Annotated in this window: 57 protein-coding genes (1 of these 57 cut by a window edge); 29 read left to right on the top strand and 28 right to left on the bottom strand. The window is 66.6% G+C overall.

What is annotated here, in order from left to right; translation table 11 throughout:
• Positions 1–83, bottom strand: the start of a protein-coding gene (locus ACW7G2_RS10170) for a universal stress protein (protein WP_456975365.1). It extends 772 nt beyond the left edge of the window; only the first 83 of its 855 coding nucleotides appear in the window; it begins with the start codon at positions 81–83; its stop codon lies off the left edge, out of view.
• Positions 80–841: a hypothetical protein gene (locus tag ACW7G2_RS10165; RefSeq protein WP_456975363.1), complete on the bottom strand. Its 762-nt coding sequence runs from the start codon at positions 839–841 to the stop codon at positions 80–82. Before ACW7G2_RS10165 ends, ACW7G2_RS10170 begins: the two co-directional genes overlap by 4 nt.
• A gap of 98 nt (positions 842–939) precedes the next feature.
• Between ACW7G2_RS10165 and ACW7G2_RS10160 the strand changes: the two genes are divergently transcribed.
• Both ACW7G2_RS10160 and ACW7G2_RS10155 read left to right on the top strand, forming a co-directional pair.
• The gene (locus ACW7G2_RS10160) at positions 940–1,545 is read left to right on the top strand and encodes a TetR/AcrR family transcriptional regulator (RefSeq protein ID WP_456975361.1); all 606 of its coding nucleotides are present in this window, start codon (positions 940–942) and stop codon (positions 1,543–1,545) included.
• A gap of 61 nt (positions 1,546–1,606) precedes the next feature.
• Positions 1,607–2,668, top strand: a complete 1,062-nt coding sequence (locus tag ACW7G2_RS10155) for a DUF5671 domain-containing protein (RefSeq protein WP_456975359.1) — start codon at positions 1,607–1,609, stop codon at positions 2,666–2,668.
• 40 nt (positions 2,669–2,708) lie between these two features.
• Here the strand turns inward: ACW7G2_RS10155 and ACW7G2_RS10150 are convergent, their stop codons facing one another.
• Positions 2,709–3,236: an adenine phosphoribosyltransferase gene (locus tag ACW7G2_RS10150; protein WP_456975357.1), complete on the bottom strand. Its 528-nt coding sequence runs from the start codon at positions 3,234–3,236 to the stop codon at positions 2,709–2,711.
• A 145-nt stretch (positions 3,237–3,381) separates the two neighbouring features.
• On the opposite strand from ACW7G2_RS10150, the gene ACW7G2_RS10145 reads away from it, so the two are divergent.
• The 4 genes from ACW7G2_RS10145 (at position 3,382) to ACW7G2_RS10130 (ending at position 7,351) form a co-directional block, all read left to right on the top strand.
• Positions 3,382–4,227, top strand: coding sequence for a DODA-type extradiol aromatic ring-opening family dioxygenase (locus ACW7G2_RS10145; RefSeq protein WP_456975355.1), 846 nt, complete (start codon positions 3,382–3,384; stop codon positions 4,225–4,227).
• Positions 4,228–4,306: 79 nt separating this feature from the next.
• Positions 4,307–5,248: an aldo/keto reductase gene (locus tag ACW7G2_RS10140; RefSeq protein WP_456975353.1), complete on the top strand. Its 942-nt coding sequence runs from the start codon at positions 4,307–4,309 to the stop codon at positions 5,246–5,248.
• Positions 5,249–5,348: 100 nt separating this feature from the next.
• The gene (locus ACW7G2_RS10135; RefSeq protein ID WP_456975351.1) at positions 5,349–5,879 is read left to right on the top strand and encodes a cytochrome b; all 531 of its coding nucleotides are present in this window, start codon (positions 5,349–5,351) and stop codon (positions 5,877–5,879) included.
• A 77-nt stretch (positions 5,880–5,956) separates the two neighbouring features.
• Positions 5,957–7,351 carry a diguanylate cyclase gene (locus ACW7G2_RS10130; RefSeq protein WP_456975349.1) on the top strand — a complete coding sequence of 465 codons (1,395 nt, stop codon included), beginning with the start codon at positions 5,957–5,959 and terminating at the stop codon, positions 7,349–7,351.
• A gap of 105 nt (positions 7,352–7,456) precedes the next feature.
• Here the strand turns inward: ACW7G2_RS10130 and ACW7G2_RS10125 are convergent, their stop codons facing one another.
• Together ACW7G2_RS10125 and ACW7G2_RS10120 are read right to left on the bottom strand one after the other, a co-directional pair.
• On the bottom strand, positions 7,457–7,840 hold the full coding sequence (locus ACW7G2_RS10125; protein ID WP_456975347.1) for a BON domain-containing protein: 384 nt from the start codon (positions 7,838–7,840) through the stop codon (positions 7,457–7,459).
• A 148-nt stretch (positions 7,841–7,988) separates the two neighbouring features.
• Positions 7,989–8,273 (bottom strand): DUF4031 domain-containing protein, encoded by a 285-nt coding sequence (locus tag ACW7G2_RS10120; RefSeq protein ID WP_456975345.1) that lies wholly within the window; start codon positions 8,271–8,273, stop codon positions 7,989–7,991.
• 50 nt (positions 8,274–8,323) lie between these two features.
• Between ACW7G2_RS10120 and ACW7G2_RS10115 the strand changes: the two genes are divergently transcribed.
• Both ACW7G2_RS10115 and ACW7G2_RS10110 read left to right on the top strand, forming a co-directional pair.
• A complete protein-coding gene (locus tag ACW7G2_RS10115; protein ID WP_456975342.1) occupies positions 8,324–9,439 on the top strand; it encodes a hypothetical protein in 1,116 nt (371 codons plus the stop codon).
• Between the two features lie 55 nt (positions 9,440–9,494).
• Entirely contained in the window at positions 9,495–11,495 is a 2,001-nt protein-coding gene (locus tag ACW7G2_RS10110; RefSeq protein WP_456975340.1) for a BCCT family transporter, read from the top strand.
• Here the strand turns inward: ACW7G2_RS10110 and ACW7G2_RS10105 are convergent.
• Both ACW7G2_RS10105 and ACW7G2_RS10100 read right to left on the bottom strand, forming a co-directional pair.
• Positions 11,492–12,046, bottom strand: a complete 555-nt coding sequence (locus ACW7G2_RS10105) for a DUF3016 domain-containing protein (protein ID WP_456975338.1) — start codon at positions 12,044–12,046, stop codon at positions 11,492–11,494. The genes ACW7G2_RS10110 and ACW7G2_RS10105 overlap by 4 nt on opposite strands.
• A 34-nt stretch (positions 12,047–12,080) precedes the next feature.
• Positions 12,081–12,758, bottom strand: coding sequence for an arylesterase (locus ACW7G2_RS10100; RefSeq protein ID WP_456975336.1), 678 nt, complete (start codon positions 12,756–12,758; stop codon positions 12,081–12,083).
• Between the two features lie 90 nt (positions 12,759–12,848).
• Between ACW7G2_RS10100 and ACW7G2_RS10095 the strand changes: the two genes are divergently transcribed.
• The 4 genes from ACW7G2_RS10095 (at position 12,849) to ACW7G2_RS10080 (ending at position 17,236) form a co-directional block, all read left to right on the top strand.
• Positions 12,849–13,553 carry an ABC transporter ATP-binding protein gene (locus ACW7G2_RS10095; protein ID WP_456975334.1) on the top strand — a complete coding sequence of 235 codons (705 nt, stop codon included), beginning with the start codon at positions 12,849–12,851 and terminating at the stop codon, positions 13,551–13,553.
• Positions 13,550–16,069: an ABC transporter permease gene (locus tag ACW7G2_RS10090; RefSeq protein WP_456975332.1), complete on the top strand. Its 2,520-nt coding sequence runs from the start codon at positions 13,550–13,552 to the stop codon at positions 16,067–16,069. Before ACW7G2_RS10095 ends, ACW7G2_RS10090 begins: the two co-directional genes overlap by 4 nt.
• Positions 16,070–16,153: 84 nt before the next feature.
• On the top strand, positions 16,154–16,876 hold the full coding sequence (locus ACW7G2_RS10085) for a DUF4329 domain-containing protein (RefSeq protein WP_456975330.1): 723 nt from the start codon (positions 16,154–16,156) through the stop codon (positions 16,874–16,876).
• A 39-nt stretch (positions 16,877–16,915) separates the two neighbouring features.
• On the top strand, positions 16,916–17,236 hold the full coding sequence (locus ACW7G2_RS10080; RefSeq protein ID WP_456975328.1) for a hypothetical protein: 321 nt from the start codon (positions 16,916–16,918) through the stop codon (positions 17,234–17,236).
• A gap of 9 nt (positions 17,237–17,245) precedes the next feature.
• Here the strand turns inward: ACW7G2_RS10080 and ACW7G2_RS10075 are convergent, their stop codons facing one another.
• Positions 17,246–17,503, bottom strand: a complete 258-nt coding sequence (locus tag ACW7G2_RS10075) for a hypothetical protein (protein WP_456975326.1) — start codon at positions 17,501–17,503, stop codon at positions 17,246–17,248.
• A 128-nt stretch (positions 17,504–17,631) separates the two neighbouring features.
• On the opposite strand from ACW7G2_RS10075, the gene ACW7G2_RS10070 reads away from it, so the two are divergent.
• Together ACW7G2_RS10070 and ACW7G2_RS10065 are read left to right on the top strand one after the other, a co-directional pair.
• Entirely contained in the window at positions 17,632–18,708 is a 1,077-nt protein-coding gene (locus ACW7G2_RS10070; protein ID WP_456975324.1) for a class I SAM-dependent methyltransferase, read from the top strand.
• On the top strand, positions 18,705–19,418 hold the full coding sequence (locus tag ACW7G2_RS10065) for a pseudouridine synthase (RefSeq protein ID WP_456975322.1): 714 nt from the start codon (positions 18,705–18,707) through the stop codon (positions 19,416–19,418). The genes ACW7G2_RS10070 and ACW7G2_RS10065 overlap by 4 nt, the downstream gene beginning before the upstream one ends.
• Positions 19,419–19,716: 298 nt before the next feature.
• On the opposite strand, the gene ACW7G2_RS10060 is transcribed toward ACW7G2_RS10065, so the two are convergent.
• The 3 genes from ACW7G2_RS10060 to ACW7G2_RS10050 form a co-directional block, all read right to left on the bottom strand.
• Positions 19,717–20,025, bottom strand: a complete 309-nt coding sequence (locus ACW7G2_RS10060; RefSeq protein WP_456975320.1) for an ArsR/SmtB family transcription factor — start codon at positions 20,023–20,025, stop codon at positions 19,717–19,719.
• Positions 20,022–20,987: a cation diffusion facilitator family transporter gene (locus ACW7G2_RS10055; RefSeq protein ID WP_456975318.1), complete on the bottom strand. Its 966-nt coding sequence runs from the start codon at positions 20,985–20,987 to the stop codon at positions 20,022–20,024. The genes ACW7G2_RS10060 and ACW7G2_RS10055 overlap by 4 nt, the downstream gene beginning before the upstream one ends.
• Positions 20,988–21,051: 64 nt before the next feature.
• The gene (locus tag ACW7G2_RS10050) at positions 21,052–21,603 is read right to left on the bottom strand and encodes a DUF1415 domain-containing protein (protein WP_456975316.1); all 552 of its coding nucleotides are present in this window, start codon (positions 21,601–21,603) and stop codon (positions 21,052–21,054) included.
• Positions 21,604–21,686: 83 nt separating this feature from the next.
• Between ACW7G2_RS10050 and ACW7G2_RS10045 the strand changes: the two genes are divergently transcribed.
• Positions 21,687–22,589 (top strand): DMT family transporter, encoded by a 903-nt coding sequence (locus tag ACW7G2_RS10045; protein WP_456975314.1) that lies wholly within the window; start codon positions 21,687–21,689, stop codon positions 22,587–22,589.
• Between the two features lie 434 nt (positions 22,590–23,023).
• On the opposite strand, the gene ACW7G2_RS10040 is transcribed toward ACW7G2_RS10045, so the two are convergent.
• A complete protein-coding gene (locus ACW7G2_RS10040; RefSeq protein WP_456975312.1) occupies positions 23,024–23,665 on the bottom strand; it encodes an OmpW/AlkL family protein in 642 nt (213 codons plus the stop codon).
• 252 nt (positions 23,666–23,917) lie between these two features.
• Between ACW7G2_RS10040 and ACW7G2_RS10035 the strand changes: the two genes are divergently transcribed.
• The 11 genes from ACW7G2_RS10035 to ACW7G2_RS09985 all read left to right on the top strand — a co-directional run bounded on the left by ACW7G2_RS10035 (position 23,918) and on the right by ACW7G2_RS09985 (position 34,740).
• Positions 23,918–25,318, top strand: a complete 1,401-nt coding sequence (locus ACW7G2_RS10035; protein WP_456975310.1) for a dihydrolipoyllysine-residue acetyltransferase — start codon at positions 23,918–23,920, stop codon at positions 25,316–25,318.
• 16 nt (positions 25,319–25,334) lie between these two features.
• Positions 25,335–27,179, top strand: a complete 1,845-nt coding sequence (lpdA, locus tag ACW7G2_RS10030) for a dihydrolipoyl dehydrogenase (RefSeq protein WP_456975308.1) — start codon at positions 25,335–25,337, stop codon at positions 27,177–27,179.
• A 318-nt stretch (positions 27,180–27,497) separates the two neighbouring features.
• Complete coding sequence (locus ACW7G2_RS10025; protein WP_456975306.1) at positions 27,498–27,875, top strand: hypothetical protein; 378 nt, start codon at positions 27,498–27,500, stop codon at positions 27,873–27,875.
• Positions 27,876–27,917: 42 nt separating this feature from the next.
• Positions 27,918–28,715 carry a F0F1 ATP synthase subunit A gene (gene atpB, locus ACW7G2_RS10020; RefSeq protein WP_456975304.1) on the top strand — a complete coding sequence of 266 codons (798 nt, stop codon included), beginning with the start codon at positions 27,918–27,920 and terminating at the stop codon, positions 28,713–28,715.
• Positions 28,716–28,794: 79 nt separating this feature from the next.
• Positions 28,795–29,076: a F0F1 ATP synthase subunit C gene (atpE, locus tag ACW7G2_RS10015; protein WP_343258632.1), complete on the top strand. Its 282-nt coding sequence runs from the start codon at positions 28,795–28,797 to the stop codon at positions 29,074–29,076.
• A 114-nt stretch (positions 29,077–29,190) separates the two neighbouring features.
• Complete coding sequence (locus ACW7G2_RS10010; protein WP_456975302.1) at positions 29,191–29,661, top strand: F0F1 ATP synthase subunit B; 471 nt, start codon at positions 29,191–29,193, stop codon at positions 29,659–29,661.
• A 3-nt stretch (positions 29,662–29,664) separates the two neighbouring features.
• Positions 29,665–30,186 carry a F0F1 ATP synthase subunit delta gene (locus ACW7G2_RS10005; RefSeq protein WP_456975300.1) on the top strand — a complete coding sequence of 174 codons (522 nt, stop codon included), beginning with the start codon at positions 29,665–29,667 and terminating at the stop codon, positions 30,184–30,186.
• A 68-nt stretch (positions 30,187–30,254) separates the two neighbouring features.
• On the top strand, positions 30,255–31,820 hold the full coding sequence (gene atpA, locus ACW7G2_RS10000) for a F0F1 ATP synthase subunit alpha (protein WP_456975298.1): 1,566 nt from the start codon (positions 30,255–30,257) through the stop codon (positions 31,818–31,820).
• A gap of 102 nt (positions 31,821–31,922) precedes the next feature.
• Positions 31,923–32,786, top strand: coding sequence for a F0F1 ATP synthase subunit gamma (gene atpG / locus ACW7G2_RS09995; protein WP_456975296.1), 864 nt, complete (start codon positions 31,923–31,925; stop codon positions 32,784–32,786).
• Positions 32,787–32,856: 70 nt separating this feature from the next.
• Positions 32,857–34,266 carry a F0F1 ATP synthase subunit beta gene (gene atpD / locus ACW7G2_RS09990; protein ID WP_456975294.1) on the top strand — a complete coding sequence of 470 codons (1,410 nt, stop codon included), beginning with the start codon at positions 32,857–32,859 and terminating at the stop codon, positions 34,264–34,266.
• Between the two features lie 48 nt (positions 34,267–34,314).
• Entirely contained in the window at positions 34,315–34,740 is a 426-nt protein-coding gene (locus ACW7G2_RS09985; RefSeq protein ID WP_456975292.1) for a F0F1 ATP synthase subunit epsilon, read from the top strand.
• 71 nt (positions 34,741–34,811) lie between these two features.
• Here the strand turns inward: ACW7G2_RS09985 and ACW7G2_RS09980 are convergent, their stop codons facing one another.
• Both ACW7G2_RS09980 and ACW7G2_RS09975 read right to left on the bottom strand, forming a co-directional pair.
• Positions 34,812–35,714 (bottom strand): hypothetical protein, encoded by a 903-nt coding sequence (locus tag ACW7G2_RS09980; protein WP_456975290.1) that lies wholly within the window; start codon positions 35,712–35,714, stop codon positions 34,812–34,814.
• Positions 35,711–37,132 (bottom strand): glycosyltransferase, encoded by a 1,422-nt coding sequence (locus tag ACW7G2_RS09975; protein ID WP_456975288.1) that lies wholly within the window; start codon positions 37,130–37,132, stop codon positions 35,711–35,713. Before ACW7G2_RS09975 ends, ACW7G2_RS09980 begins: the two co-directional genes overlap by 4 nt.
• Before the next feature lie 261 nt (positions 37,133–37,393).
• Between ACW7G2_RS09975 and ACW7G2_RS09970 the strand changes: the two genes are divergently transcribed.
• Positions 37,394–38,596, top strand: a complete 1,203-nt coding sequence (locus ACW7G2_RS09970) for a DmpA family aminopeptidase (protein ID WP_456975286.1) — start codon at positions 37,394–37,396, stop codon at positions 38,594–38,596.
• Between the two features lie 15 nt (positions 38,597–38,611).
• Here the strand turns inward: ACW7G2_RS09970 and ACW7G2_RS09965 are convergent, their stop codons facing one another.
• Positions 38,612–38,995: a GtrA family protein gene (locus tag ACW7G2_RS09965; protein WP_456975284.1), complete on the bottom strand. Its 384-nt coding sequence runs from the start codon at positions 38,993–38,995 to the stop codon at positions 38,612–38,614.
• An 84-nt stretch (positions 38,996–39,079) separates the two neighbouring features.
• Between ACW7G2_RS09965 and glmU the strand changes: the two genes are divergently transcribed.
• The gene (gene glmU / locus ACW7G2_RS09960; RefSeq protein WP_456975282.1) at positions 39,080–40,450 is read left to right on the top strand and encodes a bifunctional UDP-N-acetylglucosamine diphosphorylase/glucosamine-1-phosphate N-acetyltransferase GlmU; all 1,371 of its coding nucleotides are present in this window, start codon (positions 39,080–39,082) and stop codon (positions 40,448–40,450) included.
• A gap of 123 nt (positions 40,451–40,573) precedes the next feature.
• On the opposite strand, the gene ACW7G2_RS09955 is transcribed toward glmU, so the two are convergent.
• The 10 genes from ACW7G2_RS09955 to ACW7G2_RS09910 all read right to left on the bottom strand — a co-directional run bounded on the left by ACW7G2_RS09955 (position 40,574) and on the right by ACW7G2_RS09910 (position 50,747).
• Positions 40,574–41,890: a sensor histidine kinase gene (locus ACW7G2_RS09955; RefSeq protein WP_456975280.1), complete on the bottom strand. Its 1,317-nt coding sequence runs from the start codon at positions 41,888–41,890 to the stop codon at positions 40,574–40,576.
• A complete protein-coding gene (locus tag ACW7G2_RS09950) occupies positions 41,887–43,254 on the bottom strand; it encodes a sigma-54-dependent transcriptional regulator (RefSeq protein ID WP_456975278.1) in 1,368 nt (455 codons plus the stop codon). Before ACW7G2_RS09950 ends, ACW7G2_RS09955 begins: the two co-directional genes overlap by 4 nt.
• A 58-nt stretch (positions 43,255–43,312) precedes the next feature.
• Entirely contained in the window at positions 43,313–44,257 is a 945-nt protein-coding gene (locus ACW7G2_RS09945; protein ID WP_456975276.1) for an ABC transporter permease, read from the bottom strand.
• Positions 44,258–44,341: 84 nt separating this feature from the next.
• Positions 44,342–44,551, bottom strand: a complete 210-nt coding sequence (locus ACW7G2_RS09940) for a hypothetical protein (protein ID WP_456975274.1) — start codon at positions 44,549–44,551, stop codon at positions 44,342–44,344.
• Between the two features lie 13 nt (positions 44,552–44,564).
• Positions 44,565–45,893: an ABC transporter permease gene (locus ACW7G2_RS09935; protein WP_456975272.1), complete on the bottom strand. Its 1,329-nt coding sequence runs from the start codon at positions 45,891–45,893 to the stop codon at positions 44,565–44,567.
• An 11-nt stretch (positions 45,894–45,904) separates the two neighbouring features.
• A complete protein-coding gene (locus tag ACW7G2_RS09930; protein ID WP_456975270.1) occupies positions 45,905–47,119 on the bottom strand; it encodes an ABC transporter permease in 1,215 nt (404 codons plus the stop codon).
• 40 nt (positions 47,120–47,159) lie between these two features.
• Complete coding sequence (locus ACW7G2_RS09925; RefSeq protein WP_456975268.1) at positions 47,160–48,461, bottom strand: ABC transporter permease; 1,302 nt, start codon at positions 48,459–48,461, stop codon at positions 47,160–47,162.
• Positions 48,462–48,471: 10 nt separating this feature from the next.
• Positions 48,472–49,173, bottom strand: coding sequence for an ABC transporter ATP-binding protein (locus ACW7G2_RS09920; RefSeq protein WP_456975266.1), 702 nt, complete (start codon positions 49,171–49,173; stop codon positions 48,472–48,474).
• Positions 49,174–49,230: 57 nt separating this feature from the next.
• The gene (locus ACW7G2_RS09915; RefSeq protein WP_456975264.1) at positions 49,231–50,532 is read right to left on the bottom strand and encodes an efflux RND transporter periplasmic adaptor subunit; all 1,302 of its coding nucleotides are present in this window, start codon (positions 50,530–50,532) and stop codon (positions 49,231–49,233) included.
• Between the two features lie 8 nt (positions 50,533–50,540).
• A complete protein-coding gene (locus tag ACW7G2_RS09910; protein WP_456975262.1) occupies positions 50,541–50,747 on the bottom strand; it encodes a hypothetical protein in 207 nt (68 codons plus the stop codon).
• Positions 50,748–50,948: 201 nt separating this feature from the next.
• Here ACW7G2_RS09910 and glmS point away from each other — a divergent pair, with 201 nt between their 5' ends.
• Entirely contained in the window at positions 50,949–52,778 is a 1,830-nt protein-coding gene (glmS, locus tag ACW7G2_RS09905) for a glutamine--fructose-6-phosphate transaminase (isomerizing) (RefSeq protein WP_456975260.1), read from the top strand.
• A gap of 246 nt (positions 52,779–53,024) precedes the next feature.
• On the opposite strand, the gene ACW7G2_RS09900 is transcribed toward glmS, so the two are convergent.
• The 3 genes from ACW7G2_RS09900 to ACW7G2_RS09890 form a co-directional block, all read right to left on the bottom strand.
• On the bottom strand, positions 53,025–53,996 hold the full coding sequence (locus ACW7G2_RS09900; RefSeq protein ID WP_456975258.1) for a RelA/SpoT domain-containing protein: 972 nt from the start codon (positions 53,994–53,996) through the stop codon (positions 53,025–53,027).
• A gap of 154 nt (positions 53,997–54,150) precedes the next feature.
• Positions 54,151–54,315, bottom strand: coding sequence for a hypothetical protein (locus tag ACW7G2_RS09895; protein ID WP_456975256.1), 165 nt, complete (start codon positions 54,313–54,315; stop codon positions 54,151–54,153).
• A 9-nt stretch (positions 54,316–54,324) separates the two neighbouring features.
• Positions 54,325–54,750, bottom strand: a complete 426-nt coding sequence (locus ACW7G2_RS09890) for a DUF6338 family protein (RefSeq protein WP_456975254.1) — start codon at positions 54,748–54,750, stop codon at positions 54,325–54,327.
• Positions 54,751–54,805: the final 55 nt, after the last annotated feature.

Genomic DNA, 54,805 nt, shown 5'->3' with positions numbered 1-54,805 from the left:
GCGGCGTGATCGCCGAGGTCGGAATGGCCTTCTCCGGCCCCCTCTTCGACGACGAAAGCGATGTTCTTCATGCTGTTGATCATGTTGACTCCAGTTCGTTCCGCGCCGACAGGAGCCGGAGCCCCTGGCGCGGACGTTTGAATTTCAGGTGCCGGGCCAGATACGCGATCCCGGATGTGGAGATGAGCACGTAAGCCAGCAGCTCGGTGGTTTCTTCCACGGCGTTCTTGAATACCCGCAGATACTGCTCGTCCAGCAGTCCCTCCCAGATCAGGCTCATGCCCAGCAGGCGCGAATGGACCAGCAGGATGCCCAGCGCCAGGATCATCAGCACCCCGGACCGGGATGACACGAAGCGCGCCATGGCGCGAAGCGCAGCCCGCCAATCGGCAGCCGCATAGGCCACCGCTGCCAGGGCCACCGCGGCCACCAGGATCTGCCAGAGGCCGTCGAATACCAGATCCCAGGCGGCATCGGTTTCGCGGATGGCCATGCAGATGAAAAATCCGGCGGCCAGTACGGCGAAGCGGCGTTCGCCAGGATTGCCACGGGCCAGGGTGAGAAACGCGGCGGCGGTGACGGCCAGCAGCAGCAACTGGATGCTTTCCACCAGCGAGTGCTCTCCCACGCTGTTGCCCAGCCACTGGATATCCACCAGCAGCGCAACTGCCGGGATGGCCATCAGGCACCAGAGTGCGCCCGCCCGGACAAGTCCCTGCACCAGCAGCCGCAGGTCGGGGGAGTGCCAGGGGCCGGGCGCACCTGCGTAGGGTCTGGGCGCTGGCGCAACGGACAACGGCCCCCGGTCACCGTCATTGGTGGCCGGCAGGTCAAAGCGCATTGGCCGGTTGCCCAGTCGGGATCGGGCTTGGGCGGCGTATGTGTGTTTCAATTCGGTAATTGGTTGATCATCCTAGTTTGGTTGGTCATACTACCTAAATGCGAAAATCAGAGCAAACCACGGCCCGCCAACCGTCGCGGTCCGCAACCACCAAGGGGGAGGCGCGCAGGGCCCAGATCCTGGATGCGGCCACCGAGTGCTTCCGCCGCGAGGGCTTCCACGGCTCGAGCATGGCGCGGATCGCCGCCACTGCCGGCATGAGTACCGGTCACGTATTCCACTACTTCAAGCGCAAGGAAGACATCGTTGAAGCGATCGTCGCCCGCGAGCGCACGGTGATGGAGGGGTTCGCGGAACGGCTGCGGGCTGCCGGGACCCAGGCGGACATGCTTGATCTGATCTACGAAGGGGTGGTCGATGTACTCACCCGGGAAAGCGGCGGCGCATCGCTGACCATGGAGATCCTGGCAGAAGCCACCCGCAACCCCGAGATCCACCAGATGCTGCGCTCATATGACGACGAAGCCAGGCAAATGATCGTTTCCACTCTGGAAGACACCGGCCATGGGGCCGCGACCCGGCGGGAGATCCTGGCCGCGATGGTGGAGGGCCTGTCGATACGCAGACTGCGCAATCCGGGCCTGGCCGATACGCTGGACCGGCAGGTGCTGCGCCGGGTGCTGGGGTCCGTCATCGCCGGCTGACACCCACGGTTCGGCATCCTGCTAGATTCGCGCACTGGAAACTCACAAACGGAAGTGCGGCATGGCGGTGGCAACGCAGGAGCTGGAGCTGTTCGTGCGCGAGGCGCTCGCCAGGGGCGCCTCGAAGGAAGAAGTCGCGGCAGCGCTCGACGCGGCCGGCTGGGACCGGGTGCAGGTCGACAGCGCCTTGGGCGCCTGGGCCGACGTGCCGTTCGCGGTGCCGGTGCCGCGCCCGCGCCCCTATCTCTCCGCGCGCGAGGTGTTCCTGTATCTGTTGATGTTCGCCACGCTGTACCTGAGCGCCTGGCACGTGGGCAGCCTGCTGTTCGACCTCATCAACCTGGCGTTGCCGGATGCGGCCGACGGCGAGTCCGCCCGCGGCCGCCTGGACAGCTCCATGCGCTGGTCGATCGCCGGGGTGGTGATCGCGTTCCCGGTGTTCGTGGCCGTCGCCCGCGGCCTGGCGCGGGAGCTGGCCGACAGTCCGGTGCGGCGCCTGTCCGCGGTGCGCCGCTGGCTCACCTACCTGACGCTGTTCTTCGCCGCCTCGGTGCTGATCGGCGACATGATCGTGCTGGTCTACAACCTGCTGGGTGGCGGGCTGTCGGCGCGCTTCCTGCTCAAGGTGCTGGTGGTGGCGGTGATCGCCGGCACGGTGTTCGGCTGGTACCTGCAGGATCTGCGCCGCGAAGAGCGCCAGGCGCCGGCCGCGGGAATCTCCGGGCGGGTGGTGCTGGGCGCGACCGCCGTGGTGGTCCTGGCGACCCTGATCGCCTCGGTGGCGGTGATCCGCTCGCCGGCCTCCGAGCGCGAAGCGCGGCTGGACACGCGGCGCGAGCAGGACCTGGCGCGCGTCTCCCGTCTGGTGGAAGCCCACTATCACCGTACCGGCACGCTTCCGGCGGGGCTGGACGAACTGGCGACGCCCGGCACTGCGCTGCCCAGCGACCCGGTCGACGGCTCGGCGTACGGCTACGAGGTCACCGGCGAGCGCGACTACCGCGTTTGCGCGCGGTTCGTCACCGACACCGCGCAGGACCGGCGTCAGCCCTGGGGCGGCGATGTCTGGCGCCACGGCGTGGGCCAGCACTGCTTCGATCGCCGCGCAGCGCAGCGGCGCTGAATCTACCGTGGCGCGATCACCACGCCACGGTCAGCGGGCCTCAATAGGCGGCAGCGGCCAACAGCGGCGTGGCGTCGGTCCAGCGTGCGCGACCGCCCAGGGCCAGCATCTCGAACAGCACCGACGCCCCGGCCACCTCGGCGCCCTGGCGGCGCAGCAGGTCCAGCGCGGCCACCAGCGTGCCGCCCGTGGCCAGCACGTCGTCCACCAGCAGCACCCGGGCGCGCGGCGGCAGCGCATCAACGTGGATCTGCAACTGGTTGGTGCCGTACTCCAGCGCGTAATCCTGTGACAGGATCTGGGCCGGAAGCCGGCCGGGCTTGCGCACCGGCACGAACCCCGTGCCCAGCGCCTGGGCCATGGCCGCACCCAGGATGAAACCGCGGGATTCGATGCCCACCACCGCATCCAGCGCCCCATCGCGCCATGGTTCCGTCATCTGCCCGACCGCCGCGGCAAAGGCATCGGCATCGGCGAGCACTGGCGTGATGTCCTTGAACAGGATGCCGGGCTTCGGGAAATCGGGAACATCACGCACCAGGTGCTGCCACTGGTTCATTGGCGTCATCGCAGGGAAGGGCGCCCCATGCTAACGGAGCCATCCTCCCCGAACTGCCAGCGGCCCCGGGAATACCCCCGGCGGCACGGCGGTGGGAAGGGGCGTCCTGTTTTTACCGGTTCTTTCCGGTCGTGGGGGCAGCATAACGGGTGTCATGAACATCCAGACTCCCGCCTCCGCCGCTGCAGACGCCGCTTCCGGCGCGCGCATGCCCACGTTCTTCATCCCCCACGGCGCTGGTCCGTGCTTCTTCATGGACTGGAACCCGCCCGGCACCTGGGATGGCATGGCCGCGTTCCTCAGGGGCATTGCGGCCACCCTGCCGCAGGCTCCGCGCGCGATCGTGCTGGTGTCCGGGCACTGGCTGGAGCCGGAATTCCGGCTCACCGGCCACACCGCGCCGTCGCTGATCTATGACTACGGCGGCTTCCCGCCCCACACGTATGAACTGACCTACCCGGCGCCCGGCGATCCGGAGCTGGCCCAGCGCGTTGCCGGGCTGCTGGGGCTGGGTGGCGAGCCGGCCGGAGTGGATGCGGCCCGCGGCTTCGACCACGGCATGTTCATCCCGCTCAAACTGGTGTTCCCCGATGCCGACGTGCCGGTGGTCCAGCTGTCGCTGCGGCGCGATCTTGACCCGGCCGCGCACATCCGCGCGGGCCAGGCGCTGGCCGGCCTGCGCGACGAGGGCGTGCTGGTGATCGGCAGCGGCATGAGCTTTCACAACATGCGCGGCTACGGCGATCCGCGCTATACGCCGCTGTCGGCGACGTTCGACCAGTGGCTGACCGCCGCGGTGGAAAGCGCGCCGGACCGACGCGACGCCCTGCTGCGTGACTGGGCCAGCGCCCCGCATGCCCGCGACAGCCACCCGCCTGGCGCTGAGGAGCACCTGCTGCCGCTGATGGTGGCGGCCGGCGCCGCCGGCGACTCGGCCGGACAGCGGGTCTATTCCGAGGTGGTCCTGGAAACCACCCTTTCCGCATACCGTTTCGGCTGATCCGCGCTGAAGCACCCCGCGGGTGAAGGCGGTATCGTCGAGAACATCGCCTGACCCCTTTCAAACAGGAGAATCCCCCATGAAGAAACAACCGCTTGGCCGTTCCGGCCTCGAAGTGGCCCCGCTGGTGCTTGGCGGCAACGTGTTCGGATGGACCGCCGACGAAGCCACCTCGTTCGACCTGCTGGACCGCTTCACCGCCCGCGGTTTCAACGCCATCGACACCGCGGATTCCTACTCGGCGTGGGCACCGGGCCTGTCGGGTGGCGAGTCGGAAACGGTGATGGGCAAGTGGCTGGCCCGCCGCGGCCGCCGCGATGACGTGGTGATCATGACCAAGGTTGGCAGCCTGGAAGCGCGCAAGGGCCTGTCGGCGGCGAACATTGCCGCGGCGGTGGAGGATTCGCTGCGCCGGCTGCAGACCGACTACCTGGACGTCTACTTCGCCCATATTGACGATGCCACGGTGCCGCTGGAGGAAACGCTGGGAGCGTTTTCGCAGCTGGTGGACGCCGGCAAGGTCCGCACCATCGGCGCGTCGAACTACAACGCCGGCCGCCTGCGCGATGCGCTGGGGATTTCCGCCGAGCGCGAGCTGTCGCGCTACGAGGTCATCCAGCCGGGCTACAACCTGTATGACCGGGACGGGTACGAAAAGGAACTTGCCGGCGTGGTGCGGGAAGAGGGGCTGGGCGTGGTGGCGTATTTCGCCCTGGCCAGCGGCTTCCTTACCGGCAAGTACCGCAGCAAGGCGGATCTGGAGGGCACCGCGCGCGCCGCGTTCCTGGAAGGGTTCTTCGACGACCGCGGCATGCGGCTGCTTGAGGCCCTGCGTCATGTGGCCGGCGATGTCGGCGCCACTCCGGCCCAGGTCGCGCTGGCCTGGCTGATGAGCCGGCCCTCGGTGGTGCCGATTGCCAGCGCCACCAGCCTTGAGCAACTGGACGACATCATGGGCGCCGCTGATCTGGAGCTACCGCACGAAGCGCTGCAATCGCTCGAACAGGCGTCGGCCACGTAGCTACGGCCGGCGCCTGCGGTGTCGCACGGGTGACTCTGATTGGCGTTATTGTTCGCTGTCCGGGCCGGCCCAGCCTGACGCCCATCACGGAGGAAACGCCATGAGTCGTGACACCGGGGAACGCTACGGAACCGTTTCGCGCCTGCTCCACTGGGGCATGGGGCTGCTGGTCATCTGGCAGGCGCTCAAGCTGTTTGACCGCATCAACGACGGTGAGCACTGGGTCGGTGAAACGCTGGTGCCGTGGCACATTTCCATCGGCACCCTGATCGGGGTGTTGATCGTGGTGCGGATCATCTGGGCGCTGCGCAATCTGCACAATCGCCCACCGCCGCCTCCGCCGCTGATGCTGGGCACGCTGGCGCGGGCGGGCCATATCGCCCTGTACGTGTGCCTGGCGCTGATGCCGCTGACCGGCATGAGCATCATGATCGGCAATGGCTACGGGCTGGAGGCATTTGGCGTCCAATTGGTGGCCGCGGGCGCGGAGATCCCCTGGCTGGCCACCTTCGGCGGCGTGATCCACTCGCCCCTGGCCTGGCTGCTGGTGGCGCTGGTGCTGGGGCATATCGGCGCGGCGCTGTGGCACGGGCTGGTGCGCAAGGACGGCGTGCTGCAGCGGATGCTTTGATCGTTCCAGGTGGTGCCGCCGTTTGACCGGGCTGGTCACAGGTATCCTTGGCGGTTGATTCCTCGTGCCCTTGTTTCATGACAGATATCGACTTTCAGGACGACGCCGTCGCGCGCCTGGCGGACAGCTGGCGGGCATGCCTGCGCGCTGCGTCCCCGGATGCATCTGCCCTGGCCCGCGGCCTGATTGCCCACAGCACCAGCTTTGCGGACGCCTTCTACGCCACCCTGCTGGACGATCCGCGCGCTGCGCGTTTCCTGTCCGTGGACCAGGTGCGCGGACGGCTGCACCCGGGCCTGCAGGACTGGCTGGCCCAGCTGCTGGAAGCCCACGAGGGGAATGTGGATACGCTCATCCAGACCAACCTGAAGGTGGGACTGGTGCACGCCCGGATCGACATCCCGGTGGACCTGGTCAATCGGGGCACACGGGTCCTGCGGGAGAAGATGCTGGCGCGGCTGGCCGTTTCCGGCGCGCCGCGGGAAGTGGTGTTCGGCGCGCTGTCGGTGATCAACGCATCGCTTGACCTGGCGCTGGAGTGCATGACCCTGGCCTATGCGGACGCCCAGGACGATTCCACCCGGGCCGACGCCGCCTACCGGCTGTTCTCCCTGGCCCACAACATCGGCACCGAGCGCGAGCGACAGCGCGCATTGCTGCTGGACTGGGAGAACGATCTGCTGTTTGCATTGGCCAGCGGCAACGACGCGGCCATGCCCGGATCGCTGTCGGACTCCGAGTTCGGCCTGTGGTTCCTGCACAAGGGCCTGTCCATCGTGGGAGATACCACAGAGACCACACTGGTGCGCACGCTGATGCGTGAGGTGGACGATCTGTTGGCCAGTGGCGTGCGCCGGCCAGTTCCCGTACCGGAAGCGGTGGCCGGCATCCGCAAGCGCCTGGGGACAATCCGCAAGGTGCTGTTTTCGCTGATGTCGCGGATCGGCGAGCTGGAAGCGGGCTCCGACACCCTCACCCAGCTGCTCAACCGGCGGTTCCTGCCCACGGTGCTGCGCCGGTCGATTGATCTGGCGGACAGCCATGGCCACCAGTTCGCGCTGGTGTCGATGGACATGGACCACTTCAAGCAGGTCAACGATACCTGGGGCCACGATGTGGGTGACCGGGTGCTCAAGCACGTGGCTGCACTGTTGTCCCAGGCGGTCCGGTCCAGTGACTACGTATTCCGGCTCGGCGGCGAAGAATTCCTGGTGGTGCTGGTCGGGACGGATGTGGACCAGGCCGCGCGGATTGCCCTGGAACTGCTGCAGCGGATCAGGGGGCGGCCGTTCATCCTCAACGATGGCAGTGAGCTCGCGCTGTCGGCGAGCGTCGGGGTGGCGGGTTACGACGGGCATCCGGATTACGAGCGGCTGTTGGACCGCGCGGACAAGGCGATGTATGCAGCAAAGAACGCGGGTCGCGACCGGGTGGAAGTTGCCCTGCCAGGTCCCCTGACCGATCCGGCGTAACGGCGCTCCGCACAAAAAAAGCGGCCCCGTCATCGACAGGACCGCTTTGAGAAACCAGCAATCGACCGGATTCGTTCCGGTTCTTGGTGTTGTCGCGCGCGCCGCTTAGAAGTCGCTGGTACCCGCGGCGCTGGTCAGACCGGAAGCATCCACGTTGGTTACGCCTTCGATGTCGCGGGCGATCTCGGTGGCGCGGTCGATCTGCGTCTGGTTGTCAACGTTGCCGCGCAGGTGGACCACGCCGTTGACGGTCTCCACTTCCACGTCCAGGCCGGCCACGTCGGAATCGGCAAGCAGGCTGGACTTGACCTTGGTGGTGATCCAGGTGTCGCCCATCGGCTGGTCGGAATCCATGTTCTCAGTGGCGGTCCGGTCCTGGCGATCGTGGTCGGCGTCCTGGGCCATGACACCGCCGGCGGCGAACATCAGGGCAACCGAGAGGGCGCCGGCCAGAACGGTTCGCGGATGGTTCTTGATGGTGTTGTTCATGCGTGTAACTCCTCGTCGTGGGGTGTTGGAGTGGAGTCTGGGCATGAACCTGTCTTCGGAGCGTGAGAGAAAAAGACGGGTTTGTTAAATGAACCCGGCTGCCGGCTCACGAAGGAAAACGCCGGCTGAGCGGACCGGCGAAGCGGGCCTATTGGGCTTCACCACGGCCCTGGGCGCGCGCATTGGCAATCACCGCGCGTACCAGTTCACGATCCTTGTGGCGCGAGATCGGCATGGCCCCCAGCGCGATTGCCTGCAGCCGCATTTCCGCGGTGACGTCGTAATGGGCGCCGCTGGTCTTGTTCTGGAAGGCACGCCGCGGCATGCCCAGCTGGGCCGCGAAGGCGTGCAGTTCTTCCAGGTTGTCGGCCATCAGGTGGGCCCAGCGGCGTCCGCGCCAGAGGGTCACGGCGTCGTCTACATAGACGGTCATGGGAAAGTTTGCGGCTGGTGATGCGCAGACTGTAGCCTGAAGCCGCTTTCATGGGCAGGGAAGGGACGGTGGCCAGGCGGACGGGAAAGGCGTGGAGGAAACAGGTCGCGCTGCTGGCAGGCATGGCAGCGGCAGGCAGCGCGTGGGCAGATGGGGATGGCCTGGAGTTCGGGGGAGCGGTCCGCTTCAGCTATGGGTGGCTGGACTATGCGGACAGTCCCGGATTCGACCCGGAGCTGGTGAGGCTGGAAGCGCGCGGCAATGCCGGGCGGGCCTCGTTCTCGGTGCAGTACCGCTGGTACGACGGTTTTGATGCGGTCCATCACGCCTGGGCCGGCTGGCAGGTGGCGGAAGGATCGCAGCTGCGGGCCGGGGTTCAGCAGGTGCCGTTCGGTCTGCTGCCGTATGCCTCGCACAGCTTCTGGTTCGGGTCCGGCTACTACCTGGGAATCGAGGACGACTACGACCCCGGAGTGGTGTGGGAGCACGAATCCGGCCCCCACCGCTGGCACCTTGGATGGTTCTCGGGTGACGAATACGGCTCCGGATCACGCTACGACCGGTACTCGTTCGATGTCGCCACGACCGCGGAACTGCCATATCGCGAGCGCGGTCGCGTCGCCGTGCGCTATGAGCGCGCGCTGGACTGGAACGGGGGAACGCTTGCGCTGGGAGCATCGGCGTTCAGCGGCAGGATCGAGGATCGGAAAGCAGGTGGTCATCACGATCACAGCGCTGCGGCGTTGCATGGCCAGTGGCAACGCGGACCGGCCACGGTGCAGCTGCAATGGGCGCGCTATCGCTATGGCAATCCTGAGCCCCGCATGGCGCTGTCGGCCTTCATGTTCCCGTTTGAAATTGCTGCCAGTGCCGACGTGCCCAGCGTCAATCTCGCCTTGGAGCTGCAACGCCCGGGCTGGTTCGACGGCATCACCTGTTACAACAATCTGAGCGGTACGCTGCCCCGGGGCAGCGATGCGGGCCTGGAGGATTCATGGCAGAACGTGACCGGATGCAGCTTCTCGAAGGGTCGCATGCTTACCTACGTGGACTGGATCGCGGGGCGCAACATGTGGTTCGCTGGCGGTGCTGGTGTTGGCATTGACGAGCCGGGTTCCGACCGCTGGCGTTCACGGTTGAACGTTAACGTCGGCTTCTTCTTCTGAGTGGCGGCCGTGGGCAACCACGGTGGATGCTCCGCAACGTAAAGGGAAAGGATTGATGAACGAAATACACAAACCCACGGAAGAAGAGGGGCCGCCACCACGCGCATCGATCCTGGCGCCGGTGTTCTATCCGGCCGCCATTCTGGTGGCGGTACTGGTGGCAATGTCGTTCATCGTGCCCACGCAGGCCGAGGCGATGTTCACCGCGGCGCAGGCCTGGGTCGGCCAGGAGGCCGGCTGGTTCACCATCCTGGCGGTGGCCGGGTTCCTGGTGTTCATCGTCGGCGTGGCGGTCAGTAGCCTGGGCAAGATCAGATTGGGCCCGGATCACAGCACGCCCGATTACAGCTACGTCACCTGGTTTGCGATGCTGTTCGCCGCCGGCATGGGCATCGGCCTGATGTTCTTCGGCGTGGCCGAGCCGGTGATGCACTACGTGGACCCGCCGGTGGGCGATCCGATGACCGTGGCCGCCGCGCGCCAGTCGATGCGGATCACCTTCTTCCACTGGGGCATCCACGCCTGGGCGATCTACGGCGTGGTGGCGCTGTCGCTGGCGTATTTCGCGTTCCGGCACGGACTGCCGCTGCGGATCCGCTCGTCGTTGTATCCCCTGATCGGCGAGCGCATCTACGGGCCGATCGGGCACGCGGTGGACACCTTCGCGGTGCTGGGCACGATGTTCGGCCTGGCCACGTCGCTGGGCTTTGGCGTCATCCAGATCAACGCCGGGCTCAACTACCTGCTCGGGATCCCGGTCGGGGTGATGACCCAGGTGATCCTGATCATCGTGATCACCCTGATTGCGACCGCCTCGGTGGTCAGCGGGCTGGACAAGGGCATCCGGCGGCTGTCGGAGCTGAACATGCTCATGGCCGTGGTGCTACTGGCCTTCGTGCTGATCGCCGGGCCCACGGTGCACTTGCTGCAGGCGCTCGTGCAGAACACCGGCATGTATGCGTCCAACCTGTTTTCGATGACCTTCAACCTCTATGCCTACGAGCCGACCAGCTGGCTCGGCGGCTGGACCCTGTTCTACTGGGGCTGGTGGATCGCCTGGTCGCCGTTCGTGGGCATGTTCATCGCCCGCATCTCGCGCGGGCGCACGGTGCGCGAGTTCGTCACCGGGGTGCTGCTGGTGCCGTTGGGTTTCACCTTCCTGTGGATGACGGTCTACGGCAACACCGCGCTGCACATGGTGGCAATAGAGGGCATCACCGGGCTGTCGGACGCGGTGGCGGCGGACACCTCGGTGGCGTTGTTCCGGTTTCTGGAAGAGCTGCCCCTGACCGCGGTGACCTCGACCCTGGGCGTCCTGCTGGTGGCGATCTTCTTCGTGACTTCCTCCGATTCCGGCTCGCTGGTGATCGACATGCTCACCTCGAAGTTCGAGGAAGAGTCGCCGGTGTGGCAGCGGATCTTCTGGGCGCTGCTGGAGGGCACGGTGGCGATCGCACTGCTGATCGCCGGTGGCCTGGGCGCGTTGCAGGCCGCCACGCTCGCCAGCGCGCTGCCGTTCACCGTGATCATGCTGCTGATGTGCTGGGGCCTGCTGCGGGCGTTGCGCCTGGACAACATGAAGCAGGCCAGCATCCGCGACGCGCGGGCGCTGCCTCAGGGTGCAGCCGGGGGCCGCTGGCAGAGCAGGCTGCGCGGGCTGGTCAGCCAGCCACGCCGGGCCGAGGTGGTGGAGTTCCTGGCCGGCCAGGTCCGTCCGGCACTGGAGGCGGTGGCGGCGGAGCTGGGCGCGCAGGGCGTGCAGGCAAGGGTGGAAAGCGATGACCAAGGCGGCGGCCGCGCTTGGCTGCGGGTCGGGCACGGGGAAGAAATGGATTTCTTCTATTCAGTGCACCTGCAGGCCTACGACCCGCCGACCTTCGTGCTGTCCGATCCGCGCCGGCGGCGCCGGGGTGATCCCGAGAGCTGGCGCGCAGAGGTGCACCTGCGCGAGGGCGGGCAGGGCTACGACGTGATGGGCTGGCAGCGCGAGGAAATGATCCACGACGTGCTGGACCAGTACCAGCGCCACCTGCACTTCCTGGACGTGGTGCGCTAGCGCGCCCGTCCAAACTTCTGCCCCAGCCAGCGGTCGATCATGGCTTTCTCATAGCGCAGCGTGTCGGTGTTGCTGCGGCTGAGGGCAGGAGAGGACAGGTAGGACGGGTCGCTGAGCCTGTGCTCGCCGCTGGCAATCAGGGTGCCGGCGGCGTCGTAATGGGCGAGCTCCAGGGTCATCCGCGGCCAGTAGATGTCGCGCATGATCCGCACGTGGTCCATCCGTCCCTGGGAGCGACCGGGTTCGAAATCCCCGGCGCGGCGGATGTCGGTGATTACGAAGTGCAGGCGCTCGCCTGGTGCGATCCGCTCCGCGGCGCCATCGCGCAGGTGCGTTGCCAGGTCTTCCACCCAGGTGCCGCGGCGGGCTTCCCAGCGGTTGCGGCTGTGCAGGATCTCGGTGAACTGCTCCGGATCCGTCCACTCGACGGTGACCGGGCCTTCGCCGGCCAGCGATCGCGGAGCATCGGGGTCGGCGGCGTATGGCGCTGTGGCGCAGCCGGCGAGGGACAGCGTGAAGGCCAGGGCCAGCGTGGTCAGGAAGGTTTTCATGGGGGACTCCATGGGATTCATGCGGGTTGCGGGGTCATGGTTCCGGTGCCAGCAGTGGTAGCAGAGCGGGCGTGACGTGCTCGAGGATGCGCGGCTGGGCGACCTCGGTGGGGTGCAGGTTGTCCTGCTGGTATGCCTCCGGATCCAGCGCGATGGGTTCGAGCAGGAAGGGCAGCAGGCTGACATCGAACAGTTCCGCCAGATCACGATAGACCTGTTCGAATCCGCGGGTGTAGTCGGCGCCCAGGTTGGGCGGCATGCGCATGCCCACCAGCAGCACCTGAGCATCCACGTGCCGGGCCACGCCGATCATGCGGGCCAGGTTGCGCCGCATCTCGGCCAGCGGCAGCCCGCGCAGTCCGTCGTTGGCGCCCAGCGCAATCACCACTACGTGGGGCTGGTGGCGCCAGGCCTCGCTGATGATCCGCGCCGCGCCGCCTGCGCTGGTCTCGCCGCTGATGCTTGCGTTGACCACGCGCCAGCCGGGATGGCTGGTGGCAAGCTCCCCGGCCAGCAGCGACACCCATCCCTCCTCCGCTGCCATGCCATAGCCGGCCGAGAGCGAATCGCCCATCACCAGGATGGTGCGCGTGTCTTCGTCCGCGGCAACCTGCGGCGAGAGCTGCGCCTGGGCCAGCGCACAGGCGAGCATCAACAGGGCGCCTGTGGCCCATTGCAACCAGCCCCGTCGGGGCGGATATCCTGCGATCATTGCGATCTACCTTTTTCCAGTCCGTGAGCCGGGCAGGCGTGCCGGCAAGCCGCGCCAGCGCCGCCAGGCCGGACCACAACAGGATCCTTCATGGCCGATACGATTCCGGCGCGGGCCGACACCCGGCACGTGCTCGAAGTGTCCGGGCTCGGCAAGCGCGTGCCGCTGCCCTCGGGCGATCTGACCATCCTCGACGACGTCGGGTTCCATGTCGAGCATGGCGATACCGTCGCCATCGTCGGCGCTTCGGGATCGGGCAAGAGCACGCTGCTCTCGCTGCTGGCAGGGCTGGACATTCCCAGCGCCGGTGAAGTGGTGCTGGATGGCCAGCCGCTGTCGGTGCTGGATGAGGATGGCCGGGCGGCGGTGCGAGCGGAGAAAGTCGGCTTCGTGTTCCAGAACTTCCAGCTGCTGCCTTCGCTGACCGCGCTGGAAAACGTGATGCTGCCGCTGGAACTGCGCGGCGATGGCGAGGTGCGCGGCCCCGCCGAAGAGGTGTTGCGCAAGGTGGGCCTGGGCGAGCGCCTGGGTCACTACCCGCGCCAGCTCTCCGGTGGGGAGCAGCAGCGGGTGGCGTTGGCCCGGGCCTTCGTGACCCGGCCGTCGCTGCTGTTTGCCGACGAGCCCACCGGCAACCTGGATACCCGCACCGGACAGCAGGTGATCGAACTGCTGTTCGCGATGAACGCCGATGCCGGCACCACCCTGGTGCTGGTCACCCACGATGACCACCTGGCCGAGCGCTGCAAGCGGGTGCTGCGGCTGGACAGCGGCCGGCTGGTGCCAGGCGCATGAGGACCGCGCGCCTGGCCTGGACCCAGCTGCGGCGTGATCTGGCCGCGGGCGAAGTGCGGATCATGCTGGCCGCGCTGGTGCTGGCGGTGGTGGCGGTGAGCGCGGTGGGATTCATCACCGACCGGGCCGGACGGGCGCTGGTGGCCGAGGCCAACCGGCTGCTGGGCGGCGACGCGATCGTTCGCTCCAACGCGCCGATTGATGAAAACCTGCGCGAGGCGGTGCGTACCGCGGGCTTGGAGCAGACCGAAATTGTGGAGCTGGACAGCATGATCCGGGTCCTCGGCGACGGGGCGGGAGGCACGCAGGATCCGCGCCTGGGTGAACTGCGCGCGCTGGGCGAGGGCTATCCGCTGCGCGGGGCGTTCCGCCTGGTGGACGCGTCGGGCGGCGAAGAACGCGAAGCGGCTGGGGTGCCGGAGCCGGGTACGGCCTGGATAAGCCGCGCTGGCGCTGACCAGCTGGGCGTTGAGGTAGGTGCCGAGGTTGGCGTGGGCGAACTCAGCCTGCGCCTGACAGCGCTGGTGACGGCGGAGCCTGACGCGTCGATCGACTACTTCAACGTGGCCCCGAAGGTGTTTCTGAATCTGGCCGACCTGCCGGCGACCGGGCTGCTGCAGGAGGGAAGCCGCGCGCGCTACCGGCTGGTGGTGGCCGGCGATGCGGATGCGGTGGAAGGCTTTGTGGCCCAAGCCCGCGACACCCTGCAGCGCGGGCAGCGGATCGAAACCATCGAGGACGGGAGGCCGGAAGTGCGCTCCGCGCTGGACCGTGCCGGCCGCTTCCTTGGGCTCGCAGCCATGGTGTCGGTGGTGCTGGCGGCGGTGGCGGTGGCCATGGCCGCACGGCGGCACAGCGAGCGGCATCTGTCCGGGGCGGCGGTGATGCGCTGCCTGGGCGCCAGCCAGCGCACGCTGGTGGGTATCCACGTGGGCGAGCTGGTGTTGCTGGGCCTGCTGGCGTGCACGGTGGGCGTGGCGCTGGCATTCGGGCTGCAGTGGCTGGTGGCCAACTGGGTATCGCAGGCGCTCGGGCTGCCGCTGCCTTCCAGCGGCTGGATGCCGGCACTGGAGGGCTATGCGGTGGGCCTGGTGGTGCTGATGGCCTTCGGCGCGCCGCCGGTGCTGGCGCTGCGCCGGGTGCCGGCACTGCGGGTACTGCGCCGTGACCTGGATCCGGTAGAGCCGGGCGCATGGATCGTGGCCTTGGCGGCGCTGGTCGGGCTGGGCGCGCTGCTGTGGCTCAAGGCCGGGTCGCCGGCGCTGGCCTCGGCGATGCTGGGCGGAATCCTCGCCACCCTTGCGGTGTTGGCGCTGCTGGCCTGGGGGCTGATCGTAGCCGTGCGCCGATTGCGTTCGCGCCTGCGTGGCAGCCTCCGTTACGGTCTGGCCAACGTCAGCCGCCGTCCCGGCACCAGCGTGGCCCAGGTGGCGGCGCTGGGGCTGGGGCTGATGGCCCTGCTGCTGCTGACCTTCGTGCGCACGGACCTGCTGGACCGCTGGCAGCTGGCGCTGGCTGAAGAGGCGCCCAACCGTTTCATCGTCAACGTGCAGCAGGACCAGATGGAGGATCTGCGCGGCTTCATCGCCGGCCAGGGCGTGGCTGCGCCGGAGCTGTTCCCGATGATCCGGGCGCGCTACGTGGCCTTGAATGGCGAGCCGGTCAGCGCGGAAACTTACGCGGGTGAGGACCAGCAAACGCGGCGCCGTGCCGAACGCGAGTTCAACCTGTCGATGGCCGGCTCGCTGCGCGATGACAACAAGGTGACCGCCGGACGGTTTTGGCAGGGCAGCACGGCGGCTCCGGAGTTTTCCGTGGAGGAGAACTTCGCCAGCCAGCTCGGCTGGAAGGTTGGCGACCGGGTCACGTTCGATATCGCCGGCCAGCGCATCGAGGCGCCGGTCACCAGCCTGCGCGCGGTGGAATGGGAGAGCTTCCGGCCAAATTTCTTCGTCCTCGCGTCGCCTGGCGCGCTGGACGGCTATCCGGCCAGCTGGATCACCGCAGTCAGCGTGCCGGCGGACAGCCCGCGCTTCACTGCCGAACTGGTGGAGCGCTTCCCCAATCTGTCGGTGATCGACATCGACGCGGTGCTGGCCCAGGTGCGCAGCACCGCCGACCAGGTCTCGGTGGTGGTGCAGGCCGTGTTCTGGTTCTCGCTGGCCGCCGGCGTGCTGGTGCTGCTGGCCGCGGTCAGCGCCAGCCAGGACGAGCGCTTGCTTGAAGGCGGGGTGATGCGGGTGCTGGGCGGCAGCCGCCGGCAGCTGCGGCTGGCGCAGGCGTCGGAATTCGCCGCGATCGGCCTGCTGGCCGGCCTGGTGGCCGCAGTTGCCGCCTCGGTGCTGTCCGGCCTGGTGGCCACGCGGGTGTTCGACCTGCCGTGGTCGCCGAACTGGCTGATGGCAGCCTTCGGCGGCGCGCTGGGCATGCTGGTGACCCTGGCCGCCGGGCTGTTCGCCACCCGCCGCGTGCTGGACGCGCCGCCTTCGGTGACCCTGCGTGAACTGCAGGGTTGACCCGCTCTAGGGCACGCCCCAGCTTGTCGCCGGTTCTGGGCCGGCGATACGGTCGACGCACCTTTGCCGAATGGAATCCGCGCCGTGACCGTATCCGCAGCCTCCCCGCATGTCGTCGATAGTGCAGCCGGCATCACCGCCAACCAGCAGGCGCGCGACGACATGCGCTACCAGCAGCTGGCCGAGCGCCTCACTGCGCCCGACGCCACCGCCCCGCAGCGCGAGCTGGCCTATGACCTCATCGCGGCGCAGGAGCGCGGCGGGCAGCTGACCGACGCCGCCCTGGCCCAGGCCGGCGCCCAGGCCATCGCCGACAGCCGCGCCGTTCCCGTGCAGGTGGCGGAGGTCGCGCCCCTGGTGGCGCCCGGCACCGCGCTGGGGCCGTTTGCCAGCGCTGATATCGCCGCCATCGAGATGATGCATTACTCCAATCCGCTGTCGATCCAGGCCAATCTGGAAAATGGCGGACTGGTGTTCGAGGGTGCCGACGGGCAGTACTTCATCAGCACGCCGATGGGCGGCACGCTGGATGGCTTCGATCCGTCCCAGATACCCCAGCCGGAAGGCATGGCGCTGGAGGGCGCATACCACGGCCACGCCGACTACTCCACGCGCGACGGCACCCGCACTGACAAGGCCAACGACTACTTCAACAGCGACCAGTTTTCACAGCAGGACAAGCGCGTGGCCGATGGCGGTTACTGGGGACCGGTGATCTACGTCTCCACGCCGAGCGGTGATTTCCGCAAGTATGATTCGGCAACGCGCCAGGACACGCTGATCCATGAAGGTACGCGCGTCAGCTGACACGCCATGAAGACTCTTTTCCTTGCAGGACTCCTGACCATGAATACATTCGCCACTGCCGGCTTCGCCGCGCCCACCGCGCAGGCGCAGGACCGGGCGCTGGAAATCGACGGCAGCCGTGTGCAGGTGATTGCAGCTGCCGTGGAAGCGTTCGCCGAGAACGAGCCGGACGCGCGGCTCGCCGACTACATCGTGCACGTCAACCCGCCGGTGGAGGGTGTGTCCCAGGTGGTGTTCGAGCCCCGCCAGCCGGAAGGCCAAGCGCCGACGCTGGGCGGGCGCACCGGCGCGGGCCCGGAAATCAACGTCTGGGTGCGCGAGGCCGACCACGGTATCGAGCGGGTTTCGGCCTCCCGCTGAGACTTGTGTCTAACGCGGTGGCGCCGGCTGGGCTTCGAAACGGCGGGCGTAAGCGCGCTCCTCGATGACCCGGTCCACCTCTGCCCCCGCCATGTCCCGCGCGGCGTACACGGCGAAGACGGTGGATCCATCGCGCTGGCCCACCTGGTGCAGCCGATAGCGTGGTTCGCGCCCACCCGAATCCGGCGGCCAGCGCAGCGGTGGGGCCTCGCCGTCCAGATCCAGCTCGCTGTTGTCCACGGTGCCGCCGACGAAAAGTGCGCGCATGTTGATCTCCTTGCAGTCCTGACCTGTGGGGCCCCACGTTGCGGGCCGGGCCGTTGCCGGGGGATGAAAATCCGGTTTGCGCGGCGTGCACGTAGAATCCCTGTCCGTTCCCTTGCACACCGCTGCCCATGTCGATACGCCAAGACGATCCCGCGCTGGAAGCGCTGCTGATGCCATTCCTCACCGGTCGCCTCGAATGGCCGCAGGCAGGGGCGCTGTTCCTGCGTGCGCGCCAGGGGCACGGGCTGGTGCCGTCGGCATGGCCGGGGCTGGTGTGCGAGCAGAGCTTCAAGCCCGAGGCGCAGGCGCTGGAGCGGGCGGGTTTCCCCGTGCAGCCGCAGGGCGACAGCCGTCACCCCCTTGTACTGGTGCTGCCGCCGCGCCAGCGCGACGAGGCCCGTGCGCTGCTGGCCGAGGCCGTGGCCCGCGCCGAGGGCGAAGACGCGGTGGTGATTGCCAGCGTGCCCAATAACGAGGGCGCGAAGGCGATCGAAGGCGACCTGGTGCGCATTGCCGGGCCGGTGAACACGGTGCCCAAGCACAAGTGCCGGGTGTTCTGGGTACGTCCCAACGCGGGCCGCGGCGATGCGGAACTGGCTGCGCAGTGGCGCAAGCTGGATGAGCCGCGGCCGATCCTGGGCGGGAGCGCGATGGAGGGGCGTTTCATCAGCCGGCCGGGCGTGTTTGCGTGGGAGCGCATTGATCCGGCCTCGGCCCTGCTGGCCGAGCACCTGCCGGGCACCCTTGCTGGCCGTGCCGCCGACCTGGGCGCCGGCTGGGGATTTTTGTCCGACGCGCTGCTGCAGCGCTGCCCGAAGATCACTTCGCTGCACCTGTACGAGGCCGAGGCCCGGGCGCTGGATCTGGCGCGCGATAACATGGCCCCACATGCGGAACGGGCGGCACTGGATTTCCGCTGGCACGACGTGACCGCGGGCCTGCCGGACACCTATGACGTGATCGTCAGCAACCCGCCGTTCCACGGCCACGGCCGCGCTGCGCGCCCGGAGATCGGTCGCGCTTTCATTGCCGCCGCCGCACAGGCACTGGTCCCCGGCGGCAGCTTGTGGCTGGTGGCCAATCGCCAGCTGCCGTACGAACAGGTGTTGGGCGAACGCTTCAGCCAGATCGAAGTCGTGGCCGAACGTGGCGGCTTCAAGGTGATCCGGGCAGACAAGGGCAGGCCGGCCAGGACCGAACGATGAAGCTGGTCCGGCTGATCGCCAACCTGGGCTATGGCAGCCGCAGGGAAGTGGCGCGCATGTTCCGCGAAGGCCGCATCACCGATGCCGCCGGCGAGGTGCTCTACGCCGATGACCGCATGGCACATGCGGATGTGCGCATTGATGGCGAACCACTGGATATGCCGCAGGGCCAGCTGCTGATGCTGCACAAGCCGGTGGGTCATACCTGTTCCACCAAGGATCCGGGCGCGCTGGTCTATGACCTGCTGCCGGATCGCTTCCGCCTGCGCAGGCCGCTGATGTCCACGGTGGGACGGCTGGACCGGGACACCTCCGGCCTGCTGTTGCTGACCGATGACGGCAAGTTACTGCACCGGATCATCTCGCCACGCTCACAGATCCCGAAGACCTATGAAGCGACGCTGGTCGAACCGCTGCGCGGTGACGAGGCCGCGCTGTTCGCCAGCGGCACGCTGATGCTGGAATCGGAGCAGACCCCGCTGCAGCCGGCGCATCTGGAGCCGCTGGATGAACGCCGCGCCCGGCTGACCATCACCGAGGGCCGTTACCACCAGGTGCGGCGCATGTTTGCCGCGGTGGGCAACCACGTGGAGGCCCTGCACCGCAGCCACGTGGGCGCGCTGGAGCTGGGCGACCTGCCCGAGGGCGCATGGCGCCCGCTCGACGCCGCCGAGCGCGACCTCATCTTCCAGGGCAACCCCACCCCGTAGGTACGCGAAATGTTCCAAGTGCAATCCCACCCCGTAGGAGCGCGCCATGCGCGCGAAGCCGCGTGACGTGTGGCTGGGGGGTTCCTTCGGGCGCAACGTTGTAGCCGAAGCCTCGCGCGACACCAGGGTTCACGCGGCTTCGCGCGCATGGCGCGCTCCTACCAGGTGCCGCGCGGCAAATTTTGCGAGTCGGGCGCAGTTCCGGTCCGGGTGATCCCGGGATCGACGTTCCCGGCAACCATCCGACCCCGGTGTCCTACCGCATCCAATCCGGGAGTGCATGCACTCCCCGCCCCGCTCACGGCTCCGGGCAGGATTCTTCCCCGGCATGTTCAAGCATGTCGATCAGCATGCCGCTGACGTGTGCATCGGCGGTGGCGTAGAGGATCCGGCGCTGGTGGCGCTCGCCGCGCACCATGCGCGCCTCGCGCAGCTGGCGCAGGTGGTGGCTGACCAGGGGCTGGGATGCGCCGATGCGGGCGGCGATGTCGCCCACCGCGATGGGGCCTTCCAGGCAGGCCAGCAGGACCCGCAGGCGGGTGGGGTCGCCCAGCAGCCGGAAGACGGCGGCCACGGTGCCGATGCGCGGATCGCTGTCCGCGGTCATGCGTGCGGCCCCTCTGCAGCGGGATCCAGGGCGCACGGGGCGGGCAGCTCGTACAGCACCTCGACGGTGGCATGGCCAATCCCGAAGCGTTCCTCCAGCGTCCGCTTGACCGCCGGGACAGCGAGCCGGGGGTTCGCGTCTGGCGCCAGCCCCAGTTCAAGCGTGGCCAGCACCCTGCCGGAAGTGATCGACCACACGTGCACGTGCTGCACCTGGACCACGCCGGGTACCTCGTCCAGCAGATGCTGGCGCAGCACCTGGATATCGATGTCGGGCGGTGCGCCCTCCATCAGGATGTGGAAGGCGTTGCGCATCAGCGACCAGGCCGCACGCAGGATCAGCAGGCAGACCAGCACCGACAGCAGCGGATCGATCGGCATCCACCCGGTCAGGTGGATGGTGACGGCGGCGGCGATGGCGGCGACGGAGCCCAGCATGTCGCCGATCACGTGCAACATCGCCCCGCGGATATTGACGTGGTCACGGTCGCCGCGGTGCAGGATCGCGAACACGGCGATGTTCACCAGCAGTCCCACCACCGCCACCGCCAGCATCGGCCCGGCCAGCACTTCCACCGGCTGGTACAGGCGCTGTACGGCTTCCCAGGCGATCCATGCCACCAGCGCAAACAGTGTCAACGCATTGATCAGCCCGGCCAGCACCTCCATGCGCATGTAGCCGAAGGTACGGCGCGAATCGGAAGCGCGGCGGCCGATGCGAAAACCCACCCAGGCCAGGGCGAGGGCGGCGGCGTCGGTGAGCATGTGGCCCGCATCGGCAATCAGCGCCAGCGAGCCCGACAGCAGCCCGCCCGCCAGCTCGACCAGCATGAACGAGGCGGTCAGGACCAGCGCGGTCAGCACCACCCGCTCGTTGCGCGCGGACACCTCCGGGGCGTGGGAATGGTCGTGGTGGTGGTCGTGGCCGTCATGCGGGCCGTGCGAAATGTGGGAATGCGGCATGAAAGGAGCCTGCAGTGCGACTCCCTAATCATATCAATAGCTGTTTATGTTTGGCTGGCCGCCTTCAGCCGATGAACAGCTTCCGCCAGCCCTCGTGTCCCAGCTTTTCCAGGGTGTCCAGGTTGCGCTGCACGATCACGTCCGGATCCGGATACGCCTCCACCGCCCGGCTCACGCTGTCCTCGCGCAGCAGGTGCAGGGTGGGGTAGGGCGCGCGATTGGTGAAGTTGGTGATGTCGTCCGGATCGGTATCGCTGAACTGGTAGTCGGGATGGAAGCTGGCCACCTGCAGCACGCCCTCCAGGCCCATGTCTTCGACCAGCGCGTCGGCCAGATCGAGGAAGTCGTTGTAGTCCAGGAAATCGCCCAGCACCTGCGGGTGAATCAGCAGGGTGGTGTCGGTTTCATCGGCCGGCACCTCGCGCAGATGGATGAGCTCATTGGCCAGCGCCTCCAGCAGTGTCTCTGGCGTAGCAGCGTCGCTGAGCACGAAGCGCACCTGATCGCGCACGGTGACGGCCTTGGCGAACGGGCACAGGTTCAGGCCGATCACCGCGCGTTCCAGCCATTGGCGGGTGCGGGCAATGGGGTCGGCTTCGAGCAGGTCAATTGACATGAGGGGACGGGAATCTGGGCGCCCAACGATCCCCTCCGCCGCGAGGCAGGTCAAGGCGGGCGGCTAGCTGATAATCTGTCCCGATGCCCCACGCCCACGACCAAAGCCGTCGCGCAATCCTGCTGATGCTGCTGGCGGTGCTGCTGTTCGCGTTCATGGACGGCGGCATGAAGTGGCTCGGCGTTGACTATCCGCCGCTGCAGGTCGCCTCCATGCGCGGCCTGGTGGCGTTGCCGCTGGTACTTGGCTGGATCCTCGCCCGCCGCCGGCTGCACACCCTGCTGCACATCCACTGGCCGCTGCACCTGCTGCGCGGAGTGCTGGGCATCCTGATGATGGTCGGGTTCGTCTACGGCCTGGCGCGGATGCCGATGTCCACCGCCTACTCGATCGTATTCGTCTCCCCGCTGCTGGTCACCGCGCTGGCGGTACCGATCCTGGGCGAAAAGGTCGGCCCGCGACGCTGGGCCGCGATCGGCGTCGGCATGCTCGGCGTGCTGGTAGTGCTGCGCCCCACCAGCGAAGGGATGCTGACCACCGCCGGCCTCGCCCTGCTGGGCGCCTCGGTCTGCTATTCCTTCGCTTCGATCACGGTGCGGGTGCTGGCCCGGCGCGACAGCACCGAGGCCATGGTGTTCTGGTTCCTCGCCATGCTGGCTGTCGGAGCCGGTGTCCTGGGCTGGTCCAGCTGGGTGCCGATCCGCAGCGAAGACATCTGGATCTTCCTGATGGTGGGCGTTAGCGGTGCGCTGGGCCAGGTGGTGCTGACCAATGCATTCCGCCTCGGCGAGGCCTCCCAGATCGCGCCGCTGGAATACAGCGGGTTGCTGTGGGTGGTGCTGATGGACCTGACCGTGTGGGGCGTGCTGCCCGACCGGATGACCTGGCTGGGCGCGGGAATCATCGTGGCCAGCGGCATCTACCTGCTGCATCGCGAGCACATCCAGGCGCCGGAGCGCGAGAGTCCGCCGGTCAAGCCGAACTAATCCGTCTGGCACAACGGCGCGGCGCCGGGTGCCGATACCCCTGGATGCGAATGTCCCCCGGCGATGGCCTGCGGCCATCTCCTCCTCCTTGATTTCGCACCCAGGGGCATCGACACCCGACGCACCGGGATTCGCGGTGGCTCACCGAAAAAGCGGTGAACCTCGACGAGCCCCCCGCCCCGCAAGCCCAGCCCCGTCGTGGCCGGGAGTCATTTCGGCGAAATAAAGGAGGAGGCGCCCGCGCTTTTTGCGGGCGCCGGGGGACATTCGCCGAAATGGCTCGCGGCCGCGGCGGGGCCCCTCAGGTCGCGGTGACCCAAATCAAAGCACCACCTCGGCTTCAATCCTCACGGCAACCCCCATGCCCACTGGCGCGCACAAAAAAGGCGGACCCCAACAGGGCCCGCCTCATGAACGCCAAAGATCAGCTCAGATCAGAACCGCGCACCCAGTCCAATGCCAACCGTCCACGGATCCAGCTTGATCTCATCACCGGTCGAAACACCCGCCACGTTCACATCCGCACGCGAGCGCATGTAGCGCGCATCCGCACGCGCGAACCAGGTCGGAGTGATGTTCATATCCACGCCGATCGTCCCGATCGCACCGCGTGGCGTGTCCAGGCTCACGTGGTCGCCGCCCGGGTTCAGATCCTCATCGCTGATGTTGGACTGGAAAATGCCCAGCCCCACGAACGGACGGAAAGTCTGATCCGCCTGGCCGAAGTGATACTGGCCGCTCAGCGCGATGGGCTGCTGCTCGATCGTACCGATCTTGCCCTCCGGCCCGCGCACGCGATGGTCGAAGCTGTCCGCAGCGCCCCACAGCTCCACGCCCCAGTTGTCATCCACGTGCCAGGTGGCGCTCAGGGTCGGGGCCGGGCCGCCGTCGATATCGATGCCCTCGGCAGGATTGCTGTGTGGCTCCAGCAGGGTCACGCCACCAACGATGGACACGCGCTTGCCGCCATAGTCGGCGTCACTGCGCTGGTCGAAGCTGTCCTGGGCGAACGCGGCGGGGCTGGCCAGCAGGGCGATGGCAGCAGCGATGGTCAGTTTGTTGTGCAGGATAGACATGTGGGGGTTCCTCTTCTTGTAATGATGTTTCAACGCCGCCCTCTGCGGGGCGGACGCGCACATCCTCTCCAAACGCACATGAATCCCGTTTCGCCGAAACGTTAAACCACCCCCTCTGCTTTCATCACGGCTTCAGGCGCGTGCTGGCGGGGTGAAGCGCGTTGGCGCATGCAGCGCGGCTGTCGCGGTTGGCGCCCGGGGCGCATGCGTCCACAATAAGGGGCTGTCCCCCTTGTTCTCGCGGAGTGCCGCATGGCCGACCTGAAAGAAGCACGTGTCCCTGATATCGGTGGTTTTGACGATGTCCCGGTGATCGAGGTGCTGGTTGCGGCGGGCGACCGCGTTGAAAAGGACCAGGGTCTGGTCACGCTGGAATCCGACAAGGCCACGATGGAAGTGCCGTCGCCGTTTTCCGGGGTGATCAAGGAGGTCAAGGTCGCCGTGGACGACAAGATCGCGGAAGGCGCCGTGGTCGCGGTGATCGAAGTGGACGATGGTGAGACTTCCGGCGACGCGGAAACCAAGCCTTCAGCTGACGCAGGCAAGGCCGTCGCGGAACCTGCCGATCGCGCCCAGCCCGAAGGCCAGGCGCCTGCGGATAAGGAAGAGGATCCCGCAGTGGAGCCGGCCTCCCCGGGCAAGCAGCCGGACAACATCGCCAAGGCCGCCATCGACCACGCCCCGACAGGTGCCGGCGAGCCGCCGGTGCGCTTCGAGGCCGACGCCGTCCTGCCGGGCAAGGTGCCCTATGCCAGCCCCGCGGTGCGCCTGTTCGCACGCGAGCTGGGCGTCGACCTGGACCAGGTGCAGGGCAGTGCGCGCGGTGGCCGCATCACCCGTGAGGATGTGCAGAAGTTCGTGAAGTCGGCGCTGGCCGGCGGTACGGGCAAGGGCGCGCCTGCGGGCGGCGCCGGCCTGGACCTGCTGCCGTGGCCGAAGGTGGACTTCAGCCGGTTCGGCGAAATCGAAGAGAAGCCGCTGTCGCGGATCAAGAAGATTTCCGGCGCCAACCTGGCGCGAAACTGGGCCATGATCCCGCACGTTACCCAGCAGGACGAGGCCGACATCACCGGCCTGGAAGCGCTGCGCAAACAGCTCAACAAGGAAAACGAGCGCGCCGGCATCAAGCTGACCATGCTGGCCTTCCTGATGAAGGCAAGCGTTGCCGCGCTGCAGAAATTCCCCGAATTCAACGCCTCGCTCGACGCCGCAGGCGAGACGCTCACGCTCAAGAAGTACTTTCACATCGGTTTCGCCGCAGACACCCCCAACGGCCTGATGGTGCCGGTGGTGCGCGACTGCGACAAAAAGGGCGTGATCCAGATCGCCCAGGAAACCTCGGAGCTGGCGAAGAAGGCCCGCGACGGCAAACTCGGCCCGGCCGACATGTCCGGAGGCTGCTTCTCCATCAGCTCGCTGGGCGGGATCGGCGGCACCAGCTTCACCCCGATCGTCAATGCGCCGGAGGTGGCCATCCTTGGCGTCTCGCGCGCTGCGATGAAGCCGGTCTGGAACGGCCAGGAGTTCAAGCCGCGCCTGATGTTGCCGCTGTCGCTGTCCTACGATCACCGCGTGATCGATGGCGCCGCCGCCGCGCGCTTCACCGTCTATCTGGCGCAGCTGATGGAAGACATGCGGCGCATGCTGCTGTGATTTTGGAGAACACGTGATGGCCAAGACCCTGGAAGTGAAAGTCCCCGACATCGGCGACTTTTCCGATGTACCCGTGATTGAGGTCCTGGTGTCGGTGGGCGATACCGTCGCCGTCGACCAGGGCCTGCTGACGCTTGAATCGGACAAGGCGACGATGGAAGTGCCCTCACCCGACGCCGGCGTGATCAAGGAGCTGCGGGTCAAGGAAGGCGACAGCGTGTCCGAAGGCCAGGTGGTGGTGGTGCTGGAAGCCGCGGGTGACGGCAATAGCGACAAGGCCGCCGATGAGGCGGGCAAGGATGACGCCTCCGCGAAGCAAGGCGACAGTGACAAGGCCGCAGCCAGCGGAAGCAAGGCCGGCCCCGGCAAGCCGCCGGTCGCCACCTCGCATCGCGCTCCCGCCGAGCCGGACCCGGTGAAGGCCGCGGCGTCGTCGGGTCGCAAGGCCGACGTCGAGTGCGCAATCGTAGTGCTCGGCTCCGGCCCCGGCGGCTACACCGCTGCGTTCCGCGCTGCCGACCTGGGTCTGGAGACGGTGCTCATCGAGCGCTACGCCACCCTGGGCGGGGTGTGCCTCAACGTGGGCTGCATTCCGTCCAAGGCCCTGCTGCATTCGGCCGCGGTGGTCGATCAGGCGCAGCAGGCGGCGGAATACGGCATTGATTTCGGCAAGCCGAAGATCGCGCTGGACACGCTGCGTGGCCACAAGGACAAGGTGGTCGGCCAGCTCACCAAGGGCCTGGCCGGCATGGCCAAGCAGCGCAAGGTGGAGGTGGTGCAGGGCACCGGCCGGTTCGTGTCGCCCAACGAGATCGAAGTGGCCGGTGAGGACGGCAAGACCACGCTGGTGCGCTTCGAGCAGTGCATCATCGCCGCCGGCTCGCAGGCGCTGAAGCTGCCTGGCTTCCCCTGGGAAGACCCGCGGATCATGGATTCCACCGATGCGCTCGAGCTGGCCGAAGTGCCCAAGCACCTGCTGGTGGTGGGCGGCGGCATCATCGGCCTTGAAATGGCCACCGTGTACCGCGCGCTGGGCAGCGAGGTCACCGTGGTGGAGCTGGCCAGCCAGCTCATCCCCGGTGCCGACAAGGACCTGGTCAAGCCGCTGGCCGACCGGCTGAAGAAGCAGGGCGTATCCGTCCACCTGAAGACCAAAGTGCTCCAGGCCAAGGCGGAGAAGAAGGGCATCACCGTGGAGTTCGAAGGCGACAGCATTCCCGAGGACAAGAGCTACGACCGGGTGCTGGTGGCCGTGGGCCGCAGCCCGAACGGCGGCAAGATCGATGCCGAAAAGGCCGGCGTGCGCGTGGGCGAGCGCGGTTTCATCAACGTCGACCGGCAGATGCGCACCAACGTGCCGCACATCTTCGCCATCGGTGACATCGTCGGCCAGCCGATGCTGGCCCACAAGGCGAGCCATGAGGGCAAGCTGGCGGCGGAAGTCGCCGCGGGCGAAAAGAAAGAGTGGGTCGCGCGGGTGATCCCGTCGGTGGCCTATACCGATCCGGAGATCGCCTGGGTGGGTATCACCGAAACCGAAGCGAAGGAAAAGGACATCAAGGTCGGGGTGGCGAAGTTCCCCTGGGCGGCCAGTGGCCGTGCCATCGGCCTGGGGCGCACCGAAGGCTTCACCAAGCTGCTGTTCGACGAGGCCACCAACCGCATCGTCGGTGCGGCGATCGTGGGCGTACACGCCGGCGACCTGATTTCAGAAGCGGCATTGGCGATTGAGATGGGCGCGGAAGCGGCGGACATCGCCCACACCATCCATCCCCATCCCACGCTCAGCGAGTCGGTGGCCATGGCGGCCGAGATCTACGCCGGCACCATCACCGACCTGTACCTGCCGAAGAAAGAATAACCCCGCGCGCCGGTCCGGCGCGCGGGGTCGGCCAGGGTGGGCGCCGGGTGAAAGGATCCGCGGGGTGCGCAAAAAAAGAGCCCCGGTCAGGGCCGGGGCTCGGTGGTGATCTGCGTGCTGGACCGACGAGGAGGTGCAGCAGATCAGGCACACAGGGTGAGACAGGCCCTTTCGGGGAAAGTTCCCTGCAATACGCCTCCAGTCCGCACGACTGACAGCGGTTGTGACTCAAACGCCTGGACTGCTATAATTCTTGGGCTAACCGGGACAGTTATTGCGTTGTGTCCCGCTCCCTACCCAGTCATCCGGAATCCTGAAGTGTTCACGTTCGCCGCCGAAGCTCGGCGCCTGGTACGGCGCGCCATTGTCTGGCAGGCCGCTGCAGTCGCAGTGGCAGCGCTGGCGTTCCTGGCCAAGGGTGCCGACTGGGCAGTGGCAGTGGCACTGGGCGGCGGCGCGGTGGCGATCGGGGGCTGGCTGGCGAGCGTCATCTCGCTCGGCGGCGGTGTCAACCCGGGCATTGTCGCGCTGATGCGGCTGGTGGCCGGAACCGGGATGAAGTGGGCGGTGATCGTGGGGGCGCTGCTGTTCGGCATGTCGGGCGCGGGGCTTCCCCCGCTGCCGATGGTGCTGGGGGTGATCGTGGCCCTGGCGGCGCAGATGCTGGCGATGGCCGGTCCACCGGCCCGCCATTGAATCGTGTCATTGAATCGTTGAACAGGCAGGAACATCTGACTTATGGCGGTTGAAGCGGAACTCACCCCTTCGAGCTACATCCAGCACCACCTGCAGAACCTGACCCATTCGGTCGGCGAAGGCGGGTTCTGGACGTTGCATGTGGATACCCTGATCGGCTCGGTGGTGCTGGGCGTGATCATGTTCCTGGTGTTCTGGACGGGCACCCGTAAAGCCACCTCGGGCGTGCCGGGCAAGTGGCAGGCGTTCGTCGAGATCCTGCTCGAGTTCGTCGATCGCCAGGTTCGTGACACCTACCACGGTTCCAGCAAGCTGGTGACGCCGATCGCGATCACCCTGTTCTTCTGGATCCTGTTCATGAACATGATGAAGTTCATCCCCGCGGACTTCATCTCCAAGCCGCTTGAGTGGGCGGGCGTGGGGTACTGGAAGCCGGTACCCACCGCCGACGTGAACGCCACCCTGGGCCTGTCGATCAGCGTGTTCTTCCTGACCCTGTTCTTCGGCCTGCGCGCCAAGGGCATCGGCGGCTTCGCCAAGGACTTCCTGGTCACGCCGTTCGGCAAGTGGGCGATGCCTGCCAACCTGCTCCTGAACATCGTCGAGTGGTTGTCCAAGCCAATCTCGCTGGCGATGCGACTGTTCGGCAACATGTTCGGCGGCGAGATCGTGTTCCTGCTGATCTGGGTGCTTGGCGGCTCGTTCCTGCTCGGCGTACTCGGCGGCGCCGTGTTCGGCCTGGGCTGGATGATCTTCCACATCCTGGTCGTGCCGCTGCAGGCCTTCATCTTCATGATGCTGTCGATCGTCTACCTCAGCCTGGCTGAGGATTCACACTGACCGGTCGCAACATCCCGGTTTTGATTCAGATCCACCCCTCACCTCAACTTCCAACTAGCAAGCCGTTCTGGAGACAACCATGGAAACCGCACTCGCTCTCATCGCCTCCGTCCAGTCATCGACTGCCCTGGCCGTCGGCCTCATGGTCGGGCTGGCCGCGCTGGGCGCCGGCTTGGGCATGGCCCTCATGGCCGGCAAGTTCCTCGAGTCCGCCGCCCGCCAGCCGGAGCTGATCCCGGTGCTGCAGGTGCGCATGTTCATCACCGCCGGCCTGATCGACGCCCCGTTCATCATCAGTGTCGCCGTCGGCCTGCTGTTCGCCTTCGCCAACCCCTTCCTGGTTGGTGGCCTGGCTGTCTGAGCAGCCGGTCGCGGAGCAACGAGCACCGTCGGCCATTGGGGCCGGCGGCTGCAACACGGATAGCCCCGGCACCTCCCGTGACTGGGGCGCCCCGAGTACAGGCAGAGCACGACGATGAGCATCAATCTGACCCTAATCGCCCAGGCGCTGGCCTTCGCCGCGTTTATCTGGCTGATCGCCACCTTTGTGTGGCCACCGCTGCTCAATGCGATTGAAGAGCGGCAGAAGAAGATCGCCGAGGGCCTGGCGGCCGCTGACAACAGCCAGCGTGCGCTGGCCCAGGCAGAGGAAACCGCCGACGCCGAGCTCAAGGCCGCGCGTGTCAAGGCCAACGAGATCATCGACCAGGCGCACCGCCGCAGCACCCAGATCGTCGAGGCCGCCAAGGTCGAGGCGGTCACCGAGGGGCTGCGCCAGAAGGCGCTGATCGACGCCGAGATCCAGGCTTCGGCCACCCGTGCCCGCGAGGAGCTGCGCCACCAGGTGTCGCTGCTGGCGGTGAGCGGCGCCGAGCGCCTGCTCAAGCGCGAGATCAACGCCGACACCCACAAGGCGCTGCTCGACGAATTGGCTTCGGAGATCTGACCGATGTCCATGACCCTCGCCCGCCCGTATGCCCGCGCTGCTTTCGCGGTCGCGCGCGAAGACGGACAGGCCGTGCAGTGGTCGGACGCGCTCGGATTCGCCGCCCGCGTTGCGGCCGATCCCCAGGTCGCGGCCGTGCTGGTGCATCCGTCGCTGACCCGCGAAGACGCGGTGACCCTGCTGGCGCCGGAAGGCGCTGACGAAAAATTCTCCGGCTTCCTCGCCGTGCTCGCCGACAACGGCCGGCTGGGCGTGCTGACCGACATCGCCGGGCTGTATGAAGACCTGCGCGCCGAGGATGAGCGCGTGGTGCTGGCGAAGATCACATCGGCAGCCGAGCTGCCCGAGGCCGAGGTCGAGCAGATCCGCAATGCGCTCAAGCGCCGGTTCGGTCGTGAAGTACAGATCGAGACAGCGGTTGACGAAAGCCTCATCGGCGGCGCGGTCATCGCGGCCGGCGACGTGGTCATCGACGGCTCGCTCAAGGGCAAGCTGGAGCGCCTGCAATCCGCGCTGGCTCACTGAAGCCGGACACAAACGAACATCGAAGCCGTGTGCTGCACACAGCGGCGCATGAACCAGGAAACGAAACCATGGCAAGCACCACGCTCAACCCCTCTGAAATCAGCGAGCTGATCAAGTCGCGCATTGACAAGGTCAAGCTGTCCGCCGAGGCCCGCAACGAGGGCACGGTGACATCGGTGGCCGACGGCATCGTGCGCCTGCACGGCCTGGCCGACGTGATGCAGGGCGAAATGATCGAACTGCCCGCAACCGCCGATGGCATCCCGACGTATGCCCTGGCGCTGAACCTGGAGCGCGACTCGGTCGGCGCCGTGGTGCTGGGTGACTACGAGCACCTGCGCGAAGGCGACACCGCCAAGACCACCGCACGCATCCTTGAAGTGCCGGTCGGCCCCGAGCTGCTGGGTCGCGTGGTCAACGCGCTGGGCGAGCCGATCGACGGCAAGGGCCCGATCGACGCCAAGCTGGGCGCGCCGGTGGAGCGGGTGGCCCCGGGCGTGATCTGGCGCAAGTCGGTCGACCAGCCGGTGCAGACCGGCTACAAGTCGGTTGACTCGATGATCCCGATCGGCCGTGGCCAGCGCGAGCTGATCATTGGCGACCGCCAGACCGGCAAGACCGCGATGGCCATCGACGCGGTGATCAACCAGAAGGGCACCGGCATCAAGTGCGTGTACGTGGCGATCGGCCAGAAGGCCTCGACCGTCTCCAATATCGTGCGCAAGCTGGAAGAAAACGGCGCCCTGGCGCACACCATCGTGGTGGCCGCCACCGCGTCGGAATCAGCCGCGATGCAGTACATCAGCGCCTACTCCGGTTGCACCATGGGCGAATACTTCATGGACCGCGGTGAAGACGCGCTGATCGTCTACGACGACCTGTCCAAGCAGGCTGTGGCCTACCGCCAGATCTCGCTGCTGCTGCGCCGCCCGCCGGGCCGCGAAGCCTACCCGGGCGACGTGTTCTACCTGCACAGCCGCCTGCTGGAGCGCGCCGCGCGCGTGTCCGAGGACTATGTGGAGCAGTTCACCAAGGGCGAAGTGAAGGGCAAGACTGGTAGCTTGACCGCGCTGCCGATCATCGAGACCCAGGCCGGTGACGTGTCCGCGTTCGTGCCGACCAACGTGATCTCGATCACCGACGGCCAGATCTTCCTCGAGACCGACCTGTTCAACGCCGGCATCCGCCCGGCCGTGAACGCCGGCATCTCGGTGTCGCGCGTGGGTGGTGCGGCCCAGACCAAGATCATGAAGAAGCTGTCGGGCGGCATCCGTATCGCCCTGGCGCAGTACCGCGAGCTCGCGGCCTTCGCCCAGTTCGCCTCCGACCTGGACGACGCGACCCGTCGCCAGCTGGAGCGCGGCCAGCGCGTAACCGAGCTGATGAAGCAGAAGCAGTACGCGCCGATGAGCGTGTTCCACCAGGCGCTGTCGATCTACGCGGTCGACAAGGGCTACATGGACGACGTGCCGGTGAACAAGATCGGCAGCTTCGAAGAGGCGCTGCACGCGCACTTCGAGAACACCGCTGCGGAGCTGATCTCCAAGGTCAATTCCAGCGGCGACTGGAACGACGACATCGAGGCCGCGTTCAAGAGCGGGGTCGATGAGTTCAAGAAGACCGGAAGCTGGTAATGACGGGGCGGGCCCTGGTCCGCCCTGATCTGTGGCAATCCTATGGCGGGCCCCGGCCCGCCCCACGGGAAAGGGGCCTGAGCCCCCCAACGGGAAGAAGAGATGGCTGGCGGTAGAGAAATCAAGACCAAGATCAAGAGCGTGCAGAACACCCGCAAGGTGACGCGTGCGCTGGAAATGGTCTCGGCCTCCAAGATCCGCAAGGCGCAGGAGCGGATGCGCGAGTCGCGCCCGTATGCGCGCGCGATGAAGCAGCTGATCGGACACCTGGCCCAGGCCAATTCCGAGTTCCAGCATCCGTACCTGGTCGAGCGCCAGGACGTGAAGCGGGTCGGCTACGTGATCATCTCCTCCGACCGTGGCCTCGCTGGCGGGCTGAACAACAACCTGTTCCGCAAGCTGCTGGGCGAGTTCCGCAAGCACCAGGAAAATGGCGTCGAGATCGACCTGGTCACCATCGGCCAGAAGGCGACCACGTACTTCCGCCGGGTCAAGGTGAACATGGTCGCCAGCGTCACCCACCTGGGCGACACGCCGCAGGTGGAACAGCTGGTGGGCGTGATCAAGGTCATGCTCGACGCCTACAACGAAGGCAACGTGGACCGCGTGTATCTGGTCTACAACGACTTCGTGAACACCATGACCCAGCGCGCGGCGACCGATCAGCTGCTGCCGCTGCCTGCTTCCGAAGAAAAGGTGGCCAGGCACGACTGGGACTACATCTACGAGCCGGATCCGGAAGGCGTGCTCGGGCACGTGCTCACCCGCTACGTCGAATCGCTGGTGTACCAGGCGGTGATGGAGAACGTGGCCTCCGAACACGCTGCGCGCATGGTGGCGATGAAGGCCGCCAGCGACAACGCCAACAAGCTGATCGACAACCTGAACCTGTCCTACAACAAGGCGCGTCAGGCGGCGATCACCCAGGAGATCTCGGAGATCGTCGGCGGCGCAGCCGCTGTCTGACGGACCGGGTCACCACAGAATCCAGCCGGCCCGCGCCGGCCACCAGAACAGGTAATCGGAGCAACACACAATGAGCAACCAGGGCAAGATCGTTCAGATCATCGGCGCGGTCGTCGACGTTGAATTCCCGCGCGACAGCGTGCCGCGCGTGTACGACGCGCTGAAGGTCGACAACACCGAGATCACGCTGGAAGTGCAGCAGCAGCTGGGCGACGGCGTCGTGCGCACGATTGCGCTCGGTTCCACCGACGGCCTCAAGCGCAACCTCGTGGCCACCAACACCGGCAGCGCCATCTCGGTGCCGGTGGGTGCCGGTACGCTCGGCCGCATCATGGACGTGCTCGGTCGCCCGATCGACGAAGCCGGCCCGATCGATGCCACCGACCACTGGGAAATCCATCGCGCGGCGCCCTCCTACGAGGAGCAGTCCTCGACCAACGAGCTGCTGGAAACCGGCATCAAGGTCATCGACCTGATGTGCCCGTTCGCCAAGGGCGGCAAGGTCGGCCTGTTCGGCGGCGCCGGCGTGGGCAAGACCGTCAACATGATGGAACTGATCAACAACATCGCCAAGGCGCACGAAGGCCTGTCGGTGTTCGCCGGCGTGGGCGAGCGTACCCGAGAGGGCAACGACTTCTACCACGAGATGAAGGACTCCAACGTCCTGGACAAGGTGGCGATGGTCTACGGCCAGATGAACGAGCCGCCGGGCAACCGACTGCGCGTGGCGCTGACCGGCCTGACCATGGCCGAGTACTTCCGCGACGAGCCGGACGAGAGCGGCAAGGGCAAGGACGTGCTGCTGTTCATCGACAACATCTACCGCTACACCCTGGCCGGTACCGAGGTTTCGGCGCTGCTGGGCCGCATGCCGTCGGCAGTGGGCTACCAGCCCACGCTGGCCGAGGAAATGGGCGTGCTGCAGGAGCGCATCACCTCCACCCGCACCGGCTCGATCACCTCGATCCAGGCCGTGTACGTGCCCGCGGATGACCTGACCGACCCGTCGCCGGCCACCACCTTCGCCCACCTGGACGCGACCGTGGTGCTGAGCCGCGACATCGCCTCGCTGGGTATCTACCCGGCGGTCGACCCGCTCGACTCCACCAGCCGCCAGCTGGACCCGAACGTGATCGGCAACGAGCACTACGACACCGCGCGCAAGGTGCAGTCCACCCTGCAGAAGTACAAGGAGCTCAAGGACATCATCGCGATCCTGGGCATGGACGAGCTGTCGGAAGAGGACAAGCAGGCCGTGTCGCGCGCGCGCAAGATCGAGCGCTTCTTCAGCCAGCCTTTCCACGTGGCCGAAGTGTTCACCGGCTCGCCGGGCAAGTACGTGCCGCTGAAGGAAACCATCCGCGGCTTCAAGGGCATCGTGGACGGCGAGTACGACCACCTGCCGGAGCAGGCGTTCTACATGGTCGGCAGCATCGACGAAGCGGTCGAGAAGGCCGCGAAGATGTCAGAAACCGCGTGATGCATGGCGGGCCGCGGCCCGCCTTGCGCCAAACTGGAACTGGAATACATGACCACCACCATCCGTTGCGACATCGTCAGCGCTGAAGCCGAGATCTTCCACGGCGAGGCCACGCTCGTGGTCGTCACCGGCGAGATGGGCGAGCTGGGCATCGCGCCGCGCCATGCGCCGCTGATCACTCGGCTCAAGCCCGGCAAGGTCGTTGTGACCCAGGCCGACGGCAGCAAGCTGGACTTCGCCATTGGCGGCGGCATCCTCGAGGTGCAGCCGCAGGTGGTGACGATCCTGGCCGACACCGCCATCCGTGCCGACGAGATCGACGAAGCCTCCGTGCGTGCAGCCAAGGAAGAGGCCGAGCGTGTGCTGGCCGGCCGCGGCGAGGCGATGGACATCGCCGAAGCCCAGCAGAAGCTGGCCGAAGTCAGCGCCCAGCTGCAGGCGCTTGAGCGCCTGCGCAAGAACCTCAAGCACTGACAGCTGCCGCGCACGCGCGGTACCGCATCAAGCAGACGCCGGCTAACGCCGGCGTTTTGCTGTCTGGTCGGTCAGAACCCCCGGACCAGCTGCAGGTGCACCTGGCGGTAGCCGTAGTTGCTGCCGTCGCCAACCGGGGTATTGCTGTAGAGCAGGTGGGTGCGCAGGTACCAGTCATTCGACCAGCGGGGGCTTTCCACGATGACTTCCGCCAGCCGCGCCGCACGCCAATCGCTGTCCGAATCCCGCTGGCGGCCCACTCCGCCTGAAACGGAGAACATCCATCCGCCGTGGAAGCGGCGAAGGCGCAGCTGGGGCAGCACTTCATCAAACCGCCGGGGCGAAAAATAGTCCATCTCACGGGGCTCGCTGTTGTGGAACGTGCGGGCCCGCACTTGCATCCCCAGCCCCCACTCCTCAACCAGCGGCAGCGAGTAGACTGCACGCAGATGGGTGCGCAGGTTGTCTCCGGGGAAATCCTGCAGTCCGGCGAGCACGGTCAACTGTTGGCCGCTTGAGCCCAGCGGTACGTCGAAGGCCGCGCCCGCGAAGGTGATATAGCGTCCGTCACGCCCGGAGCGCGTTTCCAGCAGCTCCCGCTCGGCGAAATACTCCTGCCGCCATGCGCGGTCCCGCACCAGTGCAATGCTGCCGAGCACGGTGCTGCCGTCGGTGCCGACCCTACCGCTCCATTTGTAGTCATCGTGCGTATCCGCGAAGCGCAGGTATGCGCGGTGGTCGGTCCAGCCGCGGTCGCCCAGCGGCTGGAAGCGGGCCTGCTCCACGGCAAGGCCGAGGTAGTGATCGGCGTCGTCGTAGCGGCTGAAGGCGGTAAGCGCGATTTTCTCAACGGTCGTGTCATCGGCGTCGTCGGAAGCAAATACTTCCACGCCTCCTGCAGATGGCATCGCTGCGTGTGCAGTCGCAAGGATGCACGCCAGGCAGGTGGCTGCGGCAGGCAGGAACCTGTTCATTTCGTACCCCAGTCCTTGCGCAGGCCAACCAGCTCCGAGACGTAGCCCCAGACGCAGACGGGCTGCAGGATCAATGAATAGCCGAAAACATAGGCGAGAAAGCCGGCAATGTTGCGCCGGATCCGGAGCCCCTGGCGCAAGAAAACCTGCCTCTGCACGCGGAAGATCACCACGTTCCACAGCAGTGCCAGCGGCAGGACCAGCAGGGTCATGATTCCCACGATGTGGTAGTGGCCGAACAGTGCCGCGATGATTCCGGGAATGAATACCAGCGTATAGACCAGGTCCAATGGCAGGAAGAGCACGTTCCACCAGATGAACAGCATGCTCAACCGGGGCGAGACCAGCAGGCGCGGATGATTTCTGAAAGCTTCGATCAGTCCTCGCGACCAGCGTCGCCGTTGCCGCGCGAACTGGCCGAGGGTGTCGGGCACCGTGGTGAACGCCACCGCGTCCTCGCCATGACCGATCCGGTAACCGCGTTCCAGCAGCGCCCAGGACAGCACGATGTCCTCGCCGACACACTCGGGCCAGCCGCCGACCTCTTCAAGCGCACTTCGGTCGTACAGCGAGAAAGCACCCTGGGCCACCAGGGTGCCGTGGTACATGCTCTGCATCCGCTTGACCGCGGCGATGCCGTGGAAGTAATCCCATTCCTGGATCCGGGTCAGCCAGTTTTCGCGGGAGTTGCGTGCCAGCACGGAGCCCGCAACTGCCCGAGTGTCGGGTGGGTCGGTCAGGTAGCGTTCGACCAGGTTGCTCAGTGCGCCGCGGTAAACCCAGCAATCGCCATCCACGGTGACGACCAGTTCGTCATGGGTCAGCGCGAGGCCGCGGTTGAGAACGCCAGCCTTGCCGACATTCTTTCCGCCGCGGACCACCTGGAACCGACGTCCCGGCCTGGCCGGTGAAAACGCAATGGCCGCTTCAGCGGTCGCCACGGAATCGTCGGTTGAGCCGTCGTCCATCACCAGGACGGTCATGTCGCCCGGATACTCCTGTTCTGCCAGGCTCTGGATAGTGGCGGCGATGCCTTCCTGCTCGTTGTAGCAGGCGACCAGGATCGTGACCGGAGGGTACTGGGCCGGTTTGCGGCGGGGAGGACGCCGGTCCATCAGCGTGGAGGCAATGAGAAATCCGTTCATGAAGCCGGGCACATAGGCAATGAACGTGATGATCACGATGGCGGCGGTCAGGCCTATCAGTTCGGCCAGGTCGTTGAGCCATGGACGGGACAGCCAGATGCTCAATCCAGTCCAGGTCAGGGCGATCGCCAAGGCGAGCCAGAACTTGACCGGCAGCGGCACATACAGCCCGCGGGCGGGACCTGGAGCAGAGGGCGGGGTGGGGGCTGGAGTCGGGAGCGGGGGCGTCCTTTCCTGCTGCGGCGGTGTCGCCTCCCTGACTTCAAGGTTCATCAATCCGGATTCCTGGCGGACCGCCCTGACGGTGGCCCGGCAATGTCTTGCGGGAAGAGGGGACCCGTCACCATCGGCCCGTGACGAGCCACGAGTCGAAGGGGGGGCGCCAATTGACCAAGCAGGAAACGTGCCAACAACGGGGCAGTGGCGGTATTCGAGGCCTGTCGCAACGGACGCCTTCAGGCCGGGCCGGATGGCTTGCATGTGCCGTGATCCCCGGCCTACCGTGCTGCAGCATGGGGTGAGCAGGAGAGTGGGATGGGCATGGCCAGCATGATCACCGCGGTCGCGGCACTGACCACCGTAATGGGAGTGGTCAGTGCATCTGATCCCGCTCTAGCGGGACCGATCACCGGTCAGGAGACCTTTATTGAGGCGTCGGAGCGTCCGCGTGCCCGCGAGGCCGGGGTGGTCATCGGCTCGTTGCCCACCGGCCCGCGCAACGCCATCGTGGACGTTGAGGGAGTGGCGGTTGGCCACGTCACCCTGGACAATGCCGGCGGCACCATCCGCACCGGCGTGACCGCGATCCTGCCGCATGGCGGCAGCCTCTATCACGACCGTGTCCCGGCGGCGATCCACGTGGCCAACGGCTTCGGCAAGCTGTTGGGGGTCACCCAGGTGCGCGAGCTCGGGGAGCTGGAAACCCCGATCCTGCTTACCGGCACCCTGGGCGTGTGGCAGGCGGCCGATGCAATGGCCGGCTGGCTGCTGGAGCAGCCGGGCATGGAGCAGGTGCGTTCGATCAACCCGGTGGTCGGGGAAACCAACGACGGCTACCTCAACGATATCCGCAGCCGGCCGCTGCGCCCGCAGCATGTGATCCGGGCCCTGGAATCGGCCTCCGCCGATGACGTGCGCGAGGGTGCGGTAGGTGCGGGAGCCGGGACCGTGGCCTTCGGCTGGAAAGGCGGCATCGGCACCAGCTCCCGCGAAGTTGAAACCGCAGGCTCCAGGCATACCGTCGGCGTGCTGGTACAGAGCAACTACGGCGGAGATCTGGTGGTCGCCGGCGTGCCCGTCGGGGCGCAGCTGCCGGATCCGGCCAGTTATCTGGATTCCGGCGACGAGCCGCCGGTGGCCGATGGCGACGGCAGCATCATGATCGTGGTCGCTACCGATGCGCCGCTGGATGCGCGCCAGCTGGGCCGCCTGGCATCTCGCGCGGTGGTCGGCCTGGCCCGTACCGGCGCGTCGATGTCGAATGGATCAGGTGACTACGTGATTGCGTTCTCCACCGCCCCAGCGAGCCGCCGTGGCGATGCCGCAGTCCTCACCCCAACGGTGCTCGGCAACGAGGCCATGAGCCCGCTGTTCGTGGCGGTAGCGGAAACGACCGAGGAGGCGATCCTCAATTCGATGTTCCGGGCCGATACGGTGAGCGGACACCGCGGCACCGTGCCGGCGCTGCCGTTGGAACTCCTATTGCCACTGGTGCATGCAGCGTCGCCGGACCGATAGAGGGACCACGGGGCTTCAGCGCCGGTAGACCCAATGCCGCGACAGGGTGAAGCCGACCGCCGCCAGCGCCAGCTCTACCAGCGGCTTGGCCAGCCAGGCCCAGCGCAGGCCAAGCACGTCATCCACCTGGCCGATCGCCCAGGTGCTGACGATGGTCGTACCGATCCACATCAATACGAAACGCCGCAGCTGCACTGGGCCCAGCGCGGTGCCCTCGCCAGCGAAGGTGAATTTGCCATTGGCCCAGTAGCCCATCAGCGCACCGCAGATCCTGCCGGCCACGTTGGCCTGTCGCACCGGCACCCCGGCGTGGCTGAGCGCCACCATCACCGCCCAGTCCAGCAGCCATTGCAGGCCGCCGATGATCAGATAGCTGCGTGATTGCCGGTACAGGCTCAAGGTGGAAAGCTGTATCCAGGGAGGGCGCGGGCATCGTAGCAGCGCGGCCCGTTAGAATTCGCATTCGACCTTCACGGAATTGATATGAGCGCTCCCCTGCATGTGATCATCCTGGCCGCCGGAGAAGGCAAGCGGATGAACTCCGCGTTGCCCAAGGTGCTGCAGAAAATCGCCGGCCGGCCGATGCTGGCCCATGTGATCGCAGCGGCCCGACGGCTGGAGCCGGAAGCGGTCCACGTTGTCTACGGCCATGGCGGCGACCAGGTGCGCATGGCGCTCGAGGATCAGCCGGACCTGCAGTGGGCGGAGCAGGCCGAGCGGCTGGGGACCGGACACGCGGTGCAACAGGCGCTGGCGAACGTGCCGGATGGTGCCGAAGTGCTGGTGCTCTATGGCGATGTGCCGCTGATCACCACCGACAGCCTGCGCGGCCTGGTGGCCGGAGAGCACGGCGCGCGCCTGGCGGTGCTGGTCGCCGAGCTGGAGGACCCGACCGGCTATGGTCGCATCGTGCGTGACTCGGAAGGCCACGTGGCCGCGATCGTGGAAGAGAAGGATGCCAGCCGCGAACAGCGCGACATCCGCATCATCAACACCGGGATCCTGGCCGCCGAGTCCACCGCGCTCAAGCGCTGGCTGGGCGCGGTGTCCAACGACAATGCGCAGGGCGAGTACTACCTGACCGACGTGTTCGCGCTGGCGGCGGACGAATTCAGCGCCGCGGAGATGGTGATGATCGCCGATCCGATCGAAGCCGAGGGTGCCAACGACTCCTGGCAGCTCGCCCAGCTTGAGCGCGCGTTCCAGCTGCGCCAGGTGCGTGAGCTGTGTCGCCAGGGGGCGCGCGTGGCCGACCCGGCACGGGTGGATATCCGCGGTGAGGTGACCGTGGGCCGCGACGTGGAGATCGACGTGGACGTGGTGCTCGAAGGCCGGGTGGAGCTGGGCGACGGCGTGCGTATCGGCCCGTTCTGCCGGCTGCGCGACGTGCGCCTGACGCTGGGCACCGAGGTGCGCGCCCACTGCGATCTGGAAGGCGTGGTGACCGAGGGCACCGCGCGCATCGGTCCGTTCGCCCGGCTGCGTCCGGGCACGGTGCTAGCGGACGGCGCCCAGATCGGCAACTTCGTTGAAACCAAGAACACCACCGTGGGCGTGGGCAGCAAGGCCGGCCACCTGAGCTATCTCGGCGATACGGTGATCGGGGCCGGTGCCAACATCGGCGCGGGCACCATCACCTGCAATTACGACGGGGTGAACAAGTCGAAGACGGTGATTGGCGATGGCGCTTTCATCGGCTCGAACGCCTCGCTGGTGGCGCCGGTGACCATTGGCGACGGCGCCACCACAGCGGCCGGCTCGACCATCACCTACGACGTGCCGCCGGACACCCTGGCCATCGGCCGTGCCCGCCAGGGCATCAACGACCGCTGGCAGCGCCCCAAGAAAAAGTAGGAGCGCGCCACGCGCGCGAAGCCGCGTGAATCACATTCCGTCGTGGCGCGTCGTGCACCGCGAACCGGCCGGAGCCACGTCGCACAGCCGCAAGTCACGCGGCTTCGCGCGCACGGCGCGCTCCTACGGGGACGGCAAAGTCAGGCTCACCCGCAGGCCGCCGCCTTCGCGGTTCTGCAGGGCAATGCGGCCACCGTGGGCTTCGCAGATCTCGCGGGCCAGCGCCAGGCCCAGACCGGTGCCGTTGCGCTTGGTGGAGTAGAACGGCAGCAGCGCGTTGGCCAGTACCGCCTCGTTCATGCCGCTGCCGCGATCCAGCACTTCGATCCGCCAGGCCTCGGGCAGCCGGCGCAGGTCCAGCCGCACCTGCGAGGCGGGCGATCCGGATTCGTGCGCATTGCGCAGCAGGTTGATCAGGCATTGCTCCACCTGAGCCACGTCGAAGCGGCCGTGACCGTCCAGCGCGGCGTCGTCGAAGCCGAACTCGACCTGCTCGCGCAGGCGCCGCACGAAACCCGCCCACTCCACGTTCTCCAGTCGCGGCGAAGGGAGCTTGGCGAAGCGGGCGTAGTCGCGCAGGAACCCTTCCAGGTGCCGCGCCCGTCCCTCGATCGTCTCCAGCGCTGCCGGCAGCCGCTCATACTGGCCGCGCCGCACCAGCTCCGCCCCCGAGTGCGCCAGCGAAGCGATCGGCGCCAGCGAGTTGTTGAGCTCGTGGCTGATGACCCGGATCACCTTCTTCCAGGTGTGCACTTCCTGGCGGCGCAGTTCGGCGGTGAGCTGGCGCAGCAGCACCAGCTCGTGTGCCCGGCCGTTGAGGCGGAACGTGCGGCGCGACAGGTGGTAGATGTCCTCGTCGTCGTCGCTGCCCACGCTGAACATTCCGTCCCCGCCCTGGGCCATGGCGTCGCGCATGGGCTCGGGGGCGCGATCGAGCAGGGCGCCGAACGACTGCCCTTCCAGCCTGCGGCCGTCTCCCAGCAGTTTGCGCGCGGCAATGTTGGCCAGCACGATCCGGCGCCCGCTGTCGACCAGCAGCGTCGCGACCGGCGTGTTCTGCACCACGGTGTCCAGCAGCAGTTCGCGCTGGGCGATCGAGGTGCGCTGCTCGCGCAGGACGTCGCCCAGGCGGTTGTGGCTGGCGACCAGCTCCCCCAGCTCGCCGCGGCCCTGCCACGACACGCCGAAGTTGAAGTCACCGTCGCGGTAGCTGGCCACGCTGCCCGCCAGCGCCCTGAACAGCGAGCGCGCCGGCGAAAGCACCAGCCTGATCTGGTAAAGCAGCGGCGGCAGCAGCAACAGGGCGGAAACTGCCGTGGCGGCCCACGGCTGCAGCCATCGGAGCAGGGCCATGGCCAGCGCGGCGGCCAGCACCATATACAGCGCAGACAGCAGGCCGAGGGTCAGGCCCAGCGGCAGCCGCTGCCACCAGAGGTTCATCCCTCGCCACCCGGCTCGCGGCGGATCCCGTGGCGTTCCATGCGTCGGTACAGCGCCTGGCGTGATAGCCCGAGCTCGGCGGCGGCCTGGGCCAGCACGCCGTCATTGCGCGCCAGTGCCGATTCGATGTCTCCCCGGTCCGGATCCGCTGCCTGACCCGGTGCCGGCGGCGCGGCGGTAGCACCGGGCGGCGCCGCAAGGCCGAAGGCTTCGGCTTGCACCGCATCGCCGGGCGAGAGCAGGGCCGCCCGCTGCACCGCATTGCGCAGCTCGCGCACGTTGCCCGGCCATGGATGGCCCAGCAGCGCACGCTCGGCTCCGGCCGACAGACGCTTGCCCTCAGGCAGGAAGTGGCGAGCAAGCGGCAGGATGTCGTCCTGCCGCTCGGCCAGCTCCGGCAGCTTCAATTCGATGGCGTTGAGACGGTAATACAGGTCTTCCCGGAACGAGCCGGCGGCGATCGCAGCCGGCAGGTCGACGTTGGTGGCGCTGACGATGCGCACCTTTACCTGACGCTCGCGGTTGGACCCCAGGCGTTCGAAGCGGCCGGTTTCCAGCACCCGCAGCAGCTTCATCTGGCCGGCCAGCGGCAGGTTGCCGATCTCGTCCAGGAACAGCGTGCCGCCATCGGCCGCCTCGAATTTTCCCTCACGTGCCCGGGTGGCGCCGGTGTAGGCGCCAGCATCGGCGCCGAACAGTTCGGCCTCGATCAGCTCGCCCGGAAGGGCGCCGCAGTTGACCGCAATGAATGGCCCGTCGCGCACCGCCGAGTTGGCGTGGATGATCTCGGCGAACTTCTCCTTGCCGGTGCCGTTGGGCCCGGTCACCAGTACCGCCAGCTCCGAGCGCGCCACCTGGCAGGCCAGCGACAGCACCCGCTCACTGGCCGCGTCGGCCCAGACCAGGCCGCGCAGGTCGTAGTCGCGCTCGAGCTCCTGGTGGCGTCGGCGCGCACCTTCGCGATGTCGCGCCAGTTCGCGGCGCGACTGCGCCAGCTCCAGCAGGTTGTTCACCGTGGTCAGCAGCTTGCGGTCATCCCACGGCTTGGCCAGATAGTCGGCGGCTCCGCCCTTGATCAGTTCCACCGCTGATTCCAGATGGGTCCAGGCGGTGAGCAGGATGACGGGCAGGTGCGGATGCGCTGCGCGTATCTGGCGGAACAGCGCCACGCCTTCTTCGCCGGAGGTCGTATCGGCGCGGAAGTTCATGTCCTGGATCACCAGGTCGATATCACCGCCGCGCAGTGCGTCCAGCCCGGCCTCCGGGGAGTCGGAACCCACCGTCTGGATGTCGTACAGGGAGAACAGCATCTCCAGCGCGGTGATCACGTCTGGGTTGTCGTCGATGACGAGGATCGTGGGCATGGCTCGTACAGTAGTCCGGATCAGGGCAGGCGGCGGGACTGCGTGGCGGGAGAACTCCTCATGCGCTGCGGGTGGCGGTCGCGGGTGGCACCCCTGATGCGCGCCGGGCCGGTCCCAGCACGGCCGCCTGGCCCAGCAGCCACAGTACCGCTGCGCCCGCAGGCAGATAGGCCAGCGGCAGGCGTGGCATGGCGTAATGCTGCATGAGCCACTGATTGATTGCATAGCCCGCTATCAGTCCGGGGATCAGGCCCAGGCCGACGACGATGAAGTTTTCCGCCAGGAAGTGACGCACCACATCTGTCCGGCGCGCACCCAGCGCGCGCCGGATGCCGATGCTGCGCAGCCTTTGTTCCACCCAGTAACCCGACAGCCCGGCAATGCCCGCTCCGGCGACCACCAACACCACCACGATGACGGTCGCCAGCAGCCAGACTGCTGCACGCCGGGCGCGGAATGCGTCGCTGCGCAGGTCTTCATAGCGGTCCACGCGCGCTTCGATCCCCGGAATGCGCAAAGTGCCGAAAACCTGCTCGAGCGCCGCGGGCAGGGCAGCATGGACTTCGTCGATGCGCGCCGGGTCGGCCAGCACGGCGTAATTGATCACGGGGGTGGACTGGATGCGCGCCGGCAGCAGGATCGAAAACTGCGCCTGGCCATCGTCCAGCTCGCCGAGCTGGTAGCGCAGCAGCCTGCGCACCACGCCAACCACCACCAGATGACTGTCGCCCCCGGTCTGATCCAGGCGTTGGCCGAGCACATTGCCGTCGGGAAAGAAGAAGCGGGCCAAGGCCTGGGTAAGGATCACCGGCGTTCCGGGCGGGATGTCCACGCCTTGATCGGCCAGGTCCACCGTGGCGCGTTCATCCGGCTGGAAATCCCGCCCCTGGATCAGCTCCAGCCCGAGTGCACCAACCAGTCCATCGCCGGCATATCCACTGGACATGGCGGTGGCACCGGTGGGGCCACGCAGGCCGAGGACGAATGACAGGGTCTGTTTCATTGGCAGGCCCATCGCGGGGGCCGCCTCCTCCACGCCCGGGATCGCCCGCAGCGCTTGCTGCCCGCTGCGGATGTCGGCCTCATTTCAGTTGCCGCTGCGGGCGACGAGATTGTCGACCAGAAGCAGGCGGCCGCGCGGAATCCCGTCGTCCAGCAGCAGCGGAGCTGCTTGGCGCTGGAGCAGGAACACCGCGTTGGTGAGGATGGCGCAGGCCACGGCAACCTGCAGTGCCACCAGCCAGGGCATGAGCGGACGGCGCCGCAGCGCGGTCAGGATCTGTCGGATCGGGGGCATCGGCATCAATTCCTCAAAGGCTCTTGACCTGCAATACCGGCTCGATCCTGGCAGCGCGCAGTGCAGGCAACACTCCCACCAGCAGGCCGGTGGCGACGGAGAGCGCACAAAGGACCAGGAACAGCCGCGGATCAAAACGGGCCAGATCGGTATATCCGTGGTCCTGCAGGCGGATGAGCCACAGGCCGAACAGGGTCAAAGGCAGCGCCAACAGTCCGCCCAGCAGTCCGATGGCGCCGGCCTCCACAAGGCACTGCACCATCACCGAACGGCGCGGGGCGCCAAGCACGCGGCGCACGCCCAATTCATTGCTGCGGCGCAGGAACCGGGCTGCAAGCATCCCGGCCACGTTGACCATGCACAGCGCCAGCAAACCGCCGGCCAGCCACAGATTCAGACGCACGCTGTCCGGGACGACCCGGTTGGCAGACAACCATGCCTGGACGCTGTCCAGACGGCTGGCCGGTGGGCGTTCGAACACTCCGGCTTCATGGCGCGCACGGGCGTAGGCGGCCAGCGCATCCGAGTAGGCAGCGCGCACGGGTGGATCGGGCAGCTCGGTCCACAGCGCCAGCCAGCGGCATGCCTGCAGATTGACCGTGTCAAAACCGTAGCCACCCATGAAGGTGCTGTCGCAATCGCGCGTGCTCAGCGGCGCTACGCCCGCATCCAGTGCCGCACGCAGGGGCACGAATACAGAGTCCGCCCTGGCTCCCCAAGCCAGCTGGCCCGGTGCAAGGAAATGGAAGCGGGGCTGTGGCTCCCATTCGCCGCTGATGCCCACGATATGAAACAGCGTCGAACCGATGCGCACTTCCCGGCCGAGCGCGTCGTCGCCACCGAACATCGCAGCTGCGGTTTCTTTTGCCAGAATCACCACCGGCGTCCCGTCGCGCCCCTCCTGTTCGGTCCAGAACCGCCCGCGGTGCAAGGGGACTCCGAACATGGACGGCATTGGCCCTTCCGCCAGTACTGCCATTGTGCTGTGGCTATGAGTACCGTCCGGAACGGACATGGTGAGCAGAGTCGACACGAGGGCCGTTTGCCGCACCTGCGGCTGCAGGGCCATCATGGCTTCGGCATCGCCCAGCTTCCACAGGAACGGCCATTCGTTTTCCGCCGGCTCCTCAGCCTCGCGACTGGTGGGTGCCAGCCGCGAATCCACCCATGCCTGATACAGGTGTTCGCTGATTCCCGGCAAAGGGTTGGAAGAGAGCATCGCGAGCAGGGTCAGCATGCTCATCACCGCGGACAGACCCAGGGCCAGCAGCAGCACCGCCAGCGTCGTGGTACGGGGGTGGCGGCGCAGGCCCCGGAATCCGAGATCGACGGCGTATCGCAAGGCTTCTGCTCCTAAGCGCTGCGGGTGGCAATGGCCGGCGGTACGGCTGCCGCGCGCCGGGCGGGGCCGAGCACCGCGGCCTGGCCCAGCAGCCACAATACGATGGCGCCGGCGGGCAGGTAGTACAGCGGCAGTCGCGGCAATTCGTAGCGTCCCATCAGGTACTGGTTGAGCGCGAAAGCCAGCAGCATGCCCAGGGCGATGCCGACCGTGGCCAGCAGGAAGTTCTCCACCTGGAAGTAGCGCAGGATCTGCTGCCGGGTGGCGCCCAGCGCGCGGCGGATGCCGATCTGCCGGGTGCGCTGCTGCACCCAGAAGCTTGCCAGGCCGACGATGCCCAGCGCGGTCACTACCAGCAGGGCCATGCACACCACCGCCAGCAGCCAGACCATGGTGCGGTCCTGGGCGTAAAAGTCGGAGCGGATTTCCTCAAAGGTCTGCTGCTGCAGGATGATGCGGCCGCTGGAGTTGGCGTTCAGCGCCGCCACTACCGCCTCCATCACTTCCTGGCGGCGCTCGGGGGTGGTGCGCACCAAGTAGTTGCCGCCCACGGTGTAGGGCGATTCAATCGGCAACACCATGGAGTAGCCGGTGTCTCCGTCCATCCGGTTGGGCCGGGCCAGGCGCTCCACCACGCCCACCACCCGCACCGGCTCGTCCAGCAGGTAGATGTCGCGGCCCACGGCCTCTTCTCCGGGGAAGGCGCGTTCGGCGAATTCGCGGCTGATCAGCATCGACGACAGCTTCAGGCCCTGGAACCCCTGGGCTTCATCGAACGGCACGAAAGCATCAGCAGGCAGCGCGGACCCGGACACGACGCGGGCACCCAGCGTGTCGAGCAGCGCCGGCCCGCCCATGTACATGGTGGCGTTGAGCGTGGGCTGCTCCTGGTCCGGCGTGAGGTTGACCGAGGTGTTCCAGGACGAGCGGCCAAGCGGCACCTGATTGGCCGTTGACGCGGCGATCACTCCCGGGATGGCGCGGATGGCGGCGAGGTCCTCGCGCGTCAGCGCCAGCGGATTGGCGTTGCGGCCAATGCCGGTCACCTCCACCCGGATCAGGCCGGACTCGTCCACCCCGGTGGGCGTACGCAGGTTCTGCACCCGCTCGGAGATCAGGAACACGGCGTTGCTCACGATCGCGCAGGTCAGCGCGATCTGCAGAGCGATCAGCGCGGCCGCGGTCTTGTGCCGACGCAGGCTGGAAAGAATGGGTCTGATATCCATGGCGGACTCCGTGGTGCAAGCGTCGGGGGTGTAGCCCGACCTACTGGCTTTTGAGTTGGATGGCGGGGGTGACCTGCGTGGCGCGCCAGGCAGGCAGCAAGCCGGCAAGCAGGCTGGCGATCAGGGCCAGGGCGAAGGTGAGCAGCAGCATGGGTGGGTTGAAGTGCGCCAGCTCCGCGTAGGACGCCGCCTGCTGGCGCACCGCCCACAGCCCGAGTGCCGCCAGACCCAGGCCCAGCACGCCGCCGGCCAGGCCGATGGTGCCGGCCTCCACCAGGTACTGGACGAAGATCTCCCGCCGCGAGGCGCCCAGCGCCCGACGCACACCGATCTCTCCCGAGCGTCGCAGGAACTTGGCCAGCAGCAGGCCCACGGTGTTGACCAGGCACACCAGCAGGAAGCCGAACGCCAGCCATACCTGCAGGCGCACATCGCCCGGCACCACCCCGTTGTAGTCCATCCACTGCATCAGGTTGCGCAGGCGGACCTTGGGCGGCAGCTCGAAGCGCCCAGCGGCACGCTGCTGCTCCGAGTAATTGGCCAGGTAGCGCTCGTAGTCGGCCACCTTGGCCGGGGTATCCAGCTGCACCCAGTACTGGATCCACAGGCAGCTGGCGCCCAGGTCCACGTCGCGCTGCCCTTCATCGCGGGCGCGGTAGCAGTTCATGTTGCCGCTGCGCGCCATGTCCAGTTCGCGCGAGGTGGAAAACGGCAGGAACACCTGCTCCACCTCGCCGTAGGTGTCCGAGTACATGTCGTAGAACTTGGGCGCCGGTCGCCACCCGTCCAGCACCCCGGCCACGCGGAAAGAGACCTGGTCCAGCTGCACCGTCCGGCCCACGCTGTCTTCGCCGCCGAACAGCTTTTCGTTGAGATCGCTGGAGATCACCGCCACCCGCGCCCGCTGCTCGTCGGCGGCGCCGTCCCAGCCGCTGCCGTAGCGGAAGGGGGTGTCAAACATGGGGAAGAAATCGGTTGTGGTGTAGCGCGCGTCGGCGAAGAACGGATCCACCCCGGCCACTTCCGGCTCGATCGCCACGTTGCCGCCGGTCATCATCGCCTGGCGGTCGCCTCGCGCCTCGCGCAGCAGGGCCTCAGCGTCGTAGCGGGTCAGCTGGTCCGGCGGCTCCGGATCGGTGGTGTTGGCTTGGCCCGGGTCGATCTGCGGATAGAATAACGCGTGGCTTTTGCCAGGCAGCGGATCGCCCGACAGCACGGTGAACACGGTCAGCGTGGTCATCGACGCGCCGATGCCCAGCGCGATCGCCAGCACCATCAGCGCGGTCAGCACCTTGTTGCGCTTGAAGCTGCGCAGGGCGAGGTTGAAGTAGTAGGCGAGCATGTCGGGTCTCCTACGCGATAACAGGCTGGATCAGCGGCGTGGCGCGCTCCACATCGGTGGCCACGCCGTCGACGATGTGCACGTTGCGCTGCGCACGCGCGGACAGCTCCGGGTCGTGGGTGACCATGACCACGGTGGTGCCCTGGGCGTTGATGTCTTCCAGCAGCTCCATCACGCTGCGCGCCATCTGCGAATCCAGGTTGCCGGTGGGCTCATCCGCCAGCAGCAGGCGCGGGCTGCCGGCCAGGGCGCGGGCGATCGCCGCGCGCTGCTGCTGCCCGCCGGAGAGCTCGTTGGGATAGTGCTTCATGCGCGAGCCCAGACCCACCAGGCCCAGCGAGTCCTCGATCCGCAGCTTGCGCTCGGCTGCCGGCATGCCGCGGTAGCGCAGCGGCACGTCGACGTTGTCGAACAGGTTCAGGTCCGGGATCAGGTTGAAGCTCTGGAAGATGAAGCCGATCTTCTCGTTGCGCAGGCGCGAGCGGGCGTTGTCGTTGAGGCCTTTCACGTCGACGCCGTCGAGCCGGTAGTCGCCGCCGGTGAAAGTTTCAAGCAGGCCGGCGATGTTGAGGAAGGTGGTCTTGCCCGAGCCGGAGGGGCCGGTGACGGCGACGAACTCGCCCTCCTTCACGTGCAGGTCGAGCGCACGCAGGGCGTGGGTTTCAACCAGTTCGGTGCGGTAGACCTTGGAAACAGCTTGCATCTGCAACATGGCGTGGATCCTGTTTGGAAAATGGGGTTCTGGTTTCAGCTGTGGCAGGTGGTCAGGTCATTGCCCGGAGATGCGGACCCGGTCGGCGCTGTCGAACTGGTCGGTGCCGGAGACCACGATCCGCTCGCCCTCACCCAGACCCTCGGTGATCTCCACCGCGTTCAGGCTGACCGCGCCGGTGACGATCGGCCGGCGCTCGGCGCGGCTGCCGTCGACCACGTAGGCGAAGCGGCCGCCGTCCTGTTCCAGGAACGGACCGCGCTCGACCATCAGCACGTCTTCGCGGCTGTCGAGCAGGATCCGCACCGACAGGCGCTGGTTCTGGCGCAGGCCCGGCGGCTGCTCATCGGTGAAGCGCACCCGTGCGGCGACTTCGCCGTTGACCACCTCCGGCGACACGGCGGACACCCCGGCGGCGTAGGTCTGGTTGGCGCTGCGCACTTCGGCCGGCATGCCGATGCCCAAGTCGCGCGCAAAACTTTCCGGCACCCGGATCTCCACTTCGAATTCGGACAGATCCACCACCGTCAGCACCGGCGCGTTGGTGGCCACGTTGCTGCGCTGGTCCACCTGTACCTGGCCCACCTGTCCTTCGAACGGCGAGCGCAGGGTGAGCGCATCCACCTGGCGCTGGATCTCGCCGACCACCGCGCGCTGGCGCTCGGCCAGCAGCTGGCGGTTGCGCGTGTCCAGCCCCGAGCCCTGTCCCTGCAGGTTGAAGTCCTCATGGGCGGACTCCAGCCCGATCTCGGAGTTCTTCAGCCTGTCCCGCGCCCGGGCCAGGTCGACCTCGGCCACCGCGCCGCCTTCGAACGCGCGCTCGTAGCGTTCGACATCGCGCTGGGCGGCGACCCGTTCCACTTCCGCCTGCTCCACCAGCTTGCGGGCGTTGGATCGCACCATGCGTGCGTCCAGCCCCGCACGATCGGCTTCGGCTTCCAGGCTGGCCAGGGTGGACTGCTCCTGCACCAGCTGGCTGCGCAGTTCCGGGCTGTCGATCTCGGCCAGCGGCTGGCCTTCCTCCACCCGGTCACCCGCCACCACGTGCAGGGTGACGGTACCGCCGGCGATCGCGTACAGGGTCGGGCTGTTGGCGGAAATCACCCGGCCATCGGCGGAGATATCGCGCACCAGATCGCCGCGCACCACCTCCGCCACGCGGACGCGGGAGCCGTCGTAGGAGCGGCCCCCACCGCTCCAGGCCGAGATCGTCCATGCCAGTACCACCATCAGCGCCACGCCCGCGGTGGCTGGCAGCAGCCAGCGACGCAGGCGCCGCTGGCGCGCGGAGGTGTCAGCCAGGGTCTGGTCCTGGGCGGAGGTGTCGCGGATCTGGCCGGGCCGGGATGCAGGTGACATCGGCAGTCTCAGTTGCCGATCCGGAAGCGCTGGGCCGTCACGGTCGGGGTCAGGTAATGGTGCTGCAGGGGCCGGGGGACGAGCAGGTTGGCGGCGTGGCCGGCATCAAAGTCCGACAGGGACAGATCCAGATCGGAGATGCGCGGAACGACGGCCTCGGCGAATTGATGTGCCGTCCAGCTGGGGGGAAAGGGGGCGGAGGGGATGGCGTTCATGGCTGCTCCGGGGAAGGCAGGGCGGTGGGGGCTGGGTCATTGGTCTTGCACTTGGGATAAAGCAGGAAGCGTGCCAACTTGTAACCAATTGATTTCAAAGTGCCTTGCGATCTTTTGCCGATGTCCGAACACCGTCCGGACGTGTCCGCCCGGACGCCGCCAGTTACACTGGACAGCTTGAAGACAAGGAGTTGCTTCCCCATGTGCGGAATTGTCGGTGCGATCGCAGATCGTGATGTGGTTCCCGTTTTGATCGAAGGCCTGAAGCGGCTGGAATACCGCGGCTACGATTCGGCCGGCATTGCCGTGTCCGGGGAGGCGGGGCTGCGCCGGGTGCGTCGCACGGGCCGGGTGGTGGAGATGGAAGAGGCCGCCAATGGCGAGCAGCTGCAAGCTACCCAGGGCATCGGCCACACCCGCTGGGCCACCCATGGCGGGGTCACCGAAAGCAACGCGCATCCGCACATCAGCCATGGCGTGGCGCTGGTGCACAACGGCATCATCGAAAACCACGAAGCACAGCGCGAGCGGCTTGAGGCGCTGGGCTACACCTTCGAGTCGCAGACCGATACCGAGGTCATCGCCCATCTCATCCACCATCACCAGAGCGGTGGCAAGGATCTGCTGGCGGCGCTGCAGGCGGCGGTCGAGGAACTGAAGGGGGCATTTGCGCTGGCGGTGATCAGCCGTGACGACCCCGATCGCATCGTCTGCGCCCGCATGGGCTGCCCGCTGCTGATCGGCCTGGGCGAGGGCGAGAACTTCATCGCTTCCGACGTCTCGGCCATCGTGCAGGCGACGCGGCGGGTGATCTTCCTGGAGGAAGGTGATACCGCCGAGGTCTCGCGCGAAGGCGTGCGCGTCTACGACGGTAGCGGCGCTCCGGTCGAGCGCGAAGAGCACCTGTCCGATGTGTCGCTGGCATCGCTCGAGCTCGGCCCCTACACGCACTACATGCAGAAGGAGATCCACGAGCAGCCGCGCGCGCTGAGCGACACCATTGAGGCGATCATCGATGCCGGCTCATTCGTGCCCGAACTGTTCGGTGCCGATGCTGTCGATGTGCTCAAGGACGTTGAAGGGGTGAAGATCCTCGCCTGCGGCACCAGCTATTACGCCGGTTCGGTGGCGCGCTACTGGATCGAGGACATCGCCGGCCTGCCGTGCAGCGTGGAGATTGCCAGCGAATACCGCTACCGCAATGCGGTGGCCAACCCGAAGCACCTGGTGGTCACCATCTCCCAGTCGGGCGAAACGCTCGACACCATGGAAGCGCTCAAATACGCCAAGTCACTGGGTCATGAACGCACCCTGTCGATCTGCAACGTGCCCGAGAGCAGCATCCCGCGCGCCAGCCGGCTGGTGTTCTTTACCCGCGCCGGGGCCGAGATCGGCGTGGCCTCCACCAAGGCCTTCACTACCCAGCTGGTCGCGCTGTTCGCGCTGGCCGTGACCCTGGCCAAGCTGAAGGGACGGCTGCCGGAAGACAAGGAGGCCGCGTACCTGGAAGACCTGCGCCACCTGCCCGGCAGCGTGCAGCACGCGCTGAACCTTGAGCCGCAGATCAGCCGCTGGTCGGAGCGCTTCGCCCCGCGTGACCACGCGCTGTTCCTCGGCCGCGGCGTGCATTACCCGATTGCGCTGGAAGGCGCGCTCAAGCTCAAGGAAATCTCCTACATCCACGCCGAGGCCTACCCGGCGGGCGAGCTCAAGCACGGCCCGCTGGCGCTGGTGGACGACAAGATGCCGGTCGTGGTGATCGCGCCCAACGACAGCCTGCTGGAAAAAGTGAAATCCAACATCCAGGAAGTGCGCGCGCGCGGCGGCCAGATGTACGTGTTCACCGACCAGGACAGCCAGTTCGGCGAATCCGAAGGCGTGCACGTGATCCGCACCCCGCGCCATGTCGGCGTGCTCAGCCCGATCGTGCACACCATCCCGGTGCAGCTGCTGGCGTATCACACGGCATTGGCCCGTGGCACCGATGTGGACAAGCCGAGGAACCTGGCCAAGAGCGTGACCGTGGAGTAGTGCGGTGCACGCTCAGGTGGTTGAAATGGAGTGTCGGCGGTCGCTAGAACTCAGGGCGGAGTTCCACGCTCTGAGTTGAGGGGGCGTCCTGGCTGGTTTGCGAGGGTATTGGGCACCGTCCAATTTTTGCTGCGTGTAACCTGAAACAGTTTTGGTTGCAGCTTGGTCGGGCATCTCACATGTCGCGCTAACACCGGAATTAAGCCGCGCCGCGAAGCGGCGCCGGTCTGAACTAATTGTTATATGTCACGCCTTTGCCTTTCGTGGACGGTTCTTTAGAGGTACACCACCTAATTTTGCACATCCACTATCCATAAGCCTGACGAACTCTCGAGCATCATTGAAGTAGTTACGGAATGCCGTTCTTACTTCCTCGCTGGAATCAGCGCGAACGAGAACTATGTCGCTATTAGGCATCTTTTTCTCTAGCTCAAATAGCTCCCGAAGAGCATCTGTTGCATCCCTGAAGCTCTTTACGGTTAGCTCTCCATCTGGGCTGAAAATCAAAATGCTGTTCTTTTTGTCTGAAATGTCACTTTTTGCCTGGTGGAGTCCGCGCAGAGTCTGCATAAGACCTAGTTCGCCATCCAAACTCAGAAACCCTTCCAGTATTTCTCGATCCGTCAATTCGGGATAAGGACCTCTCAATCCCTCGTGAGCTCTTGCAAGAATCTCACTAGCGTAAGCCATTGCTAGATGGTAGCGCTCGTCGCCTTTTTCAAATTTAGGCTGGCTTTCCGTGACGAATCCGACGACCTCGACCGCAGTTGCCCATGCGTGCTGAACTGGCGTTCGATATTGAATTTCAATGTACAGGCCTTTCAATCCTTTCCCAGATTCGGAATTGACGTCGTATTCATAGACGTCGTGAATCCCGCGGTATCCGGTACTCTTAGGATGAGCAATGTAATCGTATTTAGACGGATCATTGCGCATCTTGTGATTAAATCTAGCCTTATGAAATTTGTCCCTAAATCTGTTTAGGTCTTTGATGTTCTTAAAGATTAATCTGCAGCCAGCAACGTCATCCATTCGCGCCAACTGCATTCCAGGCAGTCGCTGTAACTTGTCGAATATTGTGTTCTTGCGCTTGTGTCGCTGAGCGACAACGACGTTTTTCCCGCGTAGCCGGCCTCGCAGAAGCGCTTGGAAGGTGTTTAAAACAGCTCGATGTGCAGCTCGCCAATCCTCGATCACGGCTAGGTCTTCGGCGGTCATTGTGCCGCTCCGTACCGCATTGCCTGCACGACTGACGCGAGATTTAGAGCCTCCAGGATACGTTTTATCAATCACCGCAAAGCCCCCAATGACATATAACTCTTGAATTAAGCCGAGCCGCGAAGCGGCTTCGGCTTGAACGAAATGTTATACGTCACTCTTCGCCCGGCGGCGTATTAGTGGGGTTGTCGCCTTGGCTCGTGGGTTGGTATCCACCTTGCACGGGATCGCGCACCGGCTCCGTCGTTCTGGGTTGATAGCCCCGCTCCTCTACTTCGGGACGGTACCCTTCATTACTTGGCTTGAATTTATCAGGCATCACGCTCTCCTATTCTCTGAACTCTATGTGGGATATGTCACTTCCGACGACGAGCACACCGGCTGTCCTCGCTATTGGCCTAACGAACTCACCCTTTTCGCCTAAGACCCAAGTCTCTTCCAAGTAGATCTGTTCCTCAGCAGGCGAACTAGAACTGAAAGATTTGTGAGCGTATCTCCCAGCAATCACTTTTCCATCCTTCAAAATGACCTTGACCCAGTATGGCCTGCGCTGCTGGAAGACAAAATCCCAAGGCTTTGCGGTCGGGTGCGGCGCATTTCGCTGGAAAAAATCTCTTGTCCGAATGAACTTCCATACAACCACCCACAGGATGGGCGCAACAAGTAGAACGCAAAAGTAGAAAAGGTAGTAGAAGAACGGCGCGCTTGTTTTGATTGGGCTCGCTTCGATCAGAACGATCGGTAATCCCCCCATTTTTAGCGGACACCAAAAGTGGAGCTAAGCAGCAAGTGCGAGTTTTTGCTTCGGG

The organism is Luteimonas sp. A277 (assembly GCF_054052045.1).
Note: the sequence above shows the minus strand (reverse complement) of the source record. Positions and strands in the feature narration are given on the sequence as shown.

Bases quoted from the DNA above. Each gene is read 5' to 3' on its own strand.
- ACW7G2_RS09970 (WP_456975286.1), top strand. From the start codon at position 37,394: ATGGGCATGGCCAGCATGATCACCGCGGTCGCGGCACTGACCACCGTA.
- ACW7G2_RS10120 (WP_456975345.1), bottom strand. From the start codon at position 8,273: ATGACCGTCTATGTAGACGACGCCGTGACCCTCTGGCGCGGACGCCGC.
- ACW7G2_RS10100 (WP_456975336.1), bottom strand. From the start codon at position 12,758: ATGATCGCAGGATATCCGCCCCGACGGGGCTGGTTGCAATGGGCCACA.
- ACW7G2_RS10165 (WP_456975363.1), bottom strand. From the start codon at position 841: ATGCGCTTTGACCTGCCGGCCACCAATGACGGTGACCGGGGGCCGTTG.
- atpG (WP_456975296.1), top strand. From the start codon at position 31,923: ATGGCTGGCGGTAGAGAAATCAAGACCAAGATCAAGAGCGTGCAGAAC.
- ACW7G2_RS10005 (WP_456975300.1), top strand. From the start codon at position 29,665: ATGTCCATGACCCTCGCCCGCCCGTATGCCCGCGCTGCTTTCGCGGTC.
- atpD (WP_456975294.1), top strand. From the start codon at position 32,857: ATGAGCAACCAGGGCAAGATCGTTCAGATCATCGGCGCGGTCGTCGAC.
- ACW7G2_RS10080 (WP_456975328.1), top strand. From the start codon at position 16,916: ATGAATACATTCGCCACTGCCGGCTTCGCCGCGCCCACCGCGCAGGCG.
- ACW7G2_RS10110 (WP_456975340.1), top strand. From the start codon at position 9,495: ATGAACGAAATACACAAACCCACGGAAGAAGAGGGGCCGCCACCACGC.
- ACW7G2_RS10065 (WP_456975322.1), top strand. From the start codon at position 18,705: ATGAAGCTGGTCCGGCTGATCGCCAACCTGGGCTATGGCAGCCGCAGG.
- ACW7G2_RS10040 (WP_456975312.1), bottom strand. From the start codon at position 23,665: ATGTCTATCCTGCACAACAAACTGACCATCGCTGCTGCCATCGCCCTG.
- ACW7G2_RS09940 (WP_456975274.1), bottom strand. From the start codon at position 44,551: ATGCCCCCGATCCGACAGATCCTGACCGCGCTGCGGCGCCGTCCGCTC.
- ACW7G2_RS10125 (WP_456975347.1), bottom strand. From the start codon at position 7,840: ATGAACAACACCATCAAGAACCATCCGCGAACCGTTCTGGCCGGCGCC.
- ACW7G2_RS10150 (WP_456975357.1), bottom strand. From the start codon at position 3,236: ATGACGCCAATGAACCAGTGGCAGCACCTGGTGCGTGATGTTCCCGAT.
- atpE (WP_343258632.1), top strand. From the start codon at position 28,795: ATGGAAACCGCACTCGCTCTCATCGCCTCCGTCCAGTCATCGACTGCC.
- glmS (WP_456975260.1), top strand. From the start codon at position 50,949: ATGTGCGGAATTGTCGGTGCGATCGCAGATCGTGATGTGGTTCCCGTT.
- ACW7G2_RS10045 (WP_456975314.1), top strand. From the start codon at position 21,687: ATGCCCCACGCCCACGACCAAAGCCGTCGCGCAATCCTGCTGATGCTG.
- ACW7G2_RS09975 (WP_456975288.1), bottom strand. From the start codon at position 37,132: ATGAACCTTGAAGTCAGGGAGGCGACACCGCCGCAGCAGGAAAGGACG.
- atpB (WP_456975304.1), top strand. From the start codon at position 27,918: ATGGCGGTTGAAGCGGAACTCACCCCTTCGAGCTACATCCAGCACCAC.
- ACW7G2_RS09895 (WP_456975256.1), bottom strand. From the start codon at position 54,315: ATGCCTGATAAATTCAAGCCAAGTAATGAAGGGTACCGTCCCGAAGTA.
- lpdA (WP_456975308.1), top strand. From the start codon at position 25,335: ATGGCCAAGACCCTGGAAGTGAAAGTCCCCGACATCGGCGACTTTTCC.
- ACW7G2_RS09950 (WP_456975278.1), bottom strand. From the start codon at position 43,254: ATGCCCACGATCCTCGTCATCGACGACAACCCAGACGTGATCACCGCG.
- ACW7G2_RS10010 (WP_456975302.1), top strand. From the start codon at position 29,191: ATGAGCATCAATCTGACCCTAATCGCCCAGGCGCTGGCCTTCGCCGCG.
- ACW7G2_RS10155 (WP_456975359.1), top strand. From the start codon at position 1,607: ATGGCGGTGGCAACGCAGGAGCTGGAGCTGTTCGTGCGCGAGGCGCTC.
- ACW7G2_RS09925 (WP_456975268.1), bottom strand. From the start codon at position 48,461: ATGCTCGCCTACTACTTCAACCTCGCCCTGCGCAGCTTCAAGCGCAAC.
- ACW7G2_RS10145 (WP_456975355.1), top strand. From the start codon at position 3,382: ATGAACATCCAGACTCCCGCCTCCGCCGCTGCAGACGCCGCTTCCGGC.
- ACW7G2_RS09900 (WP_456975258.1), bottom strand. From the start codon at position 53,996: ATGACCGCCGAAGACCTAGCCGTGATCGAGGATTGGCGAGCTGCACAT.
- ACW7G2_RS09910 (WP_456975262.1), bottom strand. From the start codon at position 50,747: ATGAACGCCATCCCCTCCGCCCCCTTTCCCCCCAGCTGGACGGCACAT.
- ACW7G2_RS09930 (WP_456975270.1), bottom strand. From the start codon at position 47,119: ATGGATATCAGACCCATTCTTTCCAGCCTGCGTCGGCACAAGACCGCG.
- ACW7G2_RS10160 (WP_456975361.1), top strand. From the start codon at position 940: ATGCGAAAATCAGAGCAAACCACGGCCCGCCAACCGTCGCGGTCCGCA.
- ACW7G2_RS09980 (WP_456975290.1), bottom strand. From the start codon at position 35,714: ATGAACAGGTTCCTGCCTGCCGCAGCCACCTGCCTGGCGTGCATCCTT.
- ACW7G2_RS10105 (WP_456975338.1), bottom strand. From the start codon at position 12,046: ATGAAAACCTTCCTGACCACGCTGGCCCTGGCCTTCACGCTGTCCCTC.
- ACW7G2_RS09915 (WP_456975264.1), bottom strand. From the start codon at position 50,532: ATGTCACCTGCATCCCGGCCCGGCCAGATCCGCGACACCTCCGCCCAG.
- ACW7G2_RS10070 (WP_456975324.1), top strand. From the start codon at position 17,632: ATGTCGATACGCCAAGACGATCCCGCGCTGGAAGCGCTGCTGATGCCA.
- ACW7G2_RS10075 (WP_456975326.1), bottom strand. From the start codon at position 17,503: ATGCGCGCACTTTTCGTCGGCGGCACCGTGGACAACAGCGAGCTGGAT.
- ACW7G2_RS09920 (WP_456975266.1), bottom strand. From the start codon at position 49,173: ATGTTGCAGATGCAAGCTGTTTCCAAGGTCTACCGCACCGAACTGGTT.
- ACW7G2_RS09945 (WP_456975276.1), bottom strand. From the start codon at position 44,257: ATGAAACAGACCCTGTCATTCGTCCTCGGCCTGCGTGGCCCCACCGGT.
- ACW7G2_RS09955 (WP_456975280.1), bottom strand. From the start codon at position 41,890: ATGAACCTCTGGTGGCAGCGGCTGCCGCTGGGCCTGACCCTCGGCCTG.
- ACW7G2_RS10060 (WP_456975320.1), bottom strand. From the start codon at position 20,025: ATGACCGCGGACAGCGATCCGCGCATCGGCACCGTGGCCGCCGTCTTC.
- ACW7G2_RS10115 (WP_456975342.1), top strand. From the start codon at position 8,324: ATGGGCAGGGAAGGGACGGTGGCCAGGCGGACGGGAAAGGCGTGGAGG.
- ACW7G2_RS09985 (WP_456975292.1), top strand. From the start codon at position 34,315: ATGACCACCACCATCCGTTGCGACATCGTCAGCGCTGAAGCCGAGATC.
- atpA (WP_456975298.1), top strand. From the start codon at position 30,255: ATGGCAAGCACCACGCTCAACCCCTCTGAAATCAGCGAGCTGATCAAG.
- ACW7G2_RS10050 (WP_456975316.1), bottom strand. From the start codon at position 21,603: ATGTCAATTGACCTGCTCGAAGCCGACCCCATTGCCCGCACCCGCCAA.
- ACW7G2_RS10090 (WP_456975332.1), top strand. From the start codon at position 13,550: ATGAGGACCGCGCGCCTGGCCTGGACCCAGCTGCGGCGTGATCTGGCC.
- ACW7G2_RS10035 (WP_456975310.1), top strand. From the start codon at position 23,918: ATGGCCGACCTGAAAGAAGCACGTGTCCCTGATATCGGTGGTTTTGAC.
- ACW7G2_RS10095 (WP_456975334.1), top strand. From the start codon at position 12,849: ATGGCCGATACGATTCCGGCGCGGGCCGACACCCGGCACGTGCTCGAA.
- ACW7G2_RS10140 (WP_456975353.1), top strand. From the start codon at position 4,307: ATGAAGAAACAACCGCTTGGCCGTTCCGGCCTCGAAGTGGCCCCGCTG.
- ACW7G2_RS10135 (WP_456975351.1), top strand. From the start codon at position 5,349: ATGAGTCGTGACACCGGGGAACGCTACGGAACCGTTTCGCGCCTGCTC.
- glmU (WP_456975282.1), top strand. From the start codon at position 39,080: ATGAGCGCTCCCCTGCATGTGATCATCCTGGCCGCCGGAGAAGGCAAG.
- ACW7G2_RS09890 (WP_456975254.1), bottom strand. From the start codon at position 54,750: ATGGGGGGATTACCGATCGTTCTGATCGAAGCGAGCCCAATCAAAACA.
- ACW7G2_RS10055 (WP_456975318.1), bottom strand. From the start codon at position 20,987: ATGCCGCATTCCCACATTTCGCACGGCCCGCATGACGGCCACGACCAC.
- ACW7G2_RS10130 (WP_456975349.1), top strand. From the start codon at position 5,957: ATGACAGATATCGACTTTCAGGACGACGCCGTCGCGCGCCTGGCGGAC.